A 54,353-nucleotide genomic window follows, 5' to 3' on the forward strand; every position below is an offset into this window, starting at 1 on the left:
CGGTGGTGACGAAGTCGCGCAAGGCCATCGCCGGCTTCAAGATCCGCGAGAACGTGCCCATCGGCTGCATGGTCACGCTGCGCGGTGCGCGCATGTACGAATTCCTCGACCGCCTGGTCACGATCGCGCTGCCGCGCGTGCGCGACTTCCGCGGTGTGTCGGCTCGCGCCTTCGACGGCCGCGGCAACTACAACATCGGCGTCAAGGAACAGATCATCTTCCCCGAGATCGAGTACGACAAGATCGACGCGATCCGCGGGTTGAACATCAGCATCACGACGACGGCCAAGACCGACGACGAGTGCAAGGCGCTGCTCGCGGCGTTCAAGTTTCCGTTCAAGAACTGAGGTGGCCCGTGGCTAAAGTTTCCCTCATCCAGCGCGAACACAAGCGCGAGAAGCTGGTCGCCAAGTACGCCAAGAAGTACGCCGAGCTCAAGGCCATCGTCGACGACGCGAAGCGCTCCGACGAAGAGCGTTACGCCGCGCGTCTGGAGCTGCAGAAGCTGCCGCGCAACGCCAACCCGACGCGGCTGCGCAACCGCTGCGCGCTGACCGGCCGTCCGCGCGGCACGTTCAAGAAGTTCGGGCTGTCGCGCAGCAAGATCCGCGAACTGGCCTTCAAGGGCGACATCCCCGGTGTCGTCAAGGCCAGCTGGTAAGTCGGCCCGAGCAGGAGATCCCCGATGAGCATGAGTGATCCCATCGCCGACATGCTGACGCGCATCCGCAATGCGCAAAGCGTCGAGAAGGCCAGCGTGACGATGCCGTCGTCGAAGCTGAAGGTCGCGATCGCCCAAGTCCTGAAGGACGAGGGTTACATCGACGGCTTCACCGTCAAGGGTGACGCGGCCAAGCCGCAGCTCGAGATCGCGCTGAAGTACTACGCCGGGCGTCCGGTGATCGAGCGCATCGAGCGCGTCAGCCGTCCTGGCCTGCGCGTCTACAAGGGCCGCCACGACATCCCGCAGGTCATGAACGGGCTGGGCGTGGCGATCGTCACGACGCCGCGCGGCGTGATGACCGACCGCAAGGCGCGCGCTGCCGGTGTCGGCGGCGAAGTGCTGTGCTACGTCGCCTGATCGAGCCAAGGAGTCACGAGCGATGTCTCGCGTAGGAAAGATGCCGGTGGCCGTCCCGCAGGGCGTGGACGTGCAGATCACCGCCGACCAGATCAGCGTCAAGGGTGCGCAGGGCACGCTGACGCGTCCGCTGCATACCCTCGTCACGGTGCGCAAGGAAGGCGCTGCGCTGCAGGTCGAGCCCGCCAACGACAGCGCCGAGGCCAACGCGATGAGCGGCACGATGCGCGCGCTGCTGGCCAACATGGTTGGCGGCGTGACCAAGGGCTTCGAGCGCAAGCTGACGCTGGTCGGGGTGGGCTTCCGCGCGCAGGCGCAGGGCCAGAAGCTGAACCTGCAGGTGGGCTTCTCGCACCCGGTGGTGGTGGACATGCCCGCTGGCGTGAAGGTCGAGACGCCGACGCCGACCGAGATCGTCATCAAGGGTGCCGACCGCCAGGCCGTCGGCCAGATCGCCGCCGAGGTGCGTGCCATTCGTCCGCCCGAGCCGTACAAGGGCAAGGGCATCCGCTACGCCGACGAGCGCGTGGTGCTGAAAGAGACGAAGAAGAAGTAAGGAGCGACCAGATGCTGAACAAGAAGGAACAGCGCCTGCGCCGCGCGCGTCAGACCCGCGTGCGCATCGCCCTGCAGCGCGCTGCGCGCCTGACGGTCTTCCGCTCGAACCTGCACATCTACGCCAGCGTCATCTCCGGCGATGGCTCGCGCGTGCTGGCCAGCGCCTCGACTGTCGAGAAGGAAGTGCGCGAGCAGCTTGGCGCGCGCGGCAAGGGTGGCAACACCGCCGCGGCGACGCTGGTGGGCAAGCGCATCGCCGAGAAGGCCCGGGCCGCAGGGATCGAGAAGGTCGCGTTCGACCGCTCGGGCTTTGCGTACCACGGCCGTGTGAAGGCGCTCGCCGAGGCCGCGCGCGAGGCCGGCCTGAAGTTCTGAGCGCGCACAAGGAAAGCAAGACATGGCTAAGTTCACTCCCCGCGCCCAGGCCGAAGGCAACGACGACGGCCTGAAAGAGAAGATGATCGCGGTCAACCGCGTCACCAAGGTCGTCAAGGGTGGCCGCACGCTGAGTTTCGCGGCGCTGACCGTCGTCGGCGACGGCGATGGCCGCATCGGCATGGGCAAGGGCAAGGCGAAGGAAGTGCCGGTGGCGGTGCAGAAGGCGATGGAGGCCGCGCGCCGCAACATGTTCAAGGTCAGCCTGAAGAACGGCACGATCCAGCACAACGTGACCGGCGAGCACGGCGCGTCGAAGGTGCTGCTGGCGCCGGCCAAGCCGGGCGACGGCATCATCGCGGGCGGCCCGATGCGCGCGATTTTCGAGGTGATGGGCGTCACCGACATCGTCTCGAAGAGCCACGGCTCGCGCAACCCGTACAACATGGTGCGCGCCACGCTCGACGCGCTCAAGCGCTCGACGACGCCGGCCGAGGTCGCTGCCAAGCGAGGCAAGACGGTCGAAGAGCTGCTCGGCTGAGCGGCACGCGGAGAACCCACATGTCGGACAAGAAGACGCTCAAGGTCAAGCTCGTGCGCAGCCCGATCGGCACCAAGGCCGATCACCGCGCGACCGTGCGCGGCCTGGGCCTGCGCAAGCTCCACAGCGAGCGCGAGCTCGAGGACACGCCCGCCGTGCGCGGGATGATCAACAAGGTTTCGTACCTGGTGAAGGTGCTGTGATGCAACTGAACACCCTCAAGCCGGCGGCGGGCAGCAAGCACGCCAGGCGGCGCGTCGGTCGTGGCATCGGCTCGGGGCTGGGCAAGACGGCGGGCCGCGGTCACAAAGGCCAGAAGAGCCGTGCCGGCGGCTTCCACAAGGTGGGCTTCGAGGGCGGCCAGATGCCGCTGCAGCGCCGCCTGCCCAAGCGCGGCTTCAAGTCGGCGCAGGCCAAGTACAACGCCGAGGTGACGCTGGGCGACCTCGAGCGCCTCGGCGCCGACGAGGTCGATCTGCTGACGCTGAAGAAGGCCGGGCTGGTCGGCGAGATCGCGACGACGGTCAAGGTCATCAAGTCGGGCGAGCTCACGCGCAAGGTCGTGCTCAAGGGCATCGGCGCGACGGCGGGCGCGCGTGCGGCGATCGAGGCCGCGGGCGGCTCGGCGCCGGTGCTGGCGAAGGTCGAGCGGCCGCGCAAGCTGCCCAAGAAGGCCGACCGCGCCTGAGGCGCGCTGCGCGAAGGACATTCTGACCCGTGGCGACTTCGGCGCAAACCCTCGCGAAGAGCGGCAAGTTCGGCGACCTGCGCCGGCGGCTGGTGTTCCTGCTGCTGGCGCTGGTCGTCTACCGCATCGGTGCACACATTCCGGTGCCGGGGATCGACCCGGACCAGCTGCGCCAGCTCTTCCAGGGCCAGCAAGGCGGCATCCTGAGCCTGTTCAACATGTTCTCGGGCGGCGCGCTGTCGCGCTTCACCGTGTTCGCGCTGGGCATCATGCCGTACATCTCGGCGTCGATCATCATCCAGCTGATGACGCACGTCGTGCCCGCGCTCGAGCAGCTGCGCAAGGAAGGCGAGGCCGGGCGGCGCAAGATCACGCAGTACACGCGCTACGGCACCGTCGCGCTGGCGCTGTTCCAGTCGCTGGGCATCGCGCTGGCGCTGGAGGGCTCGCCGGGCCTGGTGATCAATCCGGGCTTCGGGTTTCGCATGACGGCGGTCGTCAGCCTGGTGGCGGGCACGATGTTCCTGATGTGGCTCGGCGAACAGATTACCGAGCGCGGGCTGGGCAACGGCATCTCGCTGATCATCTTCGCCGGCATCGTCGCCGGTCTGCCGAGCGCGATCGGCGGGCTGTTCGAGCTGGTGCGCACCGGTTCGATGAGCATCATCGCGTCGCTGTTCATCATCGCGATCGTCATCGCCGTCACGTTCGTCGTCGTCTTCGTCGAGCGCGGGCAGCGCAAGATCCTCGTCAACTACGCCAAGCGCCAGGTCGGCAACAAGGTCTACGGCGGCCAGTCGTCGCACCTGCCGCTCAAGCTCAACATGGCCGGCGTGATCCCGCCGATCTTCGCGTCGTCGATCATCCTGCTGCCGGCGACGGTGGTCGGCTGGTTCGCCACCGGCGAAGGGCTGCGCTGGCTGAAGGACCTGTCGGCGGCGCTGTCGCCGGGGCAGCCGATCTACGTGCTGCTGTACGCGGCGATGATCGTGTTCTTCTGCTTCTTCTACACCGCGCTCGTGTTCAACAGCCGCGAGACGGCCGACAACCTGAAGAAGAGCGGCGCGTTCATCCCCGGCATCCGTCCCGGCGACCAGACCGCGAAGTACATCGACAAGATCCTGTCGCGCCTGACGCTGGTCGGTGCCGCCTACATCACGCTCGTGTGCCTGCTGCCCGAGTTCCTGATCCTGCGCTACAACGTGCCGTTCTACTTCGGCGGCACGTCGCTGCTGATCATCGTCGTCGTGACGATGGACTTCTGGGCGCAGGTGCAGAGCTATGTGATGAGCCAGCAGTACGAGTCGCTGCTGAAGAAGGCGAACTTCAAGACGAGCTGAGGAAACGGGCATTCGCATTCCATGGCCAAGGACGACGTCATCCAGATGCAGGGCGAGATCCTCGAGAACCTGCCCAACGCCACGTTCCGCGTCAAGCTGGAGAACGGGCACGTCGTGCTCGGCCACATCTCGGGAAAGATGCGCATGCACTACATCCGCATCCTGCCCGGCGACAAGGTCACGGTCGAGCTCACGCCGTACGACCTGAGCCGCGCGCGCATCGTGTTCCGCGCGAAGTGAACTGACTGAGCATCGAGGTCAAGGAGAAGACCATGAAAGTCGCCGCATCGGTGAAGAAGATGTGCCGCAACTGCAAGATCATCCGCCGCCACGGCGTCGTGCGCGTGATTTGCACCGACCCGCGCCACAAGCAGCGGCAGGGCTGAGGCCGGACACGCGAAGGTCCCTGCGGATCTTCGCGTGCCCGCCGAACGCCCGGGCGTCTGCAGGCGCCCGGACAGGGACCAGGTAACAAAGGACAGTCAACATGGCACGCATCGCCGGCATCAACATCCCGCCGCACAAGCATGCGGAGATCGGCCTGACCGCGATCTACGGCATCGGCCGCACGACGGCGCAGAAGATCTGCGACGCGGTCGGCATCCCGTACTCGAAGAAGGTCAAGGACCTGAACGACGCGGAGCTCGAGAAGATCCGCGAGGAGATCGGGCGCCTGACGATCGAGGGCGACCTGCGCCGGGAGATGTCGATCAACATCAAGCGGCTGATGGACCTCGGCTGCTACCGTGGCATGCGCCACCGCCGTGGCCTGCCGGTGCGCGGTCAGCGCACGAAGACGAACGCGCGCACCCGCAAGGGCCCGCGCAAGTCGGGCGCGCTGGTCAAGAAGTGACCGAGCGCCGCCACCGCGATTGAAGGAACGCCCCCATGGCCAAAGCACCCGTCAACACCGCCGCGCAGCGCGTGCGCAAGAAGGTCCGCAAGAACATCGCGGACGGCATCGCCCACGTGCACGCGTCGTTCAACAACACGATCATCACGATCACCGACCGCCAGGGCGGCGCCATCGCTTGGGCGTCCAGCGGTGGTCAGGGGTTCAAGGGGTCGCGCAAGAGCACGCCGTTCGCCGCGCAGGTCGCGGCCGAGACGGCCGGCCGCGCGGCGCAGGAGCAGGGCATCAAGAACCTGGACGTGCGCATCAAGGGCCCGGGCCCGGGGCGCGAGTCGTCGGTGCGCGCGCTCGCGTCGCTGGGCATCCGCATCACGTCGATTTCGGACGTGACGCCGATCCCGCACAACGGCTGCCGCCCGCAGAAGCGCCGCCGCATCTGAACCCGCAACGCTTTTCCGCCGGCTGCCGCCTTCGGGCGGCGTCGGCGTTTTGACCAATGCCGCGAGGCGACACCGAAGACCACCGTCCGAGCGCCTACAACAACATCCGCCGGACTCGCGCGAAGGCCCGCTTTCGCGTCAGCTTGAACTGAGAAGGACTGAACGTGGCACGTTACCTCGGCCCCAAGGCCAAGCTCTCGCGTCGCGAGGGCACCGACCTCTTCCTGAAGAGCGCTCGCCGCCCGATCGGCGACAAGGCGAAGTTCGACAGCAAGCCCGGCCAGCACGGCCGCACCAGCGGCTCGCGCACGTCCGACTATGGCGTGCAGCTGCGCGAGAAGCAGAAGGTCAAGCGCATGTACGGCGTGCTCGAGCGCCAGTTCCGGCGCTACTTCGCCGAGGCCGAGCGCCGCAAGGGCAACACCGGCTCGAACCTGCTGTCGCTGCTCGAGTCGCGGCTGGACAACGTCGTCTATCGCATGGGCTTCGGCTCGACGCGCGCCGAGGCGCGCCAGCTCGTCTCGCACCGCGCGATCACGGTCAACGGCCAGGTCGTCAACATCCCGTCGTTCCTGGTCAAGCCGGGTGACGTCGTCGCGGTGCGCGAACAGGCGAAGAAGCAACTGCGCATCCAGGACGCGCTCAAGCTCGCCGAGTCGGTGGGCCTGCCCGAATGGGTCAGCGTCGACAGCGCGAAGATGGAGGGCACGTTCAAGAAGGTGCCCGACCGCGACCAGTTCGGCGCCGAGATCAACGAGTCGCTGATCGTCGAGCTGTATTCGCGCTGACGCGTGCAGATCCGCGGTGCCGGGCCTCGTGCCCGGCGCCGCCAGCGGACAGGCGGCGCTTGCCGGGTCGCCGCCCGTCGTCATTTCCCCGGCGCGGTCCATCAGCCTTATCGGTGTAACGAGCCGAGGGTATTGAGAGGAACACGATTCGATGCAAACCAATCTGCTGAAGCCCAAAGCCATCCACGTCGAGCCGCTGCCCGGCGCCGGTCACCGCGCCAAGGTGACGCTCGAGCCGTTCGAGCGCGGCTACGGCCACACGCTGGGCAACGCGCTGCGCCGCGTGCTGCTGTCGTCGATGGTGGGCTACGCGCCGACCGAAGTGACGATCGCGGGCGTGCTGCACGAGTACTCGACGATCGACGGCGTGCAGGAAGACGTCGTGCACATCATGCTCAACCTCAAGGGCGTGGTGTTCAAGCTGCACAACCGCGAGGAGGTCACGCTCGTGCTGCGCAAGGAGGGCGAGGGCCCCGTCACGGCGGGCGACATCCAGTGCCCGCACGACGTCGAGATCGTGAACCCCGAGCACGTGATCGCGCACCTGGCGCAGGGCGGCAAGCTCGACATGCAGATCAAGGTCGAGAAGGGCCGCGGCTACGTGCCGGGCAACCTGCGCCGCTACGGTGACGAGCCGACCAAGTCGATCGGCCGCATCGTGCTCGACGCGTCGTTCTCGCCGGTCAAGCGCGTGAGCTATTCGGTCGAGAACGCCCGCGTCGAGCAGCGCACCGACCTCGACAAGCTCGTGATGGAGATCGAGACCAACGGCGCGATCAGCCCCGAGGAAGCGATCCGCGCGTCGGCCAAGATCCTGGTCGAGCAGATCGCGGTGTTCGCGCAGATCGACGTCGGCGCCGAGGAAGGCCTGTTCCAGCCGCAGCAGCGCCAGGCGGCCAGCTTCGACCCGATCCTGCTGCGCCCGGTCGACGAGCTCGAGCTGACCGTGCGCTCGGCGAACTGCCTGAAGGCCGAGAACATCTACTACATCGGCGACCTGATCCAGCGCACCGAGACCGAGCTGCTGAAGACGCCGAACCTAGGCCGCAAGTCGCTCAACGAGATCAAGGAAGTCCTCGCCTCGCGCGGCCTGACGCTCGGGTCTCGTCTCGAGAACTGGCCGCCGCAGGGCCTCGACAAGCGATAAGCCCGGCCCCGCAACTCGCGTGCAACCCCCGGTACCTGATCCGGCCGGGGTTCAATAAGGAAAGGAAAGCACCATGCGTCACCGTCACGGACTCCGCAAGCTCAACCGCACGAGCGAGCATCGCCTCGCGATGCTGCGCAACATGTGCGTCTCGCTGCTGCGCCACGAGGCGATCAAGACCACGCTGCCGAAGGCCAAGGAGCTGCGCCGCGTCGTCGAGCCGCTGATCACGCTGGGCAAGCAGCCCACGCTGGCCAACCGGCGCCTCGCGTTCTCGCGCCTGCGCGACCGCGAGGTCGTCACCAAGCTGTTCGCCGAGCTCGGCCCGCGCTACCAGACGCGCCCGGGCGGCTACACGCGCATCCTGAAGATGGGCTTCCGTGTCGGCGACAACGCGCCGATGGCCTACGTCGAGCTCGTCGACCGGCCGCAGCCGAAGACCGAAGAGGCGGCCGCCGAGAGCGCGCAGTGACAGCGGCGCGTTTGTCGCTATAATTCGAAATTCGATCGCGGGGTGGAGCAGTCTGGTAGCTCGTTGGGCTCATAACCCAAAGGTCGCAAGTTCAAATCTTGCCCCCGCAACCAGTTCCGCTCGCAGGCCCCTCACGGGGCCTGCGTCGTTTGCGGCGTTGTCTTCCCGCCGCCGCGCGCGACCTAGAATCTCGCGCTTCCGCCCTGCCGGGCATCCCCATCCATCGAGGACCGTGACGTGTTGATCTCCACCGCGTATGCCCAAGCCGCGCCCGCCGCGACCGGCGGGGCCGAGTCGAGCCTGCTGAGCCTGCTGCCGCTCGTGCTGATGTTCGTGGTGCTCTACTTCATCATGATCCGCCCGCAGATGAAGCGCCAGAAGGAGCACAAGGCGATGGTTGAGGCGCTGGCCAAGGGCGACGAGATCGTCACTGCCGGTGGCCTGGCCGGGCGCATCAGCAAGCTCGGCGACAGCTACATCGGCGTCGAGATCGCCGACGGCGTCGAGGTGCAGGTGCAGCGCAACGCGGTGGCGCAGGTGCTGCCCAAGGGCACGCTGAAGTGACGCCCGAGGCGCCGGCGCGGCCCCGCGGCGGGCCGCCCGCGCCCGAGACGGCGCCCCCGCGGCCGCCGGAGGACCCCGCATGAACCGTTACCCGTGGTGGAAGTACGCGATCCTCGCGGTCGCGCTGGTGGTCGGCCTGCTCTACACGCTGCCGAACTTCTTCGGCGAGGCGCCGGCCGTGCAGGTGTCGAGCGGCAAGGTCACCGTGCGTGTCGACGCGCAGCTGGCCACGCGCGTGCGTGACGCCCTCGCAGCGGCCGGCCTCACGCCCGACGGCGTGCAGTTCGACGGCAACTCGGTGCGCGCGCGCTTTGCCAACACCGACGAGCAGATCCGCGCGCGCGACGTCATCGCGCAGGCGCTCAACCCCGACCCGGCCGACCCGTCGTACATCGTCGCACTGAACCTGGTGAGCCGCTCGCCGGCCTGGCTCGCGTCGATCCGCGCGTTGCCGATGTATCTCGGGCTGGACCTGCGCGGTGGCGTGCATTTCCTGATGCAGGTCGATATGCAGGCGGCGCTGACGCGGCGCGCCGAGACGCTCGCCAGCGACGCGCGCACGCTGCTGCGCGAGCGCGACGTGCGCCACGCCGGCGTCACGCGCGAGGGCCAGGCCGTCGAGGTGCGCTTCCGCGACGCAGCCACGCGCGCTGCCGCGCTGGCCGTGCTGCGCGAACGCCTGCCCGAGGTCAGCTGGGTCGAGGCGGGCGAGGGCGAGGCGCTGCGCCTGGTCGGCACGCTGCGCCCCGAGGCGGCGCGTGCGGTGCAGGAGCAGGCGCTGCGGCAGAACATCACGACGCTGAACAACCGCGTCAACGAGCTCGGCGTCGCCGAGCCCGTGATCCAGCAGCAGGGGCTGGACCGCATCGTCGTGCAGCTGCCCGGCGTGCAGGACACGGCCAAGGCCAAGGACATCATCGGCCGCACCGCGACGCTCGAGGTGCGCCTCGTCGACGACAGCGCCGAGGCCGCGGCCGCGGCGATCGGGCAGGGGCCGGTGCCGTTCGGCACCGAGCGCTACGTCGAGCGCGGCGGTGCGCCGCTGATCGTCAAGCGGCAGGTCATCCTCACCGGCGAGAACCTCACCGACGCGCAGCCCGGCTTCGACAGCCAGACGCAGGAGCCCGCCGTACACCTGACGCTCGACGCCAAGGGCGCGCGCATCTTCCGCGACGTCACGCGCGAGAACGTCGGCAAGCGCATGGCGATCCTGCTGTTCGAGAAGGGCAAGGGCGAGGTCGTCACCGCGCCGGTGATCCGCAGCGAGATCGCCGGCGGGCGCGTGCAGATCAGCGGGCGCATGACGACGCAGGAGGCGGCCGACGTCGCGCTGCTGCTGCGCGCCGGCTCGCTGGCCGCGCCGATGGAGATCATCGAGGAGCGCACGATCGGCCCGAGCCTGGGCGCCGAGAACATCGCGCAGGGCTTCAACAGCGTGCTGTGGGGCTTCGTCGCGATCGCGGTGTTCATGTGCGCGTACTACGCGCTGTTCGGCGTGTTCAGCACGCTGGCGCTGGCGTTCAACCTGCTGCTGCTGGTGGCGGTGCTGTCGATGCTGCAGGCCACGCTGACGCTGCCAGGCATCGCGGCGATCGCGCTGACGCTGGGCATGGCCATCGACGCCAACGTGCTGATCAACGAGCGCGTGCGCGAGGAACTGCGCGGCGGCGCGCCGCCGCAGCTGGCGATCCACAACGGCTACGAGCGCGCGTGGGGCACGATCCTCGACTCGAACGTCACGACGCTGATCGCCGGCGTCGCGCTGCTGGCCTTCGGTTCGGGCCCGGTGCGCGGGTTCGCCGTCGTGCACTGCCTGGGCATCCTGACCTCGATGTTCTCGGCCGTCGTGTTCTCGCGCGGGCTCGTGAACCTGTGGTACGGCCGGCAGAAGAAGCTCAAGTCGGTGTCGATCGGGCAGATCTGGCGGCCCGACACCGACGGCAAGCCGGCCAGCGGTGGCTGAGGCGGCGAGGAACGACGATGGAATTCTTCCGTATCCGGCGCGACATCCCGTTCATGCGCCACGCGCTGGCGCTCAACGTCGTCTCGCTCGTCACGTTCCTGCTCGCGGTGTTCTTCCTCGCCACGCGCGGCTTGAACCTGTCGATCGAGTTCACCGGCGGCAGCGTGCTCGAGGTCGAGTACGCGCAGGCGGCCGACATCGAGCGCACGCGCGGCATCGTCGAGGCGATGGGCTTCGGCGAGGTGCAGGTGCAGAAGTTCGGCACCTCGCGCGACGTGCTGATCCGCCTGCCGATCCGCGGCGACCGCAAGCAGGACGAGGTGGCGGCGCAGACCTTTGCCGAGTTGTGCCGTGCCGAGCAGGGCAGCGTGACGACGGCGCAGTACACGACGCCGCAGGGCGAACAGGTCAGCCGTCCGTCGTGCAAGCGCGCCGACGGCAGCGAGCCGGTGCGGCTGATGCGCACCGAGTTCGTCGGACCGTCGGTGGGCGCCGAACTCGCGCGCGACGGCGCGATCGCGCTCGCGTTCACGATCGTCGGCATCATGATCTACCTCGCGATCCGCTTCGAGTGGAAGTTCGCGGTCGCCGGCATCGTCGCGAACCTGCACGACGTCGTCATCATCCTCGGCTTCTTCGCGTTCTTCCAGTGGGAGTTCTCGCTGGCGGTGCTGGCCGCGGTGCTGGCCGTGCTCGGCTACTCGGTCAACGAGTCGGTCGTCATCTTCGACCGCATCCGCGAGACGTTTCGCAAGATGCGCAAGATGCCGCCGCCCGAGGTCATCGACCACGCGATCTCGCGCACTTGGAGCCGCACGATCATCACGCACGGCTCGACGCAGATGATGGTGCTGTCGATGCTGATCTTCGGGGGGCCGACGCTGCACTACTTCGCGCTCGCGCTGACGATCGGCATCCTGTTCGGCATCTACTCGTCGATCTTCGTCGCCTCGGGCATCGCGATGTGGCTGGGTATCAAGCGCGAGGATCTGCTCAAGGCCACCCCGGCCAAGGAAGGCGACCCGAACGATCCGAACGCCGGGGCGGTGGTGTAGAGTCGGGTCACAACCGGCCGCACCGCCCCCGATGGCCAACGTCGATCCGTCCAGCCTGGCCGCGCAGGCCCGGCGCCTGTACACCGAGCAGCTGGTCAAGGGATTGCCCGGGCTGGTCAACGGCATCGTCGAGGCGGCTAACGTGCTGCGCGACAAGCCGGCCGAGTCGGCGGTCGCGTTCCGGCGGCGCGAGATGGCGCTCGAGCTGCACCGCGGTGCGGCCAGCTGGCACCAGGCGATGGTCGGCGCGCTGCGCAACGCGCTGCTGTACGGGGCCTCGGGCACGCGCGCGGCGAGCCTGCCGGCCGCTGGGCAGCGCGAGCCGCTGTCGCTCGTCGACGACGACACGATCGAGCGCGAGATCCTCGGCTCGCGGCTCGCGCTGGCGATGATGGACCGTGCGTCGTGGGAGTTCGCCGACGTGCGCGCGCGCATGGCCTCTCTCGAGGGGCGCGAGGAACTCGAGGCGCACGACATGCTGCGCGCGCACGTGCTCGCGCGCATCGTCGTCGACGCGTGGAGCCGCTGCGGCCTACAGCTGTCGAGCTGGCGCGAGCTGCAGTCGTCGCTGCACGAGGCCTTCGCCGATCTGGTCGAACTCGCCTATCACGAGGTCAACCGCGCGCTGGCCGCGCAGGGCGTGCTGCCCGAAGTCGACCTGCGGCCGATGATCCGGCGCCAGCAGGAGTCGGCCGCGACGACCGACACCGGCTACTCGTCGATCACCGGTGCGCACGGCGCGCCGGCAGGGGCGTTTGCCGGCGGCTGGGGCGGCGGTGGCGGCAGCGCCGGCAGGGGCCGCACCGGCGGATCTGGCGGGTCGGGCGGGCACACCGGGGGCAGCGCGTCGGGCGGCGGCATCGGCGACGAGACGCGGCTGATGACGCGCGCACCGGCGATGCACCAGGGTCCCGAGCAGGCGCAGGCCGTGCTGAGCCGGCTGACGCGCCTCGTCAGCCGCCACCTGCCGGGCTTCACGGCCACGCGACCGGTCGGTGCGGCGTCGCCGAACCTGCGGCAGGCGATGGCGGTGGCCGAGCAGAGCATCCGCGCCAAGCTCGAGGCGGCCACGGTGCAGGGGACGGCGGTGACGGCGCCGGCGCTGCTCGAGCCGCTGCAGCAGCACAAGCAGGCGCTGAAGAAGGCGGCGGCTACGCCGGTCGAGCGCGCGACGATCGAGATCGTCGCGCTGCTGTTCCAGAGCATCCTGACCGAGGAGCGGCTGCCGCCGTCGGTGCGGGTGTGGTTCGCGCGGCTGCAGATGCCGGTGCTGCGCGTGGCGGTCAGCGAACCGGACTTCTTCGCCACGATCGACCATCCGGCGCGCCGGCTGATCGACCGCATGGGCGCGTGCGTGATGGGCTTCGACAGCACGGTGCTCGCTGCCGGCGACGCGCTCGAGCAGGAGATCAAGCGCATCGTGCAGGTCGTCGAGGCCTACCCCGACACCGGCCGGCGCGTGTTCCAGACCGTGCTGATCGAGTTCGAGAAGTTCCTCGAGCGCTACTTCAAGGACACGCACGAGGCCAGCCGCAAGGGCGTGTCGCTCGCGCAGCAGGTCGAGCAGCGCGAGGAGAAAGCGATCCAGTACACGATCGAGCTGCGCCGGATGCTCGAGAACGTGCCGGTGCAGGAGGGCGTGCGCCAGTTCCTGTTCCAGGTCTGGGCCGACGTGCTCGCGATGACGGCGCTGAAGACCGGTGCCCACAGCGAACAGACGAAGACGATGAAGCGCGCCGCGGCCGACCTGATCTGGTCGGCCGGCGCCAAGGTCACGCGTGACGAGCGCGCCGAGGTGATCCGGCGGCTGCCGCCGTTGCTCAAGACGCTGCGTGACGGCATGGCGTTCGCGGGCTACACGCCGCAGCGCCAGGACGAGCGCATCGCTGAGCTGAACAACGCGCTCGCCGCAGCTTTCACCGCGAAGGCCGCGGCGATCCCGTCGGCGCGGCTGGACGAACTGAAGGAGCGGCTCGAAGGCCTGGAGGAGATGCTGCCCGAGGCGGCGAACCTGCAGATCGACGAGTCGCTCGTGCTCGACCTGTCGGGCTACGAGAGCAGCGAGCTCGAAGTCGTCACCGCCGGCGGCTCGATGCCGACCGCAGCGATGATGGCGTGGGCGCTCGAGCTGCAGGTCGGCAGCTGGTTCATGCTCGACTACCGCGGCCGCGTCGAGCCGGTGCAGCTGGCCTGGCGCGGCCTGCGCGGGCGGCTGTCGCTGTTCGTCTCGCAAAGCGGGCGCTGCGTGCTGTTCCAGCGCCAGCCGCTGGCCGCGTTCCTGCAGGCCGGGCTGCTGCAGCCGGCGCAGGACGAGTCGCTGACGGTGCGCGCGACGCGCACCGCGCTGGCCAAGCTCGACGTCGACCCGGCGCGGCTGCTGAGCTGATCTGCCCGCAGGGGCTTGCGGCGTTGTCCCGGTGGGCGGCCGATGCCCGCGCACCGGTCAGGTCGGCCGGGTAGTGTCTGCCGGCCGACGCGCGATGGCCCGCGGACGGCGCGTCAGTGAATCAGGCGCTCGTCGGCGTCGACGAGCAGCTCGTCGAGGATCAGCGCGTCGGGCTCCTCGCCGAGGCTCCAGAAGACCATCAGCACGATGATCTTCAGGTCTTCGAGGTCGAGCGGGCCGGAGCCGATCGCCGCGGCGCGGTCGATCACCATCTCGCGCATCGGCGGCGGCAGCACGCCGGCGGCCTCGAGGAAACTGATGAATCCGATCGCTTCGGCGCCGAGGCGTTCCTGCTCTGCCGGCGAGTAGACGCGCAGCGCGCGCTCACTTTGCTCGCCGGTGTACGACTCGGCGGCCTGCGCCAGCCCGTCGAGCCAAGTCAGCGCCTCCTGGATCTCGTCCGACTCGAAGCCGACGGCCGTCAGCTTGCGCGCGAGTTGGTCGTGGCTCGGGCACGCGTCGGGGCGCCAGTAGTTCTCGTAGAGATAGACCAGCACGTCGAACATCGGCCCACTATACCCGACGGGTCCTTGGAGTGCGCAGGCATTGTCGCGGCTGCGGCGCCGTCGCGGGAATTCGTCGCCCCGGCGGCACGCCGCGCCGGTGCGCGGGGCTCAGGCGCGTTCGCGCCGCTGATACATCCCGCCGGGCAGCCGCTGCACGTGCCCTTCCAGTTCGAGCTCGAGCAGGCGGGCCGCCAGGTCGGCCGCCGGCCAGCCGGTGCGGGCGGCCAGCGCGTCGAGCGTGGCCGGGTCGTGGCCGAGGGCGTCGAGCACGGGGTCGCGCGGCGCCGGCGCCGGCGTGGCGGCCGGTGCGCCGCGCGCGCTGCCGAACTCGCCGAGCACGTCGTCGGCCGTCTCGACGAGCTTGGCGCCCTGCTTGATCAGCGCGTGGCAGCCGCGCGACTGCGGCGAGTGGATCGAGCCCGGGATCGCGAACACCTCGCGCCCGGCCTCGGCGGCCAGCCGTGCCGTGATCAGCGAGCCCGATTCGAGCGCCGCTTCGACGACCAGGGTGCCGCGTGCGAGCCCGGCGATGAGGCGGTTGCGCTGCGGGAAGTGGCCCGCCAGCGGCGGCGTGCCGAGCGGGAACTCGCTGACCAGTGCGCCGTCGCGCGCGATGCGGTGCGCCAGTTCGCGGTGGCGTGCCGGGTAGACGCGATCGATGCCGGTGCCCATCACCGCGACCGTGTCGCCGCCGCCCTCGAGCGCGCCCTCGTGCGCTGCGCCGTCGATGCCCAGTGCGAGCCCCGAGACGACGGTCCAGCCGGCGCGGGCGAAGTGCGCGGCGAACGCGCGTGCGTTGTCGCGCCCTTGCGCCGTCGGGTTGCGGCTGCCGACGATGGCCAGTGCGTCGCGCGCGGCGAGCAGTTCGGCGCGGCCGTGCACGAACAGCAGCAGCGGCGGGTCGGCCGTGTGCAGCAGTGCGGGCGGGTACAGCGCGTCGCCGAGCGTGACGACGCGTCGCGTCCCGTCGCCGGCCAGCCATGCGGCGGTGGCGTCGCACTGCGCCTGCCACGACTCGGGCGGTGCGGCCAAGGCCTCGGCCAGCGAGGGCGGGACGACGGCACGGCGGGCGGTGGTCGAGGCGACGAACACCGCCTGCGGCGAGCCGAACGCGGCGAGCAGGCGCCGCGCCGCGTCGCGCCCGACGCCCGGGCTCAGCAGCAGGCGCAGCCAAGCGGCGAGCTCGTCGTCGACGCCGGCCATGCCCGCGCGGCCGTCCTCAGGGCTGCGTGAAGCGGTCGCCGGGGCGCACCGGGTCGAGCACGTTCAGGATCAGCGCGTACGAGACGCGGTCGAACACGCGGAACACGAACAGCAGGCCGTGGCGCTCGTCGGGCAGCTTGATCAGCGGGCGTTGCGGGTCGGTGCGGTCGGGCACGCGCGTGCCGTCGCGCCACAGCGCGAGCACGTGGCCGCGCTCGAGGCCGTCGGCGCGCCCGCGGTTGAGCGCGACGATCTGGTTCTGGCCGGCGGTCAGCGCGTCGCCGTAGATCGAGACGATGCGCCCGTCGATCGGGCGGGCCGGCGAATGCGGCGCATAGCTCGCGAAGTCGCGCTCGGCCACCGGCGCCAGGCGGTCGCCGATGCCCACCTCCTGCCGCACGCTGGTGACGCGGAACGTGGCCGGCACGATCTCGTCCTTGCCGTCGGCGCGCGCCTGCACGCGGCCCGGGCGCACGTACTCCGCGGTGCCGACGAAGCGCGCCTCATAGCCCAGCACTTCGCGCGTCTGCGGGTCGACGAGCGGGCGCGCCTCGCGAAAGACGCGCCAGTCGCGCAAGTCGGCGATGTCGCCGCGCACGTAGGCCGTGTCGCCGCGCGACATCATCACGCGGCCTTCCTGCGCCGCGACGACGCGCGGCGCGCTGGCGAGCTCGTCGCCGTTGAACACGACGGCCTCGTTGAGGAACGGTGCGATCAGGTGCAGCGGGATCGATGCGATGGCGCCGTCGCCGAGCGGCTCCGAGCGCACGCGCGGCGACAGCTTTTCGACGCCGCCGTCACCGACCGGCTGCGCGACGGTCAGCCGCGCGCGCCCGTTGGCCTTCTCGAGCACCAGGATCTGCCCGGGGTAGATCAGGTGCGGGTTGCGGATCTGCTCGAGGTTCATGCCCCACAGTTCCGGCCAGCGCCACGGGCTCGTGAGGAACAGCTTCGAGATGTCCCACAGCGTGTCGCCGCGCTTGACGGTGTAGCTGTCGGGCGCGTTCGGCGCGAGTTCCGACAGCGGCACGCCGGCCTGCGCAACCTGCTCGGCGGTCGCCCGCCACTGCGGCAGCACCGGGAAGTTCGTCGCGAGGGCCGGGACGGCCCATCCGGCCAGGCAAAGGCCGGTGACGGTCAGCGCAGTGCGGCGGCGCGCGCTCACGCGTGCAGGCGGGCGGTGCATCATGAACAGACTCTCCACGGGGGGTCCCAACGTGTTGTGCGGCGCCGGCGGCGCACGCCGTCGCGTGTCGCGAGGTTATCCAAGCATGCACCGCCCGGCGCGGACCCGATCGGCGAAAATGCTCATGATTTCCCGAAGATTCTGCCCCTAACGTCTTGATACGGCAACGAAGCAACGGCCCACTCGCGCGGTGTCGCGAGCAGGCCGTGCGGGGTACCTCGCCATGGCCCGACTGACGATCCTGCGCTATCCCGACCCGCGGCTGCACAAGGTGGCCCGGCCCGTGGAGGCCGTCGACGCGCGCATCCGCCAGCTCGTCGACGACATGCTCGAGACGATGTACGCCAACGACGGCGTCGGGCTCGCGGCCACCCAGGTCGACGTGCACGAGCGCGTGATCGTGATGGACACCTCGCCGACGCACGACCAGCCACGCGTGCTGATCAACCCCGAGATCGTCTGGCGCAGCGACGAGACGGCCACCGCCGAGGAGGGCTGCCTGTCGGTGCCGACGATCTTCGACCGCGTCGAGCGACCCGCGCGCGTGCGCGTGCGCGCGCTCGACCGCGACGGCCAGCCGTACGAGCTCGACGCCGACGGGCTGACGGCGGTGTGCGTGCAGCACGAGATGGACCACCTGCTCGGCAAGGTGTTCGTCGAGTACCTGAGCCCGTTCAAGCGCGAGCGCATCCGCAGCAAGATGATCAAGCGCGCGCGCGACGAGCAGCGCGTCTGAACCCGCGCGTGGCCCACCGCCGTGCCTGAGGCGTCCTGGATGCGCGTCGCCTTCGCCGGCACGCCCGAGTTCGCCCGCGTCGCGCTGGCCGCCATCACCGCGGCGGGCCACGCGGTGCCGCTGGTGCTCACGCAGCCTGACCGGCCGGCCGGTCGCGGGCTGAAGCTGCAGGCCTCGCCGGTCAAGCAGCTCGCGCAGGCGCTGGGCGTGGCGGTTGCGCAGCCGCGCAGCCTGCGGCTCGACGGCCGCTTCGCCGACGACGCCGCCGCGGCGCGCACCGCGCTCGAGGCCGCCGCGCCCGACGTGCTCGTCGTCGCCGCGTACGGGCTGATCCTGCCGCGCTGGGTGCTCGAGCTGCCGCGTGTGGGCTGCCTGAACATCCACGCGTCGCTGCTGCCGCGCTGGCGCGGCGCGGCGCCGATCCAGCGCGCGATCGAAGCCGGCGACGCGGTGACCGGCGTCACGATCATGAAGATGGACGAGGGCCTGGACACCGGCGCGATGTGCCTGGCCGAGGCGGTGCCGATCGGCGCCGACGACACGACGGCGACGCTGCACGAGCGGCTGGCTGCGCTCGGTGCGCGCCTCGTCGTCGAGGCGCTGCGCCGCGCAGCGGCGGGCGCGCTCGCATGCACGCCGCAGCCGGCCGACGGCGTGACCTACGCCCACAAGATCGACAAGGCCGAGGCGCGCATCGACTGGACGGCCGACGCCGCCGTGATCGAGCGCCGCGCGCGCGCGTTCGACCCGGCGCCGGGATTGCACTTCGACGCCGGCGGCGAAGCCGTCAAGCTGTGGCGCGCCGCGGTGCGCGGCGACGCGCCCGCGGCGCCGCCAGGCACCGTGCTCGCCGCCGGCGGCGGGCGGCTGACGGTGGCCTGCGGGCGCGGCGCGCTCGACCTGCTGGAGCTGCAGCGCCCGGGCGGGCGCCGTGTCGGCGCGGCGGCATTCCTGCAGTCGCACCCGCTCGCGGTCGGTGCCATGCTCGGCCCGGGGCGCTGAGCGCCGCACGTCGTCGCTCGCGACTCAAGTCGCAGCGCACGGCGGCCGATATGCCGCTCGTGTCCGCGTCGATCCGCCTGCCCCTCGCCCCGCTGCTGCTCGCCGCGACGTCGCTGCTGGCCGGCTGCGACCTCGGTGCGCTGGGCATCGACACGCCCGCGAAGGTGGCCGAGCGGCGCGATGCCGAGGGACGCGCGATCGGCGCCGCCTGCCGTCATGCGGGGCGCGCGATCGAGGACTGCTACGCGCTGAATCGCCGCGCCGACAAGGCCGCCATCTTCGCCGGCTGGCGCGAGATGAACGACTACATGCGCGAGAACCAGATCGAGGCCGTCGCGCCTCAGCTCACGGCACCGGGTACGGCCGCCGGTGACGGCGCCGAGCGCGCCGAACGCGGCAAGCGCGAGCCGTCTTGACCGCCCCGCGGCGCGGCACCGCGGCTGCCCCGGCAGCGTCATGCGCTGCCACCGACAATGCGGGCGATGAGCACGAGTACCGTTGCCTTGCCGGCGCCGACCTGGCGCCACCCCGAGTTCCGCCGCGGCGCGCGCGAGATGACCGGCATCGCGCTGGGCATCGCCGCGTGGGGGCTGGTCACCGGCGTCGCGATGGTCAAGAGCGGGCTGGGCGTGCCGCTGTCGGTGCTGATGTCGCTCGTCGTCTACGCCGGCAGCGCGCAGCTCGCGTCGTTGCCGCTGATCGCGTCGGGCGCGCCGATCTGGGTCGTGTGGACCACCGCGCTGTGCGTCAACCTGCGCTTCGTGATCTTCAGCGCGCAGTGGCGGCCGTACTTCGCGCACCTGCCGCTGTCGATGCGGCTGCGCGTGGGCTACTTCACCGCCGACCTGAACTACGTGCTGTTCATGCGCCGCTTCCCCGAGCCCAGGCCGGCGCCGGAGCAGCTGCCGTACTTCTGGGGCGGCGTCGCGACGAACTGGACGTCGTGGCAGTCGGCGTCGCTGGCCGGCATCTTCCTCGCCGACTTCGTGCCGACGCACTGGGGACTCGGCTTCGCCGGCGTCATCGCGCTGCTGGGTGTGAGCTACTCGCTGCTCCACGACCGCGCGAGCTGGGTCGCCGCCGGCGTCGCGTCGTGCGCCGCCGTTGCGGCGTACGCGCTGCCGCTGCGGCTGAACATCGTCGTCGCGATCGCCGCGGCGGTCGCGATCGCGCTGCTGATCGATCACGCCCCCGGGCGCCGCGGGGTGCGGCGATGAGCGCTCCCGCACGGCCGTTGCAAAGCGAGCGCGTTCCTCCCGCGCGGAGGGGGTTCCGCCATGACCGGAGGAGAGCGCTGGCATGAACGGGTGGGAGGTGGCGCTGACGATCGTCGGGCTCGGCGTGATCACCGTCGTCACGCGCGCGTTCTTCTTCCTGCCGCGGCGCGAGGTGCCGATGCCGGGCTGGCTGCGCGAGGGCCTGCGCTACGCGCCGCTCGCGGCGCTGGCGGCGGTCGTCGCGCCCGAGGTCGTGATGACGCAGGGCCGGCTGATCGACACCTGGCGCGACGCGCGGCTGTTCGCCGTCGCCGCCGCGACGGCGTACTACTTCTGGCGGCGCGACATCCTCGGCACCATCGTCAGCGGCACCGTGGTGATGCTCGTGCTGCGACTCGGCCTGGGCTGGTAGCGAGCGACCACAATCGCGGTTCCGGCGCAGCGATGGCCTTCATACAATGAGGGGTATCGGCGCCGCCCGCCCTGCACACCCCCCACGGAGACCCGCCCATGAACGTCCTACGTTTCGCCGATCTCGTCGCGCAAGGCCAGGTGGCCGGCAAGCGCGTGTTCATCCGCGCCGACCTCAACGTGCCGCAGGACGACAGCGGCCGCATCACCGAAGACACGCGCATCCGCGCGTCGGTGCCGTGCATCGAGATGGCGCTGAAGGCCGGCGCCGCGGTGATGGTCACGAGCCACCTCGGCCGCCCGACCGAGGGCGTGTTCAAGCCCGAGGACTCGCTGGCGCCGGTGGCCAAGCGCCTGGGCGAACTGCTCGGCCGCGACGTGCCGCTGGTCGCGAACTGGGTCGACGGCGTCGACGTCAAGCCCGGCCAGGTCGTGCTGCTCGAGAACTGCCGCCTCAACAAGGGCGAGAAGAAGAACGACGAGACGCTGGCGCGCAAGATGGCCGCGCTGTGCGACATCTTCGTGCACGACGCGTTCGGCACCGCGCACCGTGCCGAGGCGAGCACCTACGGCATCGCGCAGTTCGCGCCGGTGGCCTGCGCCGGGCCGCTGCTGGCCGCCGAGATCGACGCCATCACGAAGGCGCTCGCGCAGCCCAAGCGTCCGCTGCTGGCGATCGTGGCCGGCAGCAAGGTCAGCACCAAGCTGACGATCCTGCAAAGCCTCGCGAAGAACGTCGACGGCCTGATCGTCGGCGGCGGCATCGCCAACACGTTCATGCTCGCCGCCGGATTGCCGATCGGCAAGAGCCTGGCCGAGCCCGACCTCGTCGGCGACGCGAAGGCGGTGATCGACGCGATGGCTGCGCGCGGCGCCGAGGTGCCGATTCCCGTCGACGTCGTCGTCGCGAAGGAGTTCAAGGCCGACGCGCCGGCCACCGTGAAGGCGGCGGGCGACGTCGCCGCCGACGACATGATCCTCGACATCGGCCCGAAGACCGCCGCGATGCTCGCCGACAAGCTCAAGGCCGCCGGCACCATCGTCTGGAACGGGCCGGTCGGCGTGTTCGAGTTCGACGCCTTCGCCAAGGGCACCGAGACGGTCGCGCGCGCGATCGCCGCGAGTCCCGCGTTCAGCATCGCGGGCGGCGGCGACACGCTCGCGGCGATCGCGAAGTACGGCATCGAGAAGGACATCGGCTACATCTCGACGGGCGGCGGCGCCTTCCTCGAGGTGCTCGAGGGCAAGACGCTGCCGGCGTTCGAGATCCTCGCCAAGCGCGCGGCCGGTTGATTCAGTGTTGACGCCGGCGGCGCAATCGCCGCCGGCGCACCGCGCTACGCTGCGGGTCGTCGAACGACGCACGAGGAGACGACCCATGCCCCCTTCGAAGACGGCCGACCTGTCGCCGGCCGAACAGGCGCTGCGCGACGCCGCGCTCGAGTACCACCGCGCGCCCACCCGCGGCAAGGTCGCCGTCACGCCGACCAAGCCGCTGTCGAACCAGCGCGACCTGTCGCTCGCGTACTCGCCGGGCGTGGCCTACGCGTGCCTGGCGATCGCCGACGACCCGGCGGCCGCGGCCGACTACACCTCGCGCGCGAACCTGGTCGGCGTCGTCACCAACGGCACCGCGGTGCTGGGCCTCGGCGACATCGGGCCGCTGGCGGGCAAGCCGGTGATGGAAGGCAAGGGCTGCCTGTTCAAGAAGTTCGCCGGCATCGACGTCTTCGACATCGAACTGGCCGAGAAGGACCCCGACAAACTCGTCGACATCATCGCCGCGCTCGAGCCGACGCTGGGCGGCGTGAACCTCGAGGACATCAAGGCGCCCGAGTGCTTCTACATCGAGAAGAAGCTGCGCGAGCGCATGAAGATCCCGGTGTTCCACGACGACCAGCACGGCACCGCGATCATCTCCAGCGCCGCGCTGCTCAACGGGCTGGAGCTGACCGGCAAGAGCATCGGCGCGATCAAGGTCGCGGTCTCCGGCGCCGGCGCGGCGGCGATCGCGTGCCTGGACACGATGGTCGCGCTCGGCGTCAAGCGCGAGCACGTCTTCGTCGTCGACAGCAAGGGTGTGATCCAGTCGGAGCGCGACGACGTGAAGGCCGGCCGCCTCGACGAGAGCAAGCAGCGCTACTGCCAGGTCACCGCCGCGCGCACGCTGGCCGACGTCGTGCGCGACGCCGACGTGTTCCTCGGCTGCTCGACGGCCGGGGTGCTGACGCCCGAGATGGTCGCGACGATGGCGCCGAAGCCGATCATCCTCGCGCTCGCGAACCCCGAGCCCGAGATCCGGCCCGAGCTCGCGAAGCAGGCGCGCCCCGACTGCATCGTCGCCACCGGGCGCAGCGACTACCCGAACCAGGTCAACAACGTCCTGTGCTTCCCGTACATCTTCCGCGGCGCGCTCGACTGCGGCGCGACGAAGATCACCGAGGCGATGAAGCTGGCCTGCGTGCGCGAGATCGCCGCACTGGCCAAGGCCGAGACGAGCGACGAGGTCGCCGCCGCGTACGCCGGGCAGGACCTGAGCTTCGGGCCGGACTACCTGATCCCGAAGCCGTTCGACTCGCGGCTGATCCTGCGCATCGCGCCGGCGGTCGCGCAGGCGGCGGTCGAGTCGGGGGTCGCCACGCGGCCGATCGCCGACCTCGACGCGTACCGCCAGTCGCTCACCCGCTTCGTCTACCAGACCGGCATGGTGATGCGCCCGGTCTTCGCCGCCGCGAAGGCGCAGCGCGCCAAGGGCACGGCGCGCGTCGTCTACGCCGACGGCGAGGACGAGCGCGTGCTGCGCGCGGTGCAGGTCGTGTGCGACGAGGGCCTTGCACAGCCGATCCTCGTCGGCCGGCGCGCGGTGGTGGCGATGCGTCTCGAGCGCGCGGGCCTGCGGCTGAAGCCCGGCGTCGACTTCGAGCTGACCGACCCCGAGGACGACCCGCGCTACCGCGAGTACTGGGAGCTGTACCACGCGCTGATGAAGCGCGACGGCGTCACGCCCGACGTCGCGAAGGCCGCGGTGCGGCGCTCGAACACGCTGATCAGCGCGCTGATGCTGCGCCGCGGCGAGGCCGACGCGATGCTCACCGGGCTCGTCGGGCGCTTCGATGCGCACCTCGAGCACGTGCGCGACGTCATCGGCCTGCAGCCGCAGGCGCGCACGTTCGCGACGATGAACGCGCTGCTGCTCGAGGGGCGCACGCTGTTCATCGCCGACACCTTCGTCAACGACGAGCCCGACGCCGAGCAGCTCGCCGAGATCGCGCGCATGGCCGCCGACGAGGTGCGCCGCTTCGGCCTGCCGCCGAAGGTGGCGTTCGTGTCGCACTCGTGTTTCGGCTCGTCCAAGCGCGCATCGGCGCGGCGCATGCGCGCCGCGGCCGAGCGCTTCAAGGCGCTCGCGCCCGACGTCGAGTGCGACGGCGAGATGCACGGCGACGCCGCGCTCGATGCGGCGATCCGCCGCCGCTTCATCGCCGACTCGTCGCTCGGCGGCGAGGCCAACCTGCTCGTGTTGCCCAACCTCGACGCGGCCAACATCCTGTTCAACGTGCTGAAGACCACCGGCGGCCAGGGTGTGACGATCGGGCCGATCCTGCTCGGTGCGGCGCGGCCGGCGCACATCCTGACGCCGTCGGCGACGATGCGCCGCGTCGTCAACATGACGGCGCTCGTCGTCGCCGACGTGGCCGGCGCGCGCTGAAGCCGGCGCGTCACCCCCCCTCGCGATAATCGCTGCGCTTCCTGGAGCCCTTGCATGCCCCGTCAGACCAAGATCGTCGCCACCATCGGACCGGCGACGTCGTCGCCCGAGATGCTCGAGCGGCTGATCCGTGCCGGCGTCGACGTCGTGCGGCTGAACTTCTCGCACGGCAGCGCGGCCGACCACGTCGAGCGCGCGCACGCGGTGCGCGAAGCGGCGCAGCGCGTGGGCAAGGAGGTCGCGATCATGGCCGACCTGCAGGGCCCGAAGATCCGCGTCGGCAAGTTCGAGGGCGGGCAGACCGTGCTCGAGCCGGGGCAGCCCTTCGTGCTCGATGCCGGCTACACGGGGCTGGGCAACCACGAGCGCGTGGGCCTCGACTACAAGGAGCTGCCGCGCGACGTGCGCCCCGGCGACACGCTGCTGCTCAACGACGGCCTGCTCGTGCTCGACGTCACCGCGGTGCGCGGCGAGCAAGTGCACACCGTCGTCAAGGTCGGCGGGGTGCTCGCCAACAACAAGGGCATCAACAAGCAGGGCGGCGGCCTGACCGCGCCGGCGCTGACCTCGAAGGACATGGACGACATCAAGACCGCGATGTCGTTCCAGTGCGAGTACCTTGCGGTGAGCTTCCCGAAGAGCGCCACCGACATGGAGATGGCGCGCCAGCTCGCCAACGTCGCCGGCGAGCCGTGGCGCCACAAGCCGGGACTGATCGCCAAGATCGAGCGCAGCGAGGCGATCCCGCAGCTCGAGGCGATCCTGAAGGCCAGCGACGGCATCATGGTTGCGCGCGGCGACCTCGCCGTCGAGGTCGGCAACGCCGCGGTGCCGGCGCTGCAAAAGCGCATGATCAAGCTCGCGCGCGCGCACGACCGCGTCGTCATCACCGCGACACAGATGATGGAGAGCATGATCGTCAACCCGGTGCCCACGCGCGCCGAGGTCAGCGACGTCGCCAACGCGGTGCACGACGGGACGGATGCCGTGATGCTCAGCGCCGAGACCGCCACCGGCAAGTACCCGGTCGAGACCGTCGAGACGATGGCCTCGATCTGCGAGGCCGCCGAGCGCGCCGAGGAGTACCGGCTCGTCGAGGCCGACTTCGCTGCGCGCCGCTACGGGCGCATCGACCAGAGCATCGCGATGGGGGCCCTGTTCACCGCGTACCAGCTCGGCTGCAAGGCGATCGTCGCGCTGACCGAGAGCGGCTCGACGGCGCTGTGGATGAGCCGCCACCGCATCGACGTGCCGATCTACGGCGTCACGACGCAGCGCGCGACGCTGCGTCGCATGGCGCTGTACCGCAACGTGCGCCCGATCCTGATGGCGGTGCACACCGACCGCGACGAGGCGCTGCGCGACGCCGAGGCGCTGCTCGTCGAGCGCGGCGTGCTCAAGCCCGGCGACACCTATGCGATCACCTGCGGCGAGCCGATGGGCTACCCCGGCGGCACCAACATGCTCAAGGTCTGCCGCGTCGGCTGACGCGGCACGGCAGCCGGTGACGGCGCGAATGCCGCCGCGCCGCCCGCGCGTTGGCCCCGGGGCGGCGGTGCGGGCGGCGATGCGATGATCCCTCCAGGGGCATCGTCTCTCGCGTGGCGTCCGATGGCGACGGCCGGCGCGGCCGCGACGAGCGCCACCGTGCCCTGGAGCCTGCGTTGACCGCTGCCGAGTCGTCCCGCCGCCTGTCGCTCGCCGACTTCGCGTCGTCGCCGCTGCCCGTCGTCGAGGTGGACCTCGACGCGGGCCGCCTCGTCGGAGCGAACGCCGTCGCCGCGTCGCACTACGGCGTCGCGGCCGACGCACTGCAGGGGCGGCCGCTCGACAAGCTCTCGCCCCCTGACGCCCCGCGTGCGGCCGCGTTCGCCGAGCGTGCGCTCGCTGCGGCCGGTGCCTTCGGCTGGCGCCAGCGGCGGGCAGACGGCACCGCGTGGGACGCCGAGTTCTGCGTGATCCGGCTCGACGCCGGCCCGCCGCGGCGAGCGCTGTGTGCGCTGCACGCCGTCGAGCCCGAGCGCGAGGCTTCGCAGCGCCGGCGCATCGAGCGCCAGCTCGAGCTGACGCAGTTCGCGATCGACCACAGCCCCGACGCGGCGTTCTGGATCGATGGCCAGGGCCGCGTCGCGCGCTGCAACGAACAGGCCTGCCGCAGCCTCGGGCTGCGCGCCGAGGAGCTCGTCGGGCGCGAGGTCTGGAGCTTCGACCCCGACTTCACGCCGGCGCAGTGGGCGCCGCTGCTGCAGCGCCTGCAGCGCGAAGGCGCCGTCGTCTTCGAAACGCGCCACCGCCGCGCCGACGGCAGCGTGTTTCCGGTCGAGATCACCGCCAGCCACATCCCGGTCGATGGGCAGTCCTTACGGCTTCTGCTTCGCGCGCGACATCAGCGAGCGCAAGCGCGTCGAGGGCGCGCTGCGCGAGGCCAACGAGGCGCTCGAGCAGCGCGTGCGCGAACGCACCGCCGAGCTCGAGCGGCAAAGCCGGCGCACCGAGCTGATCCTCGCGAACACGAACGACGGCTTCTTCGCTGTCGACCCGGCGGGGCGCCTGCGCGACGCCAACGCCGCGTTCGCGCGGCTGCTCGGTTACACGCGCGACGAGCTGCTGCAACTGTCGATTCCCGACATCGAGGTCGACGAGAGCCCCGACGACGTCGCCGCGCACATCGAGCGCGTACGCCGCGAGGGCTTCGACCGCTTCGACACCCGCCACCGGCGCAAGGACGGCAGCGTCGTGCCGGTCGAGGTCAGCGTCAGCGAGGTGCTGCTCGCCGGCGAGCCGCTGCTGTTCGCGTTCGTGCGCGACATCACGCAGCGACAGGCCGCGCACCGCCAGCTGCAGGCGGCCAAGGAGGAGGCCGAACGCGCGAACCTCGCCAAGAGCGAGTTCCTGTCGCGCATGAGCCACGAGCTGCGCACGCCGCTGAACGCGATCCTCGGCTTCGGTCAGCTGCTCGGCCTGAGCGCGACCGCCGAGCAGGCGGCGCACGTGCGCGAGATCGTCGCCGCGGGGCGCCACCTGCTGACGCTGATCGACGAGGTGCTCGACCTCGCGCGTGTCGAGTCGGGCCAGCTGAGCGTGAGCCCCGACGCGGTGGCGCTGCTGCCGCTGCTGCACGAGTGCCTGAAGCTCGTGCGCCCGCAGGCCGACGCGCGTGGCGTGCAGCTGCTGCAGCCGCCCGGCACGTGCCACGTGCACGTGCGCGCCGACCGCACGCGGCTCAAGCAGGTGCTGCTGAACCTGCTGTCGAATGCGGTCAAGTACAACCGGCCGCTCGGCTCGGTCAGCGTCGCGTGCGTCGCCGAGCCCGGGCACGTGAGCATCCGCGTCAGCGACACCGGCGCCGGGCTGACCGCCGAGCAGTGCGCGCGCCTGTTCGTGCCGTTCGAGCGCCTCGACGCCGAGGCGCGCCAGATCCAGGGCACCGGCATCGGGCTGGCGCTGACCAAGCGCCTCGTCGAGCTGATGGGCGGCACCGTCGGTGTCGAGAGCACGCGCGGTGTCGGCAGCACGTTCTGGGTGCGGCTCGCGCTGGCGGCGCCACCGGCCAGCGATGCGCCGGCCGAGTCGCCGCCGCCGGTGCCGACCGCGGCCGACGGCGTCGTGCCGCGCGAGGTGCTGTGCATCGAGGACAACCCGGCCAACCTGCGTCTGATCGAGGGCATCTTCGCGACGCGCCGCGACATCCGGCTGCTGACGGCGATCGCCCCCGGCCTCGGGCTCGAGCTCGCGCGCGTGCACCGCCCGGCGCTGATCCTGCTCGACATCGGCTTGCCCGACATGGACGGCTTCGCGGTGCTCGAGTGCCTGCGCCGCAGCGAGGCCACGCGCGGCATCCCCGTCGTCGCGGTGTCGGCCAACGCGATGCCGCGCGACGTCGAGCGCGCGAAGGCGGCCGGCTTCGACGCCTACCTGACCAAGCCGCTCGACATCGCGCAGCTGCTGCGCGTCGTCGACGAGATGCTGGGGCGCGCCGCACGCTGAGCGGCGTCGCGGTGCCCGCCGACGCGGGCGTTCAGCGCGTCTGCGCGAGCCACGCGCGCACCTCGGCGACGTGCTCGCCGACGGCGGCCAGCGCCTCGCGCAGGCGCGTCTCGGTGCAGCCGAACTCGCGGCACCAGTACGCCAGTTCGACGGGGTCCATCGGGTGGATGCGGCCCGGGTCCAGCGGCTCGAAGGAGGCTTGGTCGGTGTCCATCGCGGCGTCTCCTGTCGGCACGGGCATCGTAGGCCGCCGGCGCACACCGTTGCGCACGGCGGCGCGATGCAGTCTTGCGCGAGGTCAAGACGCGGCCGTGGCCGTTGCCTAGACTGCTTGCATCGCAGCGCCCACGCCGTGCCCACGGGCCGCTGCAGTGCAGGAGCCGAATCATGTTCAAACGCATCCTGGTGCCGGTCGACGGCAGCGACCTGTCGAGCCGCGCGATGGACGCCAGCCTCGCGCTGGCCAAGCCGCTGGGGGCCGTCGTCGTCGGCTTCGTCGCCGAGCCGACGCCGCCGCTGCCGGCGGTGGGCCGCGCGCCGGCCATCGTCGAGCACGAGACCGAGCTGCACGACCGGCGCACCGAGGCGCACGCCAAGCAGGTGCTCGCGCGCTTCGAGGAGCGCGCGCGCGCCGCCGGCGTCGCGTTCGAAGGGCATTACGAGCAGGCGCCGCTGGTCGACCAGGCCATCGTCGACGCGGCACAGGCGCGCGGCTGCGACCTGATCGTGATGGTCACGCACGGGCGCGGCGCGTTCGGCGAGTTCCTGTTCGGCTCGCACACCAAGGCGGTGCTCGCGCGCTCGACGCTGCCGCTGCTCGTGCTGCACTGACGGCAGCCGGCGATGGCGCGCTGGCTCGCGATGGAGTGCGTGGCGCCGGGGCGGCCGCTGCAGGCCGTCTGGCGCGACGCGCTGCCGCGCCCCGGGCCGGGCCAGGTGCGCATCCGCGTGGCCGCCTGCGGCGTGTGCCGCACCGACCTGCACCTCGTCGACGGCGACCTCGCGCACCCGGGGCGCCCCGTCGTGCCGGGGCACGAGGTCGTCGGCGGCGTCGCCGAGCTCGGCGAGGGCGTCAGCGGTCTGGCCGTCGGCGACCGCGTCGGCGTGCCGTGGCTCGGCTGGACCTGCGGCAGCTGCGAGCACTGCCGCGCCGGGCGCGAGAACCTGTGCCCGCACGCCAAGTTCACCGGCTGGCAGCTCGACGGTGGCTATGCAGGGCAGGTCGTCGCCGACGCGCGCTACGTGTTCCGGCTGCCCGCACGCTATTGCGACGACGAGGCCGCGCCGCTGCTGTGCGCCGGGCTGATCGGCTACCGCGCCTACGCGATGGCCGGCGACGCGCCGCGGCTGGGCCTCTACGGCTTCGGCGCCGCGGCGCACCTGATCGCGCAGGTGGCCGTCGCGCAGCAGCGCGAGGTCTACGCGTTCACGCGCCCCGGCGACACGGCCGCGCAGCAGCTCGCGCGCGACCTGGGCGCCGTGTGGGCCGGGTCGTCCGACGACGCGCTGCCGACGCTGCTCGACGCGGCGATCCTGTTTGCGCCGGTCGGCGCGCTGGTGCCGGTGGCGCTGCGCGCGGTACGCGCGGGCGGCACGGTGGTGTGCGCCGGCATCCACATGAGCGACATCCCGTCGTTCCCGTACGCGATCCTGTGGGGCGAGCGGCGGCTCGTGTCGGTGGCCAACCTGACACGCGCCGACGGCGACGCGTTCATGAAGCTCGCCGACGAGATCGCGCTGCGCGTGCACACCGTGCCGTACGCGCTCGAAGACGCGAACCGCGCGCTCGACGACCTGCGCGCCGGGCGTTTCGCCGGCGCGGCGGTGCTGCACCCGCCGCCGGTCTGAGCGGCGGTACGGCGGCGCTCACGGGCCGCGACCGACGAGCCGCCAGGCGACTGCCGCGATCGCCATCCACACCAGGGTGCGCAACGCCATCGCGCCGACGGTGCGCACCTCGTAGGCGCCCCCGCCGAGCGCGTGTACGCCGAAGGCGGCGAACACGCCGACCGTCGCGGCAGCGATCACGACGGCCAGCGTCACCGACCAGCGGCGACGCCTCCAGAGGCCGATGCCGGCGACGACGTAAGCGAGGCCGGCCGTGGTGTTGAACCACAACACGAACGGCACGACCGCACCGGCGGCTGCGCGCGCGGCATCGCCGCCGAGCAGCACGCGGGTCCCCGAGACGATCGTCGCGAGGCCGAAGACGACGGCGAGCGTCGCGGCGACCTTGAGGACGGCATGGGCGCGCGTGGTCTTCATGCTGGTGTCGCCTTCGAAGGGCCGCCCCCCGTGGGCCGGGACGGTCGGGCACGGCCGTGCCACGCGGCCAGTGCCATCGTCAGCCCGAACCACGCGATGGCTGCCGCATGACCGACCCCGGCTGCGGCGCGCCAGCCGGTCGTGCCGCCGACACCGAGTTCGACTGCCAGCCGCGCGACGAGACTTGCGCCCATCAGCGCCAGCGGCCACCGCGCCCAGGCCGTGTAGCGCGGTCGCAGGCCGGCGAGCGCCGGCAGGATGATCGGCGCGTGACCGAACACCATCGCGAACACGAAGCCCAGCAGCAGCACGTGCAGCGCCGCACCGTCGACACGCCCCTGTGACAACCCGGAGATTGCGGCGATGGCGAGCCACGCGTAGCCGGCGACGAGGTGCCACGCCGTGTGCCCGGCCCAGCCGGCGGCACGCCACTGGCGCGGCGCGAGGTCGAAGCGCAGCAACCACACCGCCAACAGCGCGCACGCGCTCCACCACACCGCGGCGGCCGCGCGCGGCAGCCCGGCCAGCGCCAGCGCGAACGCCAACGGCACGCCGGCAACGACGACGACGAACGTGCGGCTCGCCCACCGCGGCAGCCGCAGCATCTGCGTCAGCTCGCGCCGCTCACCGGCGATCGTCAGCAGCAGGAAGCCGCACCAGCCGATCAGCGCGGCGTCGCGCAGCCCGGCGGCCCACGCCAGCGTGCCGGCGAGCCACGCCAGCGCGCCGCCAAGCTCGACGCCCAGGTGCAGCGACCAGGCGCGCGCGTGCCCGGCGTGCGCATACAGCCCCGCGAGGCCCGCAGCTGCCAGTCCCCAGGCCGCAAGGGCAAGCAGCGGCGGTGCACCGAGCGACGCCGCCAGTGCCCCGGCACCGGCCAGCACCGGCACCGCGACGCCGCGCTGGAGCGCGACGGCGCGTTCCAGCGACACCAGCGTCCCGAACAGCCCGCAGATCATCAGTGCGCCATGCCAACCCGCCGCGGCGACGCCGGCGGGGCCCGACGACGGTGCGGCCAGCGCGCCGATGCGCACGAGCCCTCCGGCGAGGCCGGCCACGAGGCTGGTCACGGCCAGCAGCGCCGCGCTCGCGACCGCCAGCGTCCCCCCACGGGGTGTGGCCGGATTCACCAGCCGAAGCGCGCCTTCAGCGCCGGGCTCAGCCGCTCGGGGTCCCATGTCTGCTGCCAGTCCATCACCACTGCGATGTCGAGCCCGCGACCGACGCACAGGCGGCGCAGCGCGGTCTCGACGTCTTCGAGTAGCACGTCGGCCAGCGGGCACGTGGCGCTGGTCGGGATCAGCGTCACGCGCAAGACGCCGGTATCGACGCTCACCGACGCCACCAGCCCGAGATCGACGACGCTCTCGCCGATCTCGGGGTCGCGCACGTCGCGCAGCGCTGCGCGCACCGCGGCCGCGTCGAGCGGCGGCAGGTCGGCGTCGGGCGGTTCGTTCGGGGGCATCGGACGCGCTTGGGGAGGGTGTGTCCATTGCAGCCTGCGCGTACGGTCCGTTCCTTGAACCGGTTCAAGGAATTTCCCAACTGAATCCGTAGGCTATCGCCATCGTCCCGACCCCATCGAGGAGTCCCGTCATGGCCCGAGGCTTCACCAGCCAGATGGCGCGCAACATCTTCTACGGAGGCAGCGCGTTCTTCATCCTGCTGTTCGCCGTCTTGATCTTCGACACCGAGAGCCGCATCCCGCAGCGCTCGAACGCCGCCGAGCTGACGCCGGCGGTGGTGCGCGGCAAGCACGTGTGGGAGACGCGCAACTGCATCGGCTGCCACACGCTGCTCGGCGAAGGCGCCTACTTCGCGCCCGAACTCGGCAACGTCTACGTGCGCCGCGGCGGCGACGCCGGCGCCCGCGAGTTCATCAAGGGCTGGATGCAGGCGCAGCCCAGCGGCACGCCGGGTCGCCGGCAGATGCCGCAGTTCCACCTCAGCGAGCAGCAGCTCGACGACCTCGTCGAGTTCCTGAAGTGGACCAGCCGCATCAACACCGAGAACTGGCCGCCGAACGTCGAAGGCTGAACGCCGATCGCTTCCACCAGGAGTTGCCATGCAAGCTGCCACCCTGAAGTACAAGTCCCAGGCGGTCGCCAAGCCGTACTTCGTCGCCGCCATCGGCCTGTTCGTCGGCCAGATCGTGTTCGGCCTGACGCTGGGCATCCAGTACGTCGTCGGCGACCTGTTCTTCCCGGCGATCCCGTTCAACATCGCGCGCATGGTGCACACGAACCTGCTCATCGTGTGGCTGCTGTTCGGCTTCATGGGCGCGGCTTACTACCTCGTGCCCGAGGAGAGCGAGACCGAGCTGCACAGTCCGCTGCTCGCGAAGCTGATGTTCTGGGTCTTTCTCGTCGCCGGAGCGGCGACCGTGCTGGGCTACCTGCTGGTGCCGTACGCGACGCTCGCCGCGGCCACGGGCAACGACTGGCTCGCCACGATGGGGCGCGAGTTCCTCGAACAGCCGTTGCCGACCAAGCTCGGCATCGTCGTCGTCGCGCTGGTGTTCCTGTTCAACATTAGCATGACCGTGCTCAAGGGGCGCAAGACGGCGATAAGCCTCGTGCTGCTCGCCGGGCTGTGGGGCCTGGCGCTGATGTTCCTGTTCGCCTTCGTCAACCCGGGCAACCTGGTGCGCGACAAGATGTACTGGTGGTTCGTCGTCCACCTGTGGGTCGAGGGCACGTGGGAGCTGATCCTCGGCGCGCTGCTGGCCTACGTGCTGATCAAGACCACCGGCGTCGACCGCGAGGTGATCGACAAGTGGCTCTACCTGATCGTCACGATGGCGCTCGTCACCGGCATCCTCGGCACCGGCCACCACTTCTACTTCATCGGCCTGCCGGGCTACTGGCACTGGGTGGGCAGCGTGTTCAGCGCGCTCGAGCCGATCCCGTTCTTCATGATGACGCTGTTCGCCTTCAACATGGTGCAGCGTCGCCGCCGCGAGCACCCGAACCAGGCCGCCGTGCTGTGGGCCGTGGGCACCGCGGTGATGGGCTTCCTCGGCGCCGGGCTGTGGGGCTTCATCCACACGCTCAGCCCCGTCAACTACTACACCCACGGCAGCCAGATCACCGCGGCGCACGGCCACCTCGCGTTCTACGGCGCCTACGTGCTCGTCGTCATCGCGGTGATCAGCTACGCGATGCCGGTGCTGCGTGGTCGCGAGGCCAACCCGCGGCGCGCGCAGGCGTGGGAGATGTGGAGCTTCTGGATCATGACGATCGGCATGGCGGTGATGGTGCTCGCGCTCACCGCCGCGGGCGTGCTGCAGGTGTGGCTGCAGCGCCTGCCCACCGAAGGCGCGATGCCGTTCATGGCCACCCAGGACCAGCTCGCGTTCTTCTACTGGACGCGCGTGGCCGGCGGCACGATGTTCCTGCTCGGTTTGCTGGTGTACCTGGCGAGCTTCTTCGTCGGCCCCGCGGCCGACGAGGACGACGCGGCGGTGCCGGTCGGCGGCCGGCTGCAGAACGCGTGAGGAGCGGGCGATGGAGATGGCCAGCGCCCGCCGCCTCGCCGCGGTGCCGTTCTACGCCGCCCAGGGCGGCGAGTGCACCCTGTTCGAGCACGCGTTCGAGCGCCGTCTGCCGCTGCTGATCAAGGGGCCGACCGGTTGCGGCAAGACGCGGTTCGTCGAGCACATGGCGGCGCGGCTCGGGCGCCCGCTCGTCACCGTCAGCTGCCACGACGACCTCAGTGCGGCCGACCTCGTCGGCCGCCACCTGATCGCCGGCGGCGACACGGTGTGGAGCGACGGTCCGCTGACGCGCGCCGTGCGCGAAGGGGCGATCTGCTACCTCGACGAGGTCGTCGAGGCGCGCAAGGACACCACCGTCGTGCTGCACCCGTTGGCCGACGACCGCCGCGTGCTGCCGCTCGAGCGTACCGGCGAGACGATTCCCGCCGCGCCCGGCTTCATGCTCGTGATCTCGTACAACCCCGGCTACCAGAACCTGCTCAAGGGGCTGAAGCCGAGCACGCGCCAGCGCTTCGTCGCGCTCGCGCTCGGCTACCCGCCGGCGGCGATCGAGCGCAGCATCGTCGAGGCCGAAGGCGGCGTCGACGCCGCGACCGCGCAGCGCCTGGTGCAGCTCGCGCAGGCGCTGCGGCGGCTCACCGACCACGATCTCGAGGAGACGGCGAGCACGCGGCTGCTCGTGATGGCGGCGCGGCTGGCCGCCTCGGGCCTGCCGCTGCGCGCCGCCTGCCGCGCAGCGATCGTCGACGCGCTGACCGACGACGCCGACACCGTCGCCGCGCTCGACGACGTCGTGCGCGCCGTGGTCGGCGATGACGACTGACGCCGTCGCGATGGCCGCAGCGCCGAGCGACCGCGGCGCCGCGGCGAGCACGCGCCTGCAGCGGCGCCGGCGCGTCTTCCAGCTCGGCTTCTTCGCGCTCTTCCTGCTGGCACCGTCGCTCGACCTGCTGCGCTTCGACCTCACCGAGACGCAGCTGTGGTTCCTCGGCCTGCGCTGGTCGCTGGGCATCGACGCGTTCCTGCGAGGCGACGCCACGGCCACGGAGGCGGCGATCGCCATCGTGCTGCGCGGCATCGTGCCGGCGGTCGCGTTCGTCGCCGCGTTCATGACGGTGGCGTGGCGCTACGGACGCCTGTACTGCGGCTGGCTGTGCCCGCACTTCTCGCTCGTCGAGGGGCTGAACGACCTGCTGCACCGTGCCAGCGGCCGCTTCAGCGTCTGGGAGCGCCCGACGCCGCACGGCGCGCGCGTACCCGACAGGCGCTGGTGGCCGGTGTTCGTGCTGTCGTGCGTCTTCTTCGGCTTCCTGTGGGCGGTCACGCTGCTCACCTACCTGCTGCCGCCGGCCACGGTGTGGGGCAACCTCGTGCACGGCACGCTCACGGTCAACCAGGCGCGCTTCATCGGCGTCGCCGGCACGGTGTTCACGCTCGAGATGCTGTTCGCGCGCCACCTGTTCTGCCGCTTCGGCTGCGCGGTGGGCCTGTTCCAGAGCGTCGCGTGGATGGCCAACCCGCGCGGCATGGTTGTCGCGTTCGACCGTGCCCGCGCGCGCGACTGCCGCACCTGCGCCACCGTCGCCGCGCCGGGCGGGTCGGCGTGCGACCAGGTCTGCCCGATGCGGCTGACCCCGCGCCAGATCAAGCGGCTGATGTTCTCGTGCGTGCAGTGCGGGCAGTGCCTCGGCGAGTGCGCGACCTCGCAGTCGGCGCAGGGGCGCGAGCCGCTGCTGCAGTGGACGATCGGGCTCGACGCCGTGAAGGAGACGCTGCGCCAGCGCCGTGACCAGGCGGCGGGGCGCTGATGGAAGAGCACGTCGGCCTGTGGTGGCACCGCTGGATCACGCGTGCCGCCGACCGCCGCCACCCCGACGCCGCGGTGACGCTCGAGGAGACGACGCGCGCCGTCGCGCTGCTGCTGCGCGCGGCCGGCGGCGATGCCGCGCTGCGCGTCGCCCCGGCCGGGATCGCGCAGGCGGGCGGGCCGCGCGGCTGGCTGCAGCGCGTGGCCGGCGGCGGCAAGCGCACCGAGCGGGCACAGCTCGACGCGCAGGCACTGGCGCTGCCGTCGACGCTCGCCGTGTTCGCCGAGCGCGAGCTCAACCGCGACCTCTACCTGTGGCTCGCCGCGCTCGCCGCGGTGTACGAGCCGACCGGCGACTGGATCGCCGACCACCGCGCTGCGACGGCGCGCGTGCTGCAGCGACTGCCCGGGCTGCGCGCACGCCACGCGCGGCTCGTCGAGGCGCACCTCGCGCAGCGCCCGCAGCCGGCGTCGTTGCGCGGCGTCGCGGCCGTGCACGAGACCGCCGTCCAGGCCGCGTTGCGCGGCGCCGACCACGCCGAGGTCGCCGTGCGGCCCCAGGACGTCGCGCCGCTGCCGCTGTGGCTCGAGCCCGTGTTCACCGCCGATGCCGTGGCCGTGGACGACGTGCGGCACGACGAAGGCCGTGGCGAGCGCCGTGACGCCTCGCCGGCCAGTGCGACGCGCCGCCGCGCCGAACGCGTCGCGCACGCGCCGAGCCGCCACGCCATCGTGCTGCCGTCGCGCAGCGAGTCGCTGCTCTCGTGGGCCGAGTTCGTGCGCGTCGACCGCGCCACCGACGACGAGCCCGACCCGCACGCGCTCGCCGCCGCCGACGACATGGAGCGCCTGACGGTGACGCCCGGCGGCCAGACCGCCGCGTCGCGCGTGAAGTTCGACCTCGACCTGCCGAGCGCGAGCGCCGACGACCGCCCGCTCGGTCCCGGGCGCAGGCTGCCCGAGTGGGACTGGCGCGTGCGCAGGCTCCAGCCCGACCACTGCGCCGTGAAGACGCTCGTCGCCACCGCGGCGCCGGGCTATCGGCCCCCGGCGGCGCTGCGCGCAACCGCGCGGCGCATGCGCCGCCGCTTCGAGGTGCTGCGCGCCGCGCCGCAGTGGCAGCGCGGCTGCACGAGCGGCGACGCGATCGACCTCGATGCCTGGGTGCGCCACCGCATCGCCGCGGGGACCATCGCCGCGAGCGCCGCACCGGCGGTGTACCGCCAGCGCACCCGCGGCGCCCGCAGCCTCGCGACGCTGCTGCTGGCCGATCTGTCGCTGTCGACCGACGCCTATGCCGACTCCAGCGCTCGCATCGTCGACGTGATCCGTGAGGCCCTCTACGTGTTCGGCGAGGCACTTGCCGCCACCGGCGACGCGTTCGAGATGCTCGGCTTCAGCTCGGTGCGGCGGCAGAACGTGCGCCTCCAGCACCTGAAGGGTTTCGACGAGCCTTGGAGCGCCGCGGTGCGATCGCGCGTCGGCGCGATCCGCCCCGGCTACTACACGCGCATGGGCGCCGCGTTGCGCGAGGCGACGCTGCGGCTGGCCGCGCGCTGCGAGCGGCAGCGCCTGCTGCTCGTGCTGACCGACGGCAAGCCGAACGACCTCGACGTCTACGAAGGCCGCTACGGTCTCGAAGACACGCGCCACGCCGTGCAGGCCGCGCGCGACGCGGGATTGACGCCGTTCTGCGTGACGATCGACGAGCGTGCGCACGACTACCTGCCGCACCTGTTCGGCACCCGTGGCTTCGCGCTGGTGCGCCGTCCGCGCGATCTGCCGACCCGGCTGGCGCGTGTCTACGCAACGCTGACGCGCTGACGTTGCTGCCTGCGACTTGACGGGCGTCAATCGGCCGGGCCGTTCCCGGCCGACAATCGCGCTGCCGGGCACGGTGCCCGACGAGAGACCGATGGACGCGCGTGTGTTCGACACTCCCCGCTACCTCGGTACGCTGCCGCTGTTCGCCGCGCTCGACGCCGACGAGCGCAAGCGCATCGCCCACGGCTGCAGCGTGCACAAGTACGGCCGCGGCGACGCGGTGTTCCGCGTCGGCGAGCCGTGCGACGGCTTCCACGTCGTGGTCTACGGCCAGGTCAAGCTGTTCGCGCTCGCGCCCACCGGGCAGGAGAAGGTGATCGAGATCGTCGGCCCCGGCCACAGCTTCGCCGAGGCGCTCGTGTTCACCGACCGCCCTTACGTCGTCAACGCGCAGGCGCTCGCCGACACGATGCTGCTGACGGTGGCCAAGGACGCGGTGCGGCGCGAGATCGAGCGCGACCCCAGGCTCGCGATGCGCATGCTCGCCGGCCTGTCGATGCGGCTGCACGGGCTGATCAACGACGTGCAGGCCTACGCGCTGCACAGCGGGGTGCAGCGCGTGATCGGCTACCTGCTGCGCGACCGCCACGCCGCCGACGGCGACGAGGTCGTCACCGTGTCGCTGCCGGTGAGCAAGGCGACGATCGCCTCGCGGCTGTCGCTGACCCCCGAGTACTTCTCGCGCGTGCTGCACGAGCTCGAAGCCGCCGGGCTGATCGAGGTCGACAAGCGCGACATCCGCATCCTCGACGCGCAGCGGCTCGCCGGCTACCAGGCGCGCTGACGACGCGACGCCGCCGGCGCCCGGTCAGGGCGCGAGCACGCGCAGCGTCGTCGTACCGACCTCGATCGTCGAGACGCTCGCCCCGTCGCCCGCCGGCACGCGCAGGCGCGGCGCCCCCGCGCCTGCGTCGTCCCACCGGGCCGCGCGCAGGTCGGCGCCGGGCGGCACGGGCACGCGGCTCAGCGAGCGCCGCACGTCGAGGTTGACGAGGTGCAGCGCGGGCGCGTCGCCGCCGAGCAGCGCGAGCAGCTGCGGCGCCTGTGCGCCCTCGCGCAGCGCGAGCACCCGCCCGGCGAGCGGGATGCGTCGCGGCGCCAGGAAGCCCGGCGTCGCGATCGCCTCGCCCATGCGGTAGTCGTGCACGAGGCCGTCGAAGATCGGCGGCGCGGCGGGGTCGAGCGAGACCTCCCATAGCTCGTCGAGCGCGTCGAAACCCACCGCGAGGCTGCGCCGCCGGGGCAGGTCGGCGATCGCCGTGATCGTGCCGCTGCGCGTGCCGTCGGGCGACAGCGCCGGCAGCCGTCGGCGCACCGTGCCGTCGGCGTTGCGCAGCACGAGCGTGCGGCCGTCGTCGTGCACCTCGCCACGCCAGCGGCCGTCGGCGGTGGCGAGCTCGGGCGGGGAGGCCGCGACGCGATGGCCCAGCGCCAGCGCGGCGAGCCCGAGGATCCAGTCGCGCCGCCGCAACGTGGGCTCCGACGTGACGTCGCCGGCCCCGGGGGCGGGACCGGCGACGCCGCGGGAGGCGTCAGTAGACGTCGCGCTGTGTGTTGTAGACGTTGAACTTGCCGGTCGGCGTGATCAGGCGCGGATCCTTGATCACGGCCTTGGGCTTGAGCGTCTTGTCGTCGACGACGACGATCGCGCTCTCCTTGTTCTTCGCGCTCCACACCGAGAACCAGACCTCGTCGCCGGCCTTGTTGAACTCGGGCTGCACGACGCGCTTGGCGCCGTCGTCCTTCAGGCCCGCCCATTCGGCGATGGGCAGCACCCGGTAGCCCTTGTCGAGGTTCTTCACGTCGTAGACGGCCACCGACTGCGACACCTTCGGGTCGGGGTGCAGCGCGGTGTCGACGTACAGGTTCGTCGACTTCGGGTGCGTCTTGATGAACAGCGAGCCGCCGCCCTGGCCCTTGAGCGTCTGCACGACCTTGAACGCGTGCTCCTTGTGCTTCTTCGGGTCGGTGGCAATGAGCGAGATCGTCTCGTCGCCGAGGTGCCCGGTCGCCCAGACCGGCCCGTACTTCGGGTGCACGAAGTTCGCGCCGCGGCCCGGGTGCGGGATCTTGCCGACGTCGATCAGCTTGACGAGCTTGCCTTCCTTCGCGTCGACGGCGGCGATCTTGTTGCTCTGGTTCGCGGCGACGAGGAAGTAGCGCTTGCTCGCGTCCCATCCGCCGTCGTGCAGAAAGCGCGCGGTGCCGATCGAGGTGACCTTGAGCGCGTCGATGTCGGAGTAGTCGACCATCAGCGTCTGGCCGGTCTCCTTCACGTTGACGACGAACTCGGGCTTGAAATGGCTCGCGACGATGCTCGCGACGCGAGGCTCGGGGTGGTACTCCTGCGTGTCGACGGTGTTGCCGCGCGTGCTGACGATCTTCAGCGGCTCGAGCGTGTCGCCCTTCATGATCACGTACTGCGGCGGCCAGTAGGCGCCGGCGATCGCGAACTTGTCCTCGTAGTCCTTGTACTTGCTCGTGTCGACCGAGCGCGCCTCGAGGCCGATGCGGATCTCGGCCACGTTGTCGGGCTTCTCCATCCACAGGTCGATCATGTTGATCTTGCCGTCGCGGCCGATCACGAACAGGTAGCGTCCCGACGCCGACACGCGAGAGATGTGCACCGCGTAGCCGGTCTTGACGATGTTGATGATCTGCTTCGTGTCGCCATCGATCAGCGCCACCTCGCCGCTGTCGCGCAGCGTGGTCGAGAAGATGTTGTCGATGTTGTAGTTGTTCATCTTGCGCTTCGGCCGCTGTTCGGGCGGCACGATGACCTTCCAGGTGGCCTTCATGTCGGCCATGCCGAACTCGGGCGGTGTCGGCGGGTCGTGCTGGATGTAGCGCGCCATCATGTCGACTTCCTTCTCGGTCATGTCGCCCGAGGTCTGCCAGTTCGGCATGCCGGCCGGCGAGCCGTAGGCGATGAAGACCTTGAGGTAGTCGGTGCCCTTGCCGAGCGTGATGTCGGGTGTCAGCGGCTTGCCGGTGGCGCCCTTGCGCAGCACGCCGTGGCAGCCGGCGCAGCGCTCGAAATAGATCTGGCGCGCCTGGTCGAACTCGGCCTGCGTCATCGGCGGCGCTTTCGGGTTGCGGCTCTCGACCATTGGCACGCCCGCCAGCGGCGAGGGCGCGGCGTGGTACTGCACCTCGCCGGGGCTGACGTCCTTCTTGTCCTGCGCCTGCACGGCGAGCATGCCTGCGCCGGCCAGCACGGCGGCGGCGATGCGACTGAGGGTGATGGGGTTCATGGTCACGCTCCTGGGTTGCAATCCACGGCCCTCGGCAGGCGGTCGCGCTGCGTCGGGGCCTGGTGTGTGATGGGCGCATGGTCGCCCTCGCATGCCCGGGCTGTCCTTGAACTGCATCAAGTCCGGACCCGCCGGATCGTCCGCCGTGTCGGGTCGCGCGAAGTTAACCTGCATCAAGGCGCGTGACGATCGCGGCCGGCAACCTGCGGCCACGTTCGAAAGTGATCCTGCAGAGTCGATCGATGCGGTTGCGCGTTTACCTTGGGTTCCGGACGACCGCTGCCGCGGTCGCGGCCACCGTCGCACTGGCATGGGCGGTGCCGGCCGCCGCGCAGCACGCCGACGCGGTGAGTACGGTGGTCGTGACCGCGACGCGCCACGCGATGCTCGAGGTCGACGCGCCGGCGTCGACGAGCGTCGTCACGCGCGACGAGATCGCCGCGCGCGGCGCCGACGACGTGCTCGACGCGATCCGCGGCGAGACCGGCATCAGCCTGCAGGGCCGCTCGATCGGCGGGCGCAAGGTGCTGAGCATCCGCGGGCTGGACAGCAAGCACACGCTGTTCCTCGTTGACGGCCGGCGCGTCGGGGCGAGCGACGGCGTGATCGGGCACTCCGACTTCCAGTACGACTGGATCCCGGTCGACGACATCGAGCGCATCGAGATCGTGCGCGGGCCGCTGTCGGTGCTGTATGGCTCCGAGGCGATGGGCGGGGTCGTCAACGTCATCACGCGCCAGCCGGGCGAGCGCTGGCGCTTCGGCGGCTCCGTCGAGGGCTTGTGGGCCGAGTCGGACGGCCGCGGCGGCGACGGCTACCGTCTGGGCGCGCGTGCCGACGGGCCGCTCGGCGAGCGGGCCTCGCTGCGTCTGGGCGCGGCGCACAGCCGGCGCGACGCGCTGGCGTCGGTGGCTGACGCGCGCATCGACGAGCTCGAAGGGCAGGACAAGCGCGACGCCTGGATCGGCCTGGGCTGGCGGCCGGCGGCCGGGCACCGCGTCGACGTCGAGCACCGCCGGGGTGACGAGCGGCGATGGGCGAACGCGCGCGAGCGCAGCGGCGCACGCCGCTACCACGAGACCGTCAACGACATCGAGCGCGCGATGAGTTCGATCGCGTGGGACGCCGACTGGGCGCCGCCGGGGCAGCCCGGCATGTCGACGCAGCTGCGCGCCTACGTGGCCTCGCTCGACGTCGTCAACACACGCACCGAGGGGGTCACGCCGAACCCGCCGCAGCGCATCGAAGACCGCGTGCTCGACGGCATGGCGCGCACCGACGCCGGTCGCCACGGCCTGACGGCGGGCTTCGAGCTGCGCAACGAGTCGCTCGAGGATCCGGGGCTTCCGGACGGGCGCTCGACGGCGCGCCATCGCGCGCTGTTCGTGCAGGACGAGATCGCGCTCGGCGGCAGCGTCGACCTCACGCTGGGCGTGCGCCACGATCGCCACAGCTTGTTCGGCAGCCAGACCAGCCCGCGCGCGTACCTGGTGTGGCGGGCCGGCGGCGGCTGGGTCGTCAAGGGGGGCTACAGCCACGGCTTCAAGGCGCCCAACCTCAAGCAGATCGTGCCTGGCGAGCGGCGCGAAGGGCCGAACGCGTTCCTCGGCAACCCGGATCTGAAGGCCGAGACGAGCGACGGCGTCGAGGTCGGCATCGGCCATGTCGCCGGCGGGCGCGAGTTCCAGCTCGTGGTGTTCGACCAGCGTGTCGAGGACCTGATCGAGGTGCAGCTCGTCGCGCCGGGGCCGGTGCCGGGCATCGGCACCTACACCTACGTCAACCTGAGCGAGGCGCGCTTCCGGGGTGTCGAGGCCTCGCTCGCACAGCCGCTGGGCGCCGGCTTCACGGCGCTACTGAGCTACACCTACCTCGACGCACGCGACGGCGACGGCGAGCGGCTCGACAAGCGCCCGCGTCACAGCGCCACCGCACGGCTGGACTGGACGGGAGCGCGGTGGCGCGCCGGCGTGCGTGTCGAGTACACGGCCGCTCAGCGGCTGCCGGCCACCACCGGTCCGGCGCAGGCGGTGCCCGACATCACGCTGTGGGGGGCGCACCTCGCGCGCACGCTGGCCCCGGGCGTCGAGCTGGCGCTGGGCGTGGACAATCTGACCGACGTGCGTCTGGCCGACGAGTCGCCGCTGTTCACGTACGTCGAATGGCCGCGCACGTGGCGGCTGACATTGCGCGGGCAGTTCTAGTCGCCCACCGGAGCCGACGATGAAGACGATCCCGTTGCGTACGATCCCGGTGGCGCCCGTCGAGCCGGCGCGCCGCGCCCGCGTCGACCCGCCACCGTGGCGGCCGCAGTGGCTGTTCGCGGCGCCGCACCGTCTCGCGTTCTTCGCCGGCGCGCTGATGCTGGCGGCCAGCGCCGTGTGGTGGCTCGCGGCGCTCGTGGCGCGCACCGCGGGGGTCGATCTGCCATGGTCGCTGCCGCCGGCTGCGGCGCACGGCCTGCTGATGGGCTTCGGCTTCATGCCGCTGTTCTTCGCCGGCTTCCTGTTCACCGCGGGGCCGAAGTGGCTCGACGTGCCGGCACCGTCGGCGCGCTCACTGCTCGGCGCCGTGCTCGCGCAACTCGCCGGTTGGACGGTGTTCGCGCTGGGCGTGCACGTGCGCGACCCGGACCTCGCGCGGGTGCTCGGCACGCTCGGGCTCGCGGCCGCCGCGCTCGGGTGGTCGTCGCTCGCGGCGCGCTTCGTCGGGCTGCTGAGGGCGAGCCGCGTTGCCGACGCGGTGCACGCGCGCTGCATCGCCGCATCGGGTGTCGCCGGTGCGATGCTGCTGTGGGCAGCGGCGATTGCACTGGCCCTCGGCGCCGTCGCGTGGCTGCGCCCGATCGCGGTCGCCGGGCTGTGGGGCTTTGCCGGCGTCGTCTACGTGACGGTCGCACACCGCATGGTGCCGTTCTTCACCGCCGCGGCGCTGCCGCGGCTCGACGCCTGGCGCCCGTACTGGCTGCTGGCCGTGTTCGTCGGCGCGATGGCGTTCGAGGCGCTGGCCGCCGTCGCGCAGGCGCTGTGGTGGCCGCAGCCGGCGGTGGCCCATGCGCTGCAGGCCGCGGTCGAGGCCGCCGTGGCCGCGCTGCTGCTCGGGCTCGCGGTGCGCTGGGGGCTGGTGCAGAGCCTGAAGCTGCGGCTGCTGGCGATGCTGCACCTCGGCCTCGTGTGGCTGGGGGTCGCGTTCGCGCTGGCGGCGTGGTCGAACGTGCTCGTCGCGCTCGGCGGCGAACCGCTCGGGCGCGCGCCGCTGCACGCGTTCACGATGGGCTTCCTCGGCTCGACGCTGCTGGCGATGGCCACGCGCGTGAGCTGCGGCCACGGCGGGCGCACGCTGGCGGCCGACGACCTGGCGTGGGCGCTGTACCTGCTGCTGCAGGCCGCCGTGCTGGCCCGACTGGGTACCGAACTGCTGCCGGTCGGACCCGCGGGATGGGTCGTCGCGGCAGGGCTGTGGGCCATGGCGGTCGGCGGCTGGGCGCTGCGCTACGGGCGCTGGTACGGCCGCCCGCGCGTCGACGGCCGGCCGGGCTGAGCACCCACGCCGCGCCCGGGGCGATGACGCTGATCGATGCCTACCCTGCGTTGCGCAGCGCCCACCTGCTGGCGGTGGGCGCCAGCGTCGCGCTGTTCACGCTGCGCGCGCTGGCCGTGCTGGCCGGTGCGCGCTGGCCATTGACGCCGGTGCCGCGCGTGGCCAGCGTGGTCATCGACACCGCGCTGTTTACCGCCGGCGTCTCGATGTGGGTCGCGCTCGGACTGAACCCGCTGCGCGACCACTGGCTGGGCGTCAAGCTGGTGCTGCTCGTCGTCTACGTCGTGCTCGGCGCATGGGCGTTGCGCCGCGCGCCGACGCGCCGCGCCAAGGCCGGCTGCCTCGCGGCGGCACTGGCCGTCTTCGGGTTCATGGTCACGGTCGCCGTCGCGCACCACCCGTTGGGGGTTGCTGCGGCCTTGATCCGCGTCAGCGACGCGCCGTGGACAGACTTCCCGCCGGGCGGGGGGCCGGCGTAGACTCGCTGGGCCCTGTATGAAATTCCAGTATCGACCGGGCTGCGCCGATTGAGCGCAGCCCCCGGAGCACATCGACGATGTCCGACACCCCATCGAAGTTCGCCGCCGCGCGCGCGGCGGCGCCCGCCACGCTGCCGGGCCAGCCGATCAGCACCGAGGTGCTGATCGAGAAGTACGCCAAGGACGGTGAACGCACCGTCGACGACGTGCGCGCCCGCGTCGCGCGTGCGCTCGCCGCCGCCGAGCCGCCCGAGCAGCGCGCGAAGTGGGAGCAGCGCTTCCTGCACGCACAGCAGCGCGGCTTCATCCCGGCCGGGCGCATCGCGTCGGCCGCCGGCACCGACCTGACGGCCACGCTGATCAACTGCTTCGTGCAGCCGGTGGGCGACTCGATCGCGCACGTCGAGGACGGCCACCCCGGCATCTACACCGCGCTGACCGAGGCGGCCGAGACGATGCGCCGCGGCGGTGGCGTCGGCTACGACTTCTCGCGCATCCGCCCGAAGGGCGCGTGGGTCGGCAGCACGCGCAGCGCCGCGTCGGGGCCGGTCAGCTACATGCGCGTGTTCGACCGCAGCTGCGAGACCGTCGAGAGCGCCGGCAGCCGCCGCGGTGCGCAGATGGGCGTGCTGCGCTGCGACCACCCCGACATCGAGGCCTTCATCCACGCGAAGGACGACGGCGACCTGAAGAACTTCAACCTCTCGGTCGGCGTGACCGACGCATTCATGCACGCCGTGCTCGCCGACGGCGAGGTCGAGCTCGTCCACCGTGCCGAGCCCGGCCCGGCGCAGAAGGCCGAGGGCGCGCACCAGCGCGCCGACGGCCTGTGGGTCTACCGCAAGGTGCGCGCGCGCGAGCTGTGGGACCAGATCATGCGCTCGACCTACGACCACGCCGAGCCCGGCGTGCTGTTCCTCGACCGCATCAACGCCGACAACAACCTCGGCTACTGCGAGACGATCGCCGCGACCAACCCGTGCGCCGAGCAGCCGCTGCCGCCGTACGGCTGCTGCTGCCTCGGCTCGATCGACCTGACGCACTTCGTGCGCGACCCGTTCGAGCCGGGCGCGCGCTTCGACGAGGCCGGCTTCGGCGAGGTGGTGCGCGTGGCCGTGCGCATGCTCGACAACGTGCTCGACGTCACCGTGTGGCCGCTGCCGCAGCAGCGCGCCGAGGCGCAGGCCAAGCGCCGCGTCGGGCTGGGCTTCACGGGCCTCGGCGACGCGCTCGTGATGCTCGGGCTGCGCTACGACAGCGAGGACGCGCGTGCGATGGCGCGGCGCATCGCCGAGGTGATGCGCGACACCGCGTATGCCGCGTCGGTCGATCTCGCCGTCGAGCGCGGCGCGTTCCCGCTGTTCAACGCCGACCTGTACCTGTCGGGCGGGCGCTTCGCGTCGCGGCTGCCGGCGGCGCTGAAGGAGCGCATCCGCGCGCACGGCATCCGCAACTCGCACCTGCTGTCGATCGCGCCCACCGGCACGATCAGCCTCGCGTTCGCCGACAACGCGAGCAACGGCATCGAGCCCGCGTTCAGCTGGACCTACACGCGCAAGAAGCGCGAACCCGACGGCAGCTTCAAGGAATACAGCGTCGAGGACCACGCGTGGCGGCTGTACCGGCACCTGAAGGGTGCCGACGCCCCGCTGACCGACGCCTTCGTCACCGCGCTCGAGATGAGCGCGAAGGACCACGCGGCGATGGTCGCCGCGGTGGCGCCGTACATCGACACGTCGATCAGCAAGACCGTCAACGTGCCGGCCGACTACCCCTACGCCGACTTCCAGGACCTGTACCTGCAGGCCTGGCAGTCGGGGCTGAAGGGGCTGGCCACCTACCGCCCCAACGCCGTGCTCGGCGCCGTGCTCAGCGTCGACAGCGCCCCGAAGCCCGCGCCGCTCGCGGCCGAGGGCGCCGACGCGCGGCTGCGCGTCGAGCGGCTGCCCGCGCCGGTGCTGGCCTCGCTGCGCTGGCCCGGGCGGCCCGAGCTGCCCGGCGGCAACCCGGCGTGGAGCTTCATGATCCGCCACCCGCACGGCGAGTTCAGCCTGTTCGTCGGCGAGCTGCCCGCCGCGCCGGGACCCGACGGCGGGCTGTTCGGCAAGACGGTGCCGTTCGAGGTGTGGGTCAACGGCGCCGAGCAGCCGCGCGGCCTCGCGGCGCTGGCCAAGACGCTGTCGATGGACATGCGCGCCAACGACACGCAGTGGCTCAGGCTCAAGCTCGACGCGCTGGCCACCGTCGCCGAGGAGCGCGCGTTCGAGATGCCGTTCCCGCCGCACGGCGAGAAGCGGCTGTTCCCGGGCGTCGTTGCCGCCACCGCGGCCGTGATCCGCTGGCGCTGCGAGCAGCTCGGCGCGCTCGCCGAAGGTGGGCCGACGCCCGTACTCGACGCGATGTTCAGCCGCGACGAGCCGCGCACCGGCGCCGACGGCACGCTCGCGTGGGCCGTGGACATCGACAACCCCGCCACCGGCGAGGCGTTCACCGTGATGCTCAAGGAGGTGAGCCTGCCCGGCCCCGACGGCACTCGCGTCAGCCGCCCGTGCGCGATCGGCTTCTCGGGCAACTACCCGCGAGCGCTCGACGGGCTGGCGCGGCTGCTGAGCCTGGACATGCGCGTGATCGACCCGGCGTGGATCGGCATGAAGCTGCGCAAGCTGCTCAACGTCGGCGAGCCGCTCGGCCACTTCCTCGCGCCGGTGCCCGGCGAGCGCCGCCAGCAGGTGTGGCCGAGCACGGTGGCCTACCTCGCGCGGCTCGTGATCCACCGCTACGCGATGCTCGGCGTGCTCGACGAGCAGGGCTTTCCGCTGCGCGAGATGGGCGTGCTCGAGCGCCCGACGGCGAAGGCCACCGGCGCCGACGTCGCCCCGATGGCCGGCCGCCCGTGCCCCGAGTGCGGCAACGCGACGCTGATCCACAAGGACGGCTGCGATTTCTGCACCGCCTGCGGCTACGTCGGGCAGTGTGGCTGAGCGCCGCGGCTCCGAGCCCGCCTGCGCGGGCTTGGACGGCGCGAAGGGGCCGAGCTCTGCGAGGCCGGGGGGAGCGCCGCGGCTCCAAGCCCCGGCCCGCTGCGAGTACGCAGCGGGCCCTCGCCCGGTCCACGCCCGCGCAGGCGGGCGTGGAGCCGCCGGGCTCGGCCTGCGCGGGCTTGAACGGCGCGAAGGGGCCGAGCTCCGCGAGGCCCGGGGGGAGCGCCGCCGTGGTGTGAGGCCGCCCGCCACCGCGGAACGTCGCTGGCGCTGAGGCATCATTGCCGCCGCTGCGGTGCGCCCGACGCGCTGCGCCTGCTCGACGCGCACGGCGCGGCCGGTCCCGGCTGACGGCGCGGCGCGCGCCCGGCGCCGGGCCCTGACCCAGGTCAACGCGCGGCGTCGCCGCCCGGGCTAGCCTGTGAGCTTCGACCGCTCCCGGGCCGAAGCATGCCGCTGCCCCACGTCGCCGCCGAGATCGCCCCGCTGTTCGAGCGCAGCGGACTCGCGCCGCTGCGCCTGGGCGGGCGCACGCTGCTGCCGATCGTGCAGGGCGGCATGGGCATCGGCGTGTCGGCGCACCGGCTGGCCGGCAGCGTCGCCGCGCTCGGCGGCGTCGGCACGCTCAGCGCGGTCGACCTGCGCCGCCACCACCCCGACCTGATGGCGCGCACGCAGGGGCTGGCCGCGCGCGCCGGCGACGAGGCGCAGGCCAAGGCCGCGATCGATGCCGCCAACGTCGAGGCGCTGAAGCGCGAAGTGGCGCTCGCGCGCGAGCGCGCGCAGGGCCGCGGCCTCATCGCGATGAACGTGATGCGCGCGGTGGCCGAATACGCGGCCTACGTGCGCGCGTCGCTCGAGGCCGGGGTCGATGCCGTCGTCGTCGGCGCCGGCCTGCCGCTGGACCTGCCCGACCTCGCCGCGGACCACCCGCAGGTCGCACTGGTGCCGATCCTGTCGGACGCGCGCGGCGTGGCCCTCGTCGTGAAGAAGTGGGAGCGCAAGAAGCGCCTGCCCGACGCGATCGTGATCGAGCACCCGAAGCACGCCGGCGGTCACCTCGGCGCCGCGAAGATCGCCGACCTCGACGACCCGCGCTTCGAGTTCGAGCGCGTGCTGCCCGAGGTGCAGACCTTCCTGCGCGCGGCCGGCGTCGAGCGCGAGGTGCCACTGATCGCCGCCGGCGGCATCCGCACCTTCGAGGACATCGCGCGGCTGCAGTCGCTCGGCGCCGCCGCGGTGCAGCTGGGCACGCCGTTCGCCGTCACCGAGGAGGGCGACGCGCACCCCGAGTTCAAGCGCGTGCTCGCGCAGGCGCGCGACGACGACATCGTCGAGTTCACCAGCGTCGCCGGCCTGCCGGCGCGCGCGGTGGCCACGCCGTGGCTGCGCAGGTATCTGCAGGTCGAGGCCAAGCTGCAGGCCGTGGCACACGCGCGCCGGCGCTGCACGAAGGCCTTCGACTGCCTCGCGCAGTGCGGGCTGCGCGACGGGCTGGCCGGCTGGGGGCAGTTCTGCATCGACCAGCAGCTCGCCGCCGCGCTGAAGGGCGACGTCGCGCGCGGGCTGTTCTTCCGCGGCGCCGGCCGGCTCCCGTTCGGCGACCAGATCCGCAGCGTGCGCGAACTCGTCGAGCGCCTGCTGCGCCCGGGCCAGCCGCTGCCGGCCTGAGCCCGGGGCCGGCGCGGCGGTGGCAGACTGACGCCCCCGACCGACCCCGCCGACACCGCCATGATGAAAGCCCACCACGACCGCATCGCCATCGTCACCGGCGCCGGCAGCGGCATCGGTGCGGCCACCGCCGCCGCGCTGGTCGCCGACGGCTGGCGTGTCGTCTACGCCGGCCGCCGCCTCGAGGCGCTGCAGCGCGCGATCGCCGCCGCCGGCGACCCGTGGGACGACATCGCCGAGCGCACGCTCGCCGTGCCCACCGACGTCACGCGGCCCGACTCGGTCGCCGCGCTGTTCGACGCCACGGTGCGGCGCTTCGGGCGGCTCGACCTGCTGTTCAACAACGCCGGCATCTTCCCGCGCAGCGCGTCGCTCGAAGAGTTGCCGCTCGAGCAGTGGCAGGCCGCGGTCGACACCAACCTGACCGGCGCGTTCCTGTGCACGCAGCACGCGTTTCGCGTGATGAAGGCGCAGACGCCGCGCGGCGGGCGCATCATCAACAACGGCTCGATCTCGGCGCACGCGCCGCGCCCCGGCTCGGTGGCCTACACCGCGACGAAGCACGCGATCACCGGGCTGACCAAGACGGCCGCGCTCGACGGCCGCGCCTACGACATCGCGGTCGGGCAGATCGACATCGGCAACGCCGCCACCGAGATGACGGTGGCGATGCAGCAGGGCGTGCGCCAGGCCGACGGATCGCTCAAGCCCGAGGCCGTGATGGACGTGCAGCACGCCGCCGACGCCGTCGTGCACATGGCGCGGCTGCCGCTCGAGGCCAACGTGCTGTTCATGACGGTGATGGCCACCAAGATGCCGTTCGTCGGCAGGGGCTGAACGGCGCGCGGCGGGTTTGCGCCACGTCACTTGTGGAACCCGGGCACCGACGTTAAGGTCGCAGCATTGGATTCACACAAGGAGGACTGCATGACCGCACTGACCGACGCGCAGCGCGACAAGATCGTCGCCGACCTGAAGCACGCGATCCACGACGCCGAAGAGCTGCTGAAGATGACCGCCGGTGAAGCCGGCAGCGAGGCCGCCGAGCTGCGCGACCGCATGCGCCTGCGCCTGCTGCAGGCCAAGGACAGCCTGCACCGCCTGCAGGAATCGGCGATCGAGCGCGCGAAGGCCGCAGGCCACAAGGCCGACGACTACGTGCACGACCACCCGTGGCAGTCGATCGGCGTCGCCGCCGGCCTCGGGCTGCTGCTCGGCGTGCTGATCGGCCGCCGCTGAAGCCGCGCGCGTGACGATGGGCGACGCGAGCGCGCCACCGCCGGGGCTGTTCACGTCGCTGCGACGGCTGCTCGGCAGCGCCGCCGAGCTCGCCGAGGTGCGGCTGGCGCTGTTTGCGACCGAGCTGCAGCAGGAGAAGCTGCGCGCGCTCGACGCGCTCGCGCTGCTGGCCGTTGCGCTGCTGGCCGCGGGCGTCGCGCTGGTGCTGCTGTCGCTGTTCGTCGTGATGCTGTTCGCCGAGCCGTACCGCGTCGCGGCGCTGGGCGTCGTCGTGCTCGTCTACGCGGCCGCCGCAGGGCTGCTGTGGCGCGCGGCGCGCGCCCGCTTCGCCGAAGGTACGCCCTTCGAGGCCACGCGGGCCGAGCTGCGGCGCGACCGCGAGGCGCTGGCCGGACGCGAGACCCCCGGCGCCGGCGCGTGATGCCGTTCGCCCGCGAGCAGCTCGAGTTGCAGCAGCGGCGCGAGCGGCTGCGCCTGCGCAGTACCGAGCTGCGCGCGACGCTGGGCGAGCGCGCGCGCGTGCTCGAGCCGCCGCTGGCGCTGGCCGACCAAGTGCGCAGCGGCGTCGCGTGGCTGCGCGCGCACCCCGAGTGGCCGCTGGGCGCGCTCGCCGTGCTCGTCGTGCTGCGCCCGCGCCGCGCGCTGCGCTGGGGCGCGCGCGTCTGGTGGGGCTGGCGCCTGTGGCGGCGCGCGCAGCGCCTGCTGCGCGCCGCCGTCGAGCCGCGCTGAGCGCGTGAAGCGCTACCAGGACCTCGTCGCCGACGCGCTGGCGCGCGTGCGCGAATGCATGCCGTGGGACCTGCACGCGCGGCTGGCGGGCGACGCGCCGCCGCTCGTACTCGACGTGCGCGAGCCGGCTGAGTTCGATGCGCTGCACATCGCCGGCGCGCTCAACGTGCCGCGCGGCGTGCTCGAGCAGGCCTGCGAGTGGGACTTCGACACGACCGTGCCGGCGCTGGCCGGCGGGCGTGCACGCGAGATCGTCGTCGTGTGCCGCTCGGGCCACCGCTCGGTGCTCGCGGCCGACGTGATGCAGGCGATGGGCTTCGGCCACGTCGTGTCGCTGAAGACGGGGGTGCGTGGCTGGAACGACGCCGAGCTGCCGCTCGTCGACGCCGCCGGACGGCCGGTGGATCCCGATACGGCCGAGGCGCTGCTGTCGCCGCCGCTGCGCGCCGAGCAGCGGCGCCCGGTGCGGTAGCCCGCGCGCGCCAGCGTGCCGGCTACGATGCGGCGATGAACGCACCGCCGCCCGCCCCGCAGCTCGATCCGCACCCCTTCGACGCCGCGACCGCGCTCGAACCCGTCGCCGAGGGCCGCTGGCGCGGCCACACGTCGCCCGCGTACGCCAACATGGTCGGGCCATTCGGCGGCGTCACCGCGGCGACGCTGCTCGGTGCCGCGTCGCGCGACGCGCGGCGGCAGGGCGAGCCGCTCGCGCTGACCGTCAACTACGCGGGGCCGATCGCCGACGGTGCTTTCGACGTCGTCGCCGAGCCGGTGCGCACGAATCGCTCGACGCAGCACTGGCTCGTGCAGCTGCGCCAGGGCGACGCGGTGGCGGCCACCGCCACTGCGGTGTTCGCGACGCGGCGCGAGACCTGGTCGGCCGTCGAGGCGGGGTTCCCCCAGGCGCCGCCGCCGGCGTCGCTCGCGCGCATGGCGCCGCTCGAACGGGCGCGCTGGACCTCGGCGTACGAGATGCGCTTCGTCAAGGGGGCGCTCGAGTTCGAACGCCCCGCCGCCGACCCCGACGCCGAGAGCCTGCTGTGGGTGCGCGACGCGCCGCCGCGCCCGCTCGACTTCCTGTCGCTGGCCGCGCTCGCCGACGTGTTCTTCCCGCGCATCTTCGTGCGCCGCCCGACATGGGTGCCGATCGGCACCGTGTCGATGACGGTGTACTTCCACGCCGACGCCGCGACGCTGGCGGCGATCGGCGACGCGCATCTGCTCGCGCACGCGAGCGCGCACCGCTTCCGCAACGGCTACTTCGACCAGGCCGCGCAGCTGTGGGGTGCCGATGGCGAGCTGCTGGCGGTCAGCCACCAGATCGTCTACTACCGCGAGTGAGCGTCGCGTCCGTCAGCGCGCCGCGGGCGGCGCCGGCGCGGGCAGCTCGAGCGGCTCGCCGCCGGCCAGTGCCGACAGGCAGCGCAGGCACAGACAGCCGCTGAAGCGCACGCGCAGCTGCATCAGCAGCGCGTCGTCGAGCTGCAGCGTCGTGCACGCGCACGGCGCGTCGTCGTGCACGCCGCAGTGGAACGGCGCGCCGCAGCGCGGGCAGGTGTCGCTGGGGGCGTCGGGCGTCGTCACGCGGGGGTGAACAGGCCGCGGTGCTCGTCGCGCAGCACGTTCTTCTGCACCTTGCCCATCTGGTTGCGCGGCAGTTCGGGTACGACGACGACGCGCTTGGGCACCTTGTAGCCGGCGATCTTCGTCTTCAGCGTCGCGACGATGCCGTCGGGGTCGAGCGCGGCGCCGGGCCGCGGCACGACGACGGCGACGACGCCCTCGCCGAAGTCGGGGTGCGGCACGCCGATCACGGCGCTCTCGGCGACGCCGGGCAGCTCGTTGATCAGCGCCTCGACCTCGGCCGGATAGACGTTGTAGCCGCCGGTGATCACGAGGTCCTTGCTGCGCCCGACGATCGTCACGTAGCCGTCGGCGTCGATCCTGCCGACGTCGCCGGTCTTGAACCACAGATCGTCGGTGAACTCGTCGGCCGTCTTCTCGGGCATGCGCCAGTAGCCCTTGAACACGTTCGGGCCCTTGACCTGGATGTGGCCGACCTCGCCGGTGGGCACCGGCCGGCCCTTGTCGTCGCGGATGCGCAGCTGCACGCCCGGCAGCGGGAAGCCCACCGTGCCGCCGCGGCGCGCCGACTCGGGGCGGTACGGGTTCGACGTCAGCATCACCGTCTCGCTCATGCCGTAGCGCTCGAGGATCGTGTGCCCGGTGCGCTCGCGCCACGCGTTGAAGGTCTCGATCAGCAGCGGCGCCGAGCCGCTGACGAACAGCCGCATGTGCGCACACTGCTCGCGCGTGAGCGCGCTCTCGCCGAGCATGCGCACGTACAGCGTCGGCACGCCCATGAACACGGTCGCGTCGGGCAGGCGCGCGACGACGGCGGCGGGGTCGAAGCGGCCGAACCAGATCATCGGGCTGCCGTTGAGCAGCGCGCCGTGGATCGCGACGAACAGGCCGTGCACGTGGAAGATCGGCAGCGCGTGGATCAGTACGTCGCCCGGCTGCCATCCCCAGCAGTCCTTCAGCACGCGCGCGTTGCTGCGCAGGTTCTCGTGCGTCAACATCGCGCCCTTGCTGCGTCCGGTGGTGCCGCTGGTGTAGATGATCACCGCGAGGTCGTCGGCTTGTGTGACGGCCGGCTCGTGCGTGTCGGGCTGCGACGCGGCGCGGTCGAGCAGCGTGCCGCTGCGGTCGTCGTCGAGCGTGTAGACGTGCTTGACGCCGGCGTTGAACGCGATGCGGCTGACCCAGCCGAAGTTGCGCTTCGCGCAGACGACGACGG

59 protein-coding genes, 1 tRNA gene and 1 pseudogene (2 of these 61 only partly in view) are annotated in these 54,353 nt (G+C 71.9%); 50 read left to right on the forward strand and 11 right to left on the reverse strand.

The genetic code is table 11. The annotated features are described in order from the left end of the window. The 21 genes from rplE to MOJ79_RS03595 all read left to right on the forward strand — a co-directional run. Positions 1-347: the 3' portion of a 50S ribosomal protein L5 gene (gene rplE, locus MOJ79_RS03495; RefSeq protein ID WP_119288986.1), read on the forward strand. 232 nt of this gene lie to the left of the window's left edge; the window shows 347 of its 579 coding nt (coding positions 233-579); the start codon falls outside the window, past its left edge; its stop codon occupies positions 345-347. A gap of 8 nt (positions 348-355) precedes the next feature. Beyond that, positions 356-661, forward strand: coding sequence for a 30S ribosomal protein S14 (gene rpsN, locus MOJ79_RS03500; RefSeq protein ID WP_119288988.1), 306 nt, complete (start codon positions 356-358; stop codon positions 659-661). 24 nt (positions 662-685) lie between these two features. Beyond that, positions 686-1,081 carry a 30S ribosomal protein S8 gene (rpsH, locus tag MOJ79_RS03505; RefSeq protein WP_119354421.1) on the forward strand — a complete coding sequence of 132 codons (396 nt, stop codon included), beginning with the start codon at positions 686-688 and terminating at the stop codon, positions 1,079-1,081. 22 nt (positions 1,082-1,103) lie between these two features. Then, positions 1,104-1,637, forward strand: coding sequence for a 50S ribosomal protein L6 (gene rplF, locus MOJ79_RS03510; RefSeq protein WP_119288992.1), 534 nt, complete (start codon positions 1,104-1,106; stop codon positions 1,635-1,637). An 11-nt stretch (positions 1,638-1,648) separates the two neighbouring features. Next, positions 1,649-2,014, forward strand: coding sequence for a 50S ribosomal protein L18 (gene rplR / locus MOJ79_RS03515; RefSeq protein WP_241922884.1), 366 nt, complete (start codon positions 1,649-1,651; stop codon positions 2,012-2,014). A 22-nt stretch (positions 2,015-2,036) separates the two neighbouring features. Next, a complete protein-coding gene (gene rpsE / locus MOJ79_RS03520) occupies positions 2,037-2,555 on the forward strand; it encodes a 30S ribosomal protein S5 (RefSeq protein WP_119288996.1) in 519 nt (172 codons plus the stop codon). Between the two features lie 20 nt (positions 2,556-2,575). Next, the gene (gene rpmD / locus MOJ79_RS03525; protein ID WP_119288998.1) at positions 2,576-2,758 is read left to right on the forward strand and encodes a 50S ribosomal protein L30; all 183 of its coding nucleotides are present in this window, start codon (positions 2,576-2,578) and stop codon (positions 2,756-2,758) included. Then, positions 2,758-3,243: a 50S ribosomal protein L15 gene (gene rplO, locus MOJ79_RS03530; protein WP_241922885.1), complete on the forward strand. Its 486-nt coding sequence runs from the start codon at positions 2,758-2,760 to the stop codon at positions 3,241-3,243. Before rpmD ends, rplO begins: the two co-directional genes overlap by 1 nt. A 29-nt stretch (positions 3,244-3,272) precedes the next feature. Continuing rightward, positions 3,273-4,583: a preprotein translocase subunit SecY gene (gene secY / locus MOJ79_RS03535; RefSeq protein ID WP_119354417.1), complete on the forward strand. Its 1,311-nt coding sequence runs from the start codon at positions 3,273-3,275 to the stop codon at positions 4,581-4,583. Between the two features lie 21 nt (positions 4,584-4,604). Beyond that, positions 4,605-4,823 carry a translation initiation factor IF-1 gene (gene infA, locus MOJ79_RS03540; RefSeq protein WP_009855680.1) on the forward strand — a complete coding sequence of 73 codons (219 nt, stop codon included), beginning with the start codon at positions 4,605-4,607 and terminating at the stop codon, positions 4,821-4,823. 32 nt (positions 4,824-4,855) lie between these two features. Then, entirely contained in the window at positions 4,856-4,969 is a 114-nt protein-coding gene (gene rpmJ / locus MOJ79_RS03545) for a 50S ribosomal protein L36 (RefSeq protein WP_026096976.1), read from the forward strand. A 101-nt stretch (positions 4,970-5,070) separates the two neighbouring features. Beyond that, positions 5,071-5,436, forward strand: coding sequence for a 30S ribosomal protein S13 (gene rpsM / locus MOJ79_RS03550; RefSeq protein ID WP_119289005.1), 366 nt, complete (start codon positions 5,071-5,073; stop codon positions 5,434-5,436). Between the two features lie 35 nt (positions 5,437-5,471). Next, entirely contained in the window at positions 5,472-5,876 is a 405-nt protein-coding gene (gene rpsK, locus MOJ79_RS03555; RefSeq protein WP_119289007.1) for a 30S ribosomal protein S11, read from the forward strand. A 164-nt stretch (positions 5,877-6,040) separates the two neighbouring features. Beyond that, positions 6,041-6,664 (forward strand): 30S ribosomal protein S4, encoded by a 624-nt coding sequence (rpsD, locus tag MOJ79_RS03560; protein WP_119289009.1) that lies wholly within the window; start codon positions 6,041-6,043, stop codon positions 6,662-6,664. Positions 6,665-6,815: 151 nt separating this feature from the next. Further along, positions 6,816-7,811, forward strand: a complete 996-nt coding sequence (locus MOJ79_RS03565) for a DNA-directed RNA polymerase subunit alpha (protein ID WP_119289011.1) — start codon at positions 6,816-6,818, stop codon at positions 7,809-7,811. Positions 7,812-7,884: 73 nt separating this feature from the next. Next, positions 7,885-8,283 (forward strand): 50S ribosomal protein L17, encoded by a 399-nt coding sequence (gene rplQ / locus MOJ79_RS03570; RefSeq protein ID WP_241922886.1) that lies wholly within the window; start codon positions 7,885-7,887, stop codon positions 8,281-8,283. Between the two features lie 36 nt (positions 8,284-8,319). Further along, positions 8,320-8,396 (forward strand) — tRNA-Met (locus MOJ79_RS03575). A gap of 124 nt (positions 8,397-8,520) precedes the next feature. Beyond that, the gene (gene yajC / locus MOJ79_RS03580; RefSeq protein ID WP_119354414.1) at positions 8,521-8,847 is read left to right on the forward strand and encodes a preprotein translocase subunit YajC; all 327 of its coding nucleotides are present in this window, start codon (positions 8,521-8,523) and stop codon (positions 8,845-8,847) included. Between the two features lie 79 nt (positions 8,848-8,926). Further along, entirely contained in the window at positions 8,927-10,810 is a 1,884-nt protein-coding gene (gene secD / locus MOJ79_RS03585; protein ID WP_241922887.1) for a protein translocase subunit SecD, read from the forward strand. Positions 10,811-10,827: 17 nt separating this feature from the next. After that, the gene (gene secF / locus MOJ79_RS03590; protein WP_241922888.1) at positions 10,828-11,865 is read left to right on the forward strand and encodes a protein translocase subunit SecF; all 1,038 of its coding nucleotides are present in this window, start codon (positions 10,828-10,830) and stop codon (positions 11,863-11,865) included. 31 nt (positions 11,866-11,896) lie between these two features. Further along, the gene (locus tag MOJ79_RS03595) at positions 11,897-14,251 is read left to right on the forward strand and encodes a DUF1631 family protein (protein ID WP_241922889.1); all 2,355 of its coding nucleotides are present in this window, start codon (positions 11,897-11,899) and stop codon (positions 14,249-14,251) included. 113 nt (positions 14,252-14,364) lie between these two features. Here MOJ79_RS03595 and MOJ79_RS03600 read toward each other — a convergent pair whose 3' ends face one another. The 3 genes from MOJ79_RS03600 to MOJ79_RS03610 form a co-directional block, all read right to left on the reverse strand. After that, positions 14,365-14,817 carry a DUF494 family protein gene (locus MOJ79_RS03600; RefSeq protein WP_119354410.1) on the reverse strand — a complete coding sequence of 151 codons (453 nt, stop codon included), beginning with the start codon at positions 14,815-14,817 and terminating at the stop codon, positions 14,365-14,367. 108 nt (positions 14,818-14,925) lie between these two features. After that, positions 14,926-16,020: a DNA-processing protein DprA gene (gene dprA, locus MOJ79_RS03605; protein WP_241922890.1), complete on the reverse strand. Its 1,095-nt coding sequence runs from the start codon at positions 16,018-16,020 to the stop codon at positions 14,926-14,928. Between the two features lie 16 nt (positions 16,021-16,036). Next, complete coding sequence (locus tag MOJ79_RS03610) at positions 16,037-17,206, reverse strand: LysM peptidoglycan-binding domain-containing protein (RefSeq protein WP_442863094.1); 1,170 nt, start codon at positions 17,204-17,206, stop codon at positions 16,037-16,039. Positions 17,207-17,429: 223 nt separating this feature from the next. Here MOJ79_RS03610 and def point away from each other — a divergent pair, with 223 nt between their 5' ends. From def to MOJ79_RS03660, 10 genes and pseudogenes are all read left to right on the forward strand, one after another. Continuing rightward, positions 17,430-17,942: a peptide deformylase gene (gene def, locus MOJ79_RS03615; RefSeq protein ID WP_241922892.1), complete on the forward strand. Its 513-nt coding sequence runs from the start codon at positions 17,430-17,432 to the stop codon at positions 17,940-17,942. A gap of 39 nt (positions 17,943-17,981) precedes the next feature. Continuing rightward, positions 17,982-18,944, forward strand: a complete 963-nt coding sequence (fmt, locus tag MOJ79_RS03620) for a methionyl-tRNA formyltransferase (protein WP_241922893.1) — start codon at positions 17,982-17,984, stop codon at positions 18,942-18,944. Positions 18,945-18,994: 50 nt separating this feature from the next. Then, entirely contained in the window at positions 18,995-19,360 is a 366-nt protein-coding gene (locus tag MOJ79_RS03625) for a hypothetical protein (RefSeq protein WP_210756985.1), read from the forward strand. Positions 19,361-19,426: 66 nt separating this feature from the next. After that, complete coding sequence (locus tag MOJ79_RS03630; protein WP_241922894.1) at positions 19,427-20,161, forward strand: AzlC family ABC transporter permease; 735 nt, start codon at positions 19,427-19,429, stop codon at positions 20,159-20,161. Between the two features lie 82 nt (positions 20,162-20,243). After that, positions 20,244-20,573, forward strand: coding sequence for an AzlD domain-containing protein (locus MOJ79_RS03635; protein WP_241922895.1), 330 nt, complete (start codon positions 20,244-20,246; stop codon positions 20,571-20,573). 98 nt (positions 20,574-20,671) lie between these two features. Then, positions 20,672-21,865, forward strand: a complete 1,194-nt coding sequence (locus tag MOJ79_RS03640) for a phosphoglycerate kinase (protein ID WP_241922896.1) — start codon at positions 20,672-20,674, stop codon at positions 21,863-21,865. A gap of 85 nt (positions 21,866-21,950) precedes the next feature. Continuing rightward, positions 21,951-24,281: an NADP-dependent malic enzyme gene (locus tag MOJ79_RS03645; protein ID WP_241922897.1), complete on the forward strand. Its 2,331-nt coding sequence runs from the start codon at positions 21,951-21,953 to the stop codon at positions 24,279-24,281. A gap of 54 nt (positions 24,282-24,335) precedes the next feature. Next, on the forward strand, positions 24,336-25,769 hold the full coding sequence (pyk, locus tag MOJ79_RS03650) for a pyruvate kinase (RefSeq protein WP_241922898.1): 1,434 nt from the start codon (positions 24,336-24,338) through the stop codon (positions 25,767-25,769). Between the two features lie 467 nt (positions 25,770-26,236). Beyond that, positions 26,237-26,605, forward strand: a pseudogene (locus tag MOJ79_RS19150) (PAS domain S-box protein); the annotation flags it as partial. Between the two features lie 25 nt (positions 26,606-26,630). Beyond that, positions 26,631-28,268 carry an ATP-binding response regulator gene (locus tag MOJ79_RS03660; protein WP_241922900.1) on the forward strand — a complete coding sequence of 546 codons (1,638 nt, stop codon included), beginning with the start codon at positions 26,631-26,633 and terminating at the stop codon, positions 28,266-28,268. A 31-nt stretch (positions 28,269-28,299) separates the two neighbouring features. Here the strand turns inward: MOJ79_RS03660 and MOJ79_RS03665 are convergent, their stop codons facing one another. Continuing rightward, on the reverse strand, positions 28,300-28,482 hold the full coding sequence (locus MOJ79_RS03665; RefSeq protein ID WP_241922901.1) for a DUF3606 domain-containing protein: 183 nt from the start codon (positions 28,480-28,482) through the stop codon (positions 28,300-28,302). A gap of 173 nt (positions 28,483-28,655) precedes the next feature. Here MOJ79_RS03665 and MOJ79_RS03670 point away from each other — a divergent pair, with 173 nt between their 5' ends. Both MOJ79_RS03670 and MOJ79_RS03675 read left to right on the forward strand, forming a co-directional pair. Next, the gene (locus MOJ79_RS03670) at positions 28,656-29,099 is read left to right on the forward strand and encodes a universal stress protein (protein ID WP_119289048.1); all 444 of its coding nucleotides are present in this window, start codon (positions 28,656-28,658) and stop codon (positions 29,097-29,099) included. A 30-nt stretch (positions 29,100-29,129) separates the two neighbouring features. Further along, on the forward strand, positions 29,130-30,116 hold the full coding sequence (locus MOJ79_RS03675) for a zinc-dependent alcohol dehydrogenase family protein (RefSeq protein WP_241922931.1): 987 nt from the start codon (positions 29,130-29,132) through the stop codon (positions 30,114-30,116). Positions 30,117-30,134: 18 nt separating this feature from the next. On the opposite strand, the gene MOJ79_RS03680 is transcribed toward MOJ79_RS03675, so the two are convergent. The 3 genes from MOJ79_RS03680 to MOJ79_RS03690 are packed head-to-tail and all read right to left on the reverse strand — an operon-like array spanning position 30,135 to position 31,998. After that, a complete protein-coding gene (locus tag MOJ79_RS03680) occupies positions 30,135-30,533 on the reverse strand; it encodes a hypothetical protein (protein WP_241922902.1) in 399 nt (132 codons plus the stop codon). Next, positions 30,530-31,663, reverse strand: coding sequence for a hypothetical protein (locus tag MOJ79_RS03685; RefSeq protein WP_241922903.1), 1,134 nt, complete (start codon positions 31,661-31,663; stop codon positions 30,530-30,532). Before MOJ79_RS03685 ends, MOJ79_RS03680 begins: the two co-directional genes overlap by 4 nt. Beyond that, a complete protein-coding gene (locus MOJ79_RS03690) occupies positions 31,660-31,998 on the reverse strand; it encodes a metal-sulfur cluster assembly factor (protein WP_241922904.1) in 339 nt (112 codons plus the stop codon). The genes MOJ79_RS03685 and MOJ79_RS03690 overlap by 4 nt, the downstream gene beginning before the upstream one ends. 131 nt (positions 31,999-32,129) lie before the next feature. Between MOJ79_RS03690 and MOJ79_RS03695 the strand changes: the two genes are divergently transcribed. The 6 genes from MOJ79_RS03695 to MOJ79_RS03720 all read left to right on the forward strand — a co-directional run bounded on the left by MOJ79_RS03695 (position 32,130) and on the right by MOJ79_RS03720 (position 38,444). Beyond that, entirely contained in the window at positions 32,130-32,570 is a 441-nt protein-coding gene (locus MOJ79_RS03695; RefSeq protein WP_241922905.1) for a c-type cytochrome, read from the forward strand. A gap of 28 nt (positions 32,571-32,598) precedes the next feature. Then, entirely contained in the window at positions 32,599-34,029 is a 1,431-nt protein-coding gene (locus MOJ79_RS03700) for a cbb3-type cytochrome c oxidase subunit I (RefSeq protein WP_241922906.1), read from the forward strand. Positions 34,030-34,039: 10 nt separating this feature from the next. Next, on the forward strand, positions 34,040-34,852 hold the full coding sequence (locus MOJ79_RS03705; RefSeq protein WP_241922907.1) for a CbbQ/NirQ/NorQ/GpvN family protein: 813 nt from the start codon (positions 34,040-34,042) through the stop codon (positions 34,850-34,852). Beyond that, a complete protein-coding gene (locus tag MOJ79_RS03710; RefSeq protein WP_241922908.1) occupies positions 34,842-35,837 on the forward strand; it encodes a 4Fe-4S binding protein in 996 nt (331 codons plus the stop codon). Before MOJ79_RS03705 ends, MOJ79_RS03710 begins: the two co-directional genes overlap by 11 nt. Then, positions 35,837-37,660: a nitric oxide reductase activation protein NorD gene (locus MOJ79_RS03715; protein WP_241922909.1), complete on the forward strand. Its 1,824-nt coding sequence runs from the start codon at positions 35,837-35,839 to the stop codon at positions 37,658-37,660. The genes MOJ79_RS03710 and MOJ79_RS03715 overlap by 1 nt, the downstream gene beginning before the upstream one ends. A gap of 91 nt (positions 37,661-37,751) precedes the next feature. Further along, on the forward strand, positions 37,752-38,444 hold the full coding sequence (locus MOJ79_RS03720) for a Crp/Fnr family transcriptional regulator (RefSeq protein ID WP_241922910.1): 693 nt from the start codon (positions 37,752-37,754) through the stop codon (positions 38,442-38,444). A gap of 24 nt (positions 38,445-38,468) precedes the next feature. Here the strand turns inward: MOJ79_RS03720 and MOJ79_RS03725 are convergent, their stop codons facing one another. Together MOJ79_RS03725 and MOJ79_RS03730 are read right to left on the reverse strand one after the other, a co-directional pair. Further along, complete coding sequence (locus tag MOJ79_RS03725; RefSeq protein WP_241922911.1) at positions 38,469-39,131, reverse strand: hypothetical protein; 663 nt, start codon at positions 39,129-39,131, stop codon at positions 38,469-38,471. A 61-nt stretch (positions 39,132-39,192) separates the two neighbouring features. Next, positions 39,193-40,914 (reverse strand): nitrite reductase, encoded by a 1,722-nt coding sequence (locus MOJ79_RS03730; RefSeq protein WP_272885349.1) that lies wholly within the window; start codon positions 40,912-40,914, stop codon positions 39,193-39,195. Between the two features lie 242 nt (positions 40,915-41,156). Between MOJ79_RS03730 and MOJ79_RS03735 the strand changes: the two genes are divergently transcribed. From MOJ79_RS03735 to MOJ79_RS03785, 11 genes are all read left to right on the forward strand, one after another. After that, a complete protein-coding gene (locus tag MOJ79_RS03735; RefSeq protein WP_241922912.1) occupies positions 41,157-43,118 on the forward strand; it encodes a TonB-dependent receptor plug domain-containing protein in 1,962 nt (653 codons plus the stop codon). Between the two features lie 19 nt (positions 43,119-43,137). Then, entirely contained in the window at positions 43,138-44,454 is a 1,317-nt protein-coding gene (locus MOJ79_RS03740) for an NnrS family protein (protein ID WP_241922913.1), read from the forward strand. Between the two features lie 23 nt (positions 44,455-44,477). Continuing rightward, positions 44,478-44,933, forward strand: coding sequence for a SirB2 family protein (locus MOJ79_RS03745; RefSeq protein ID WP_241922914.1), 456 nt, complete (start codon positions 44,478-44,480; stop codon positions 44,931-44,933). Positions 44,934-45,010: 77 nt separating this feature from the next. Further along, positions 45,011-47,914, forward strand: coding sequence for an adenosylcobalamin-dependent ribonucleoside-diphosphate reductase (locus tag MOJ79_RS03750; RefSeq protein WP_241922915.1), 2,904 nt, complete (start codon positions 45,011-45,013; stop codon positions 47,912-47,914). A gap of 450 nt (positions 47,915-48,364) precedes the next feature. Next, on the forward strand, positions 48,365-49,585 hold the full coding sequence (locus MOJ79_RS03755; RefSeq protein WP_241922916.1) for an NAD(P)H-dependent flavin oxidoreductase: 1,221 nt from the start codon (positions 48,365-48,367) through the stop codon (positions 49,583-49,585). Positions 49,586-49,648: 63 nt separating this feature from the next. After that, positions 49,649-50,422: an SDR family oxidoreductase gene (locus MOJ79_RS03760; protein WP_119355033.1), complete on the forward strand. Its 774-nt coding sequence runs from the start codon at positions 49,649-49,651 to the stop codon at positions 50,420-50,422. 90 nt (positions 50,423-50,512) lie between these two features. Next, positions 50,513-50,824, forward strand: a complete 312-nt coding sequence (locus tag MOJ79_RS03765; protein WP_119289054.1) for a DUF883 family protein — start codon at positions 50,513-50,515, stop codon at positions 50,822-50,824. Positions 50,825-50,840: 16 nt separating this feature from the next. Beyond that, positions 50,841-51,245 carry a phage holin family protein gene (locus tag MOJ79_RS03770; RefSeq protein WP_241922917.1) on the forward strand — a complete coding sequence of 135 codons (405 nt, stop codon included), beginning with the start codon at positions 50,841-50,843 and terminating at the stop codon, positions 51,243-51,245. Continuing rightward, positions 51,245-51,553, forward strand: a complete 309-nt coding sequence (locus MOJ79_RS03775) for a YqjK-like family protein (protein ID WP_241922933.1) — start codon at positions 51,245-51,247, stop codon at positions 51,551-51,553. The genes MOJ79_RS03770 and MOJ79_RS03775 overlap by 1 nt, the downstream gene beginning before the upstream one ends. A gap of 4 nt (positions 51,554-51,557) precedes the next feature. Beyond that, positions 51,558-52,025, forward strand: coding sequence for a rhodanese-like domain-containing protein (locus tag MOJ79_RS03780; RefSeq protein WP_241922918.1), 468 nt, complete (start codon positions 51,558-51,560; stop codon positions 52,023-52,025). A 35-nt stretch (positions 52,026-52,060) separates the two neighbouring features. Further along, positions 52,061-52,894 carry an acyl-CoA thioesterase gene (locus tag MOJ79_RS03785; RefSeq protein WP_241922919.1) on the forward strand — a complete coding sequence of 278 codons (834 nt, stop codon included), beginning with the start codon at positions 52,061-52,063 and terminating at the stop codon, positions 52,892-52,894. A 12-nt stretch (positions 52,895-52,906) separates the two neighbouring features. Here MOJ79_RS03785 and MOJ79_RS03790 read toward each other — a convergent pair whose 3' ends face one another. After that, the gene (locus MOJ79_RS03790) at positions 52,907-53,137 is read right to left on the reverse strand and encodes a cysteine-rich CWC family protein (protein ID WP_241922920.1); all 231 of its coding nucleotides are present in this window, start codon (positions 53,135-53,137) and stop codon (positions 52,907-52,909) included. Then, a protein-coding gene (locus MOJ79_RS03795; protein ID WP_241922934.1) for a malonate--CoA ligase crosses the window boundary here: on the reverse strand, positions 53,134-54,353 show its 3' portion. It continues 319 nt past the right edge of the window; the window shows 1,220 of its 1,539 coding nt (coding positions 320-1,539); its start codon lies off the right edge, out of view; its stop codon occupies positions 53,134-53,136. Before MOJ79_RS03795 ends, MOJ79_RS03790 begins: the two co-directional genes overlap by 4 nt.

The sequence above is a fragment of the Calidifontimicrobium sp. SYSU G02091 genome, from assembly GCF_022631395.1.
Classification (GTDB): Bacteria; Pseudomonadota; Gammaproteobacteria; order Burkholderiales; family Burkholderiaceae_C; genus Calidifontimicrobium; species Calidifontimicrobium sediminis.

What these genes read in the sequence shown, in the direction of transcription:
- rpsH (WP_119354421.1), top strand. Translation starts at nt 686, where the DNA reads ATGAGCATGAGTGATCCCATCGCCGACATGCTGACGCGCATCCGCAAT.
- rplF (WP_119288992.1), top strand. Translation starts at nt 1,104, where the DNA reads ATGTCTCGCGTAGGAAAGATGCCGGTGGCCGTCCCGCAGGGCGTGGAC.
- rplR (WP_241922884.1), top strand. Translation starts at nt 1,649, where the DNA reads ATGCTGAACAAGAAGGAACAGCGCCTGCGCCGCGCGCGTCAGACCCGC.
- rpsE (WP_119288996.1), top strand. Translation starts at nt 2,037, where the DNA reads ATGGCTAAGTTCACTCCCCGCGCCCAGGCCGAAGGCAACGACGACGGC.
- rpmD (WP_119288998.1), top strand. Translation starts at nt 2,576, where the DNA reads ATGTCGGACAAGAAGACGCTCAAGGTCAAGCTCGTGCGCAGCCCGATC.
- rplO (WP_241922885.1), top strand. Translation starts at nt 2,758, where the DNA reads ATGCAACTGAACACCCTCAAGCCGGCGGCGGGCAGCAAGCACGCCAGG.
- infA (WP_009855680.1), top strand. Translation starts at nt 4,605, where the DNA reads ATGGCCAAGGACGACGTCATCCAGATGCAGGGCGAGATCCTCGAGAAC.
- rpmJ (WP_026096976.1), top strand. Translation starts at nt 4,856, where the DNA reads ATGAAAGTCGCCGCATCGGTGAAGAAGATGTGCCGCAACTGCAAGATC.
- rpsM (WP_119289005.1), top strand. Translation starts at nt 5,071, where the DNA reads ATGGCACGCATCGCCGGCATCAACATCCCGCCGCACAAGCATGCGGAG.
- rpsK (WP_119289007.1), top strand. Translation starts at nt 5,472, where the DNA reads ATGGCCAAAGCACCCGTCAACACCGCCGCGCAGCGCGTGCGCAAGAAG.
- MOJ79_RS03565 (WP_119289011.1), top strand. Translation starts at nt 6,816, where the DNA reads ATGCAAACCAATCTGCTGAAGCCCAAAGCCATCCACGTCGAGCCGCTG.
- rplQ (WP_241922886.1), top strand. Translation starts at nt 7,885, where the DNA reads ATGCGTCACCGTCACGGACTCCGCAAGCTCAACCGCACGAGCGAGCAT.
- secD (WP_241922887.1), top strand. Translation starts at nt 8,927, where the DNA reads ATGAACCGTTACCCGTGGTGGAAGTACGCGATCCTCGCGGTCGCGCTG.
- secF (WP_241922888.1), top strand. Translation starts at nt 10,828, where the DNA reads ATGGAATTCTTCCGTATCCGGCGCGACATCCCGTTCATGCGCCACGCG.
- MOJ79_RS03595 (WP_241922889.1), top strand. Translation starts at nt 11,897, where the DNA reads ATGGCCAACGTCGATCCGTCCAGCCTGGCCGCGCAGGCCCGGCGCCTG.
- MOJ79_RS03600 (WP_119354410.1), bottom strand. Translation starts at nt 14,817, where the DNA reads ATGTTCGACGTGCTGGTCTATCTCTACGAGAACTACTGGCGCCCCGAC.
- dprA (WP_241922890.1), bottom strand. Translation starts at nt 16,020, where the DNA reads ATGGCCGGCGTCGACGACGAGCTCGCCGCTTGGCTGCGCCTGCTGCTG.
- MOJ79_RS03610 (WP_442863094.1), bottom strand. Translation starts at nt 17,206, where the DNA reads ATGCACCGCCCGCCTGCACGCGTGAGCGCGCGCCGCCGCACTGCGCTG.
- def (WP_241922892.1), top strand. Translation starts at nt 17,430, where the DNA reads ATGGCCCGACTGACGATCCTGCGCTATCCCGACCCGCGGCTGCACAAG.
- fmt (WP_241922893.1), top strand. Translation starts at nt 17,982, where the DNA reads ATGCGCGTCGCCTTCGCCGGCACGCCCGAGTTCGCCCGCGTCGCGCTG.
- MOJ79_RS03625 (WP_210756985.1), top strand. Translation starts at nt 18,995, where the DNA reads ATGCCGCTCGTGTCCGCGTCGATCCGCCTGCCCCTCGCCCCGCTGCTG.
- MOJ79_RS03630 (WP_241922894.1), top strand. Translation starts at nt 19,427, where the DNA reads ATGAGCACGAGTACCGTTGCCTTGCCGGCGCCGACCTGGCGCCACCCC.
- MOJ79_RS03635 (WP_241922895.1), top strand. Translation starts at nt 20,244, where the DNA reads ATGAACGGGTGGGAGGTGGCGCTGACGATCGTCGGGCTCGGCGTGATC.
- MOJ79_RS03640 (WP_241922896.1), top strand. Translation starts at nt 20,672, where the DNA reads ATGAACGTCCTACGTTTCGCCGATCTCGTCGCGCAAGGCCAGGTGGCC.
- MOJ79_RS03645 (WP_241922897.1), top strand. Translation starts at nt 21,951, where the DNA reads ATGCCCCCTTCGAAGACGGCCGACCTGTCGCCGGCCGAACAGGCGCTG.
- pyk (WP_241922898.1), top strand. Translation starts at nt 24,336, where the DNA reads ATGCCCCGTCAGACCAAGATCGTCGCCACCATCGGACCGGCGACGTCG.
- MOJ79_RS03660 (WP_241922900.1), top strand. Translation starts at nt 26,631, where the DNA reads ATGGGCAGTCCTTACGGCTTCTGCTTCGCGCGCGACATCAGCGAGCGC.
- MOJ79_RS03665 (WP_241922901.1), bottom strand. Translation starts at nt 28,482, where the DNA reads ATGGACACCGACCAAGCCTCCTTCGAGCCGCTGGACCCGGGCCGCATC.
- MOJ79_RS03670 (WP_119289048.1), top strand. Translation starts at nt 28,656, where the DNA reads ATGTTCAAACGCATCCTGGTGCCGGTCGACGGCAGCGACCTGTCGAGC.
- MOJ79_RS03675 (WP_241922931.1), top strand. Translation starts at nt 29,130, where the DNA reads ATGGAGTGCGTGGCGCCGGGGCGGCCGCTGCAGGCCGTCTGGCGCGAC.
- MOJ79_RS03680 (WP_241922902.1), bottom strand. Translation starts at nt 30,533, where the DNA reads ATGAAGACCACGCGCGCCCATGCCGTCCTCAAGGTCGCCGCGACGCTC.
- MOJ79_RS03690 (WP_241922904.1), bottom strand. Translation starts at nt 31,998, where the DNA reads ATGCCCCCGAACGAACCGCCCGACGCCGACCTGCCGCCGCTCGACGCG.
- MOJ79_RS03695 (WP_241922905.1), top strand. Translation starts at nt 32,130, where the DNA reads ATGGCCCGAGGCTTCACCAGCCAGATGGCGCGCAACATCTTCTACGGA.
- MOJ79_RS03700 (WP_241922906.1), top strand. Translation starts at nt 32,599, where the DNA reads ATGCAAGCTGCCACCCTGAAGTACAAGTCCCAGGCGGTCGCCAAGCCG.
- MOJ79_RS03705 (WP_241922907.1), top strand. Translation starts at nt 34,040, where the DNA reads ATGGAGATGGCCAGCGCCCGCCGCCTCGCCGCGGTGCCGTTCTACGCC.
- MOJ79_RS03710 (WP_241922908.1), top strand. Translation starts at nt 34,842, where the DNA reads ATGACGACTGACGCCGTCGCGATGGCCGCAGCGCCGAGCGACCGCGGC.
- MOJ79_RS03715 (WP_241922909.1), top strand. Translation starts at nt 35,837, where the DNA reads ATGGAAGAGCACGTCGGCCTGTGGTGGCACCGCTGGATCACGCGTGCC.
- MOJ79_RS03720 (WP_241922910.1), top strand. Translation starts at nt 37,752, where the DNA reads ATGGACGCGCGTGTGTTCGACACTCCCCGCTACCTCGGTACGCTGCCG.
- MOJ79_RS03730 (WP_272885349.1), bottom strand. Translation starts at nt 40,914, where the DNA reads ATGAACCCCATCACCCTCAGTCGCATCGCCGCCGCCGTGCTGGCCGGC.
- MOJ79_RS03735 (WP_241922912.1), top strand. Translation starts at nt 41,157, where the DNA reads ATGCGGTTGCGCGTTTACCTTGGGTTCCGGACGACCGCTGCCGCGGTC.
- MOJ79_RS03740 (WP_241922913.1), top strand. Translation starts at nt 43,138, where the DNA reads ATGAAGACGATCCCGTTGCGTACGATCCCGGTGGCGCCCGTCGAGCCG.
- MOJ79_RS03745 (WP_241922914.1), top strand. Translation starts at nt 44,478, where the DNA reads ATGACGCTGATCGATGCCTACCCTGCGTTGCGCAGCGCCCACCTGCTG.
- MOJ79_RS03750 (WP_241922915.1), top strand. Translation starts at nt 45,011, where the DNA reads ATGTCCGACACCCCATCGAAGTTCGCCGCCGCGCGCGCGGCGGCGCCC.
- MOJ79_RS03755 (WP_241922916.1), top strand. Translation starts at nt 48,365, where the DNA reads ATGCCGCTGCCCCACGTCGCCGCCGAGATCGCCCCGCTGTTCGAGCGC.
- MOJ79_RS03760 (WP_119355033.1), top strand. Translation starts at nt 49,649, where the DNA reads ATGAAAGCCCACCACGACCGCATCGCCATCGTCACCGGCGCCGGCAGC.
- MOJ79_RS03765 (WP_119289054.1), top strand. Translation starts at nt 50,513, where the DNA reads ATGACCGCACTGACCGACGCGCAGCGCGACAAGATCGTCGCCGACCTG.
- MOJ79_RS03770 (WP_241922917.1), top strand. Translation starts at nt 50,841, where the DNA reads ATGGGCGACGCGAGCGCGCCACCGCCGGGGCTGTTCACGTCGCTGCGA.
- MOJ79_RS03775 (WP_241922933.1), top strand. Translation starts at nt 51,245, where the DNA reads ATGCCGTTCGCCCGCGAGCAGCTCGAGTTGCAGCAGCGGCGCGAGCGG.
- MOJ79_RS03785 (WP_241922919.1), top strand. Translation starts at nt 52,061, where the DNA reads ATGAACGCACCGCCGCCCGCCCCGCAGCTCGATCCGCACCCCTTCGAC.